The organism is Dryocola sp. LX212 (genome assembly GCA_041504365.1).
Taxonomy (GTDB): domain Bacteria; phylum Pseudomonadota; class Gammaproteobacteria; order Enterobacterales; family Enterobacteriaceae; genus Dryocola.
In genome coordinates this window covers 3,507,491-3,565,161 of sequence record CP167917.1, presented here as the reverse complement: position 1 = coordinate 3,565,161, position 57,671 = coordinate 3,507,491, and the positions used below count along the sequence as shown (strand labels likewise).

General features: G+C 48.8%; 49 protein-coding genes, 1 other RNA gene and 3 pseudogenes (2 of these 53 running past the window's edge). 13 read left to right on the top strand and 40 right to left on the bottom strand.

The features are described from left to right. Positions 1 to 82: the start of a glycine betaine/L-proline ABC transporter ATP-binding protein ProV gene (gene proV / locus ACA108_17135; protein XEX95065.1), read on the bottom strand. 1,121 nt of this gene lie to the left of the window's left edge; the window shows 82 of its 1,203 coding nt (coding positions 1-82); its start codon is at positions 80 to 82; its stop codon lies beyond the left edge, outside the window. A 539-nt stretch (positions 83 to 621) separates the two neighbouring features. On the opposite strand from proV, the gene ACA108_17130 reads away from it, so the two are divergent. Beyond that, positions 622 to 2,616, top strand: a complete 1,995-nt coding sequence (locus tag ACA108_17130; protein ID XEX95064.1) for a BCCT family transporter — start codon at positions 622 to 624, stop codon at positions 2,614 to 2,616. 165 nt (positions 2,617 to 2,781) lie between these two features. Here the strand turns inward: ACA108_17130 and nrdF are convergent, their stop codons facing one another. From nrdF to ACA108_17105, 5 genes are all read right to left on the bottom strand, one after another. Then, positions 2,782 to 3,744: a class 1b ribonucleoside-diphosphate reductase subunit beta gene (gene nrdF / locus ACA108_17125; protein ID XEX95063.1), complete on the bottom strand. Its 963-nt coding sequence runs from the start codon at positions 3,742 to 3,744 to the stop codon at positions 2,782 to 2,784. A gap of 9 nt (positions 3,745 to 3,753) precedes the next feature. After that, positions 3,754 to 5,901: a class 1b ribonucleoside-diphosphate reductase subunit alpha gene (nrdE, locus tag ACA108_17120; GenBank protein ID XEX95062.1), complete on the bottom strand. Its 2,148-nt coding sequence runs from the start codon at positions 5,899 to 5,901 to the stop codon at positions 3,754 to 3,756. After that, positions 5,874 to 6,284, bottom strand: a complete 411-nt coding sequence (gene nrdI / locus ACA108_17115; GenBank protein ID XEX95061.1) for a class Ib ribonucleoside-diphosphate reductase assembly flavoprotein NrdI — start codon at positions 6,282 to 6,284, stop codon at positions 5,874 to 5,876. The genes nrdE and nrdI overlap by 28 nt, the downstream gene beginning before the upstream one ends. Further along, on the bottom strand, positions 6,281 to 6,517 hold the full coding sequence (gene nrdH, locus ACA108_17110; protein ID XEX95060.1) for a glutaredoxin-like protein NrdH: 237 nt from the start codon (positions 6,515 to 6,517) through the stop codon (positions 6,281 to 6,283). Before nrdH ends, nrdI begins: the two co-directional genes overlap by 4 nt. Before the next feature lie 169 nt (positions 6,518 to 6,686). Then, positions 6,687 to 7,118, bottom strand: a complete 432-nt coding sequence (locus ACA108_17105) for a carboxymuconolactone decarboxylase family protein (protein ID XEX95059.1) — start codon at positions 7,116 to 7,118, stop codon at positions 6,687 to 6,689. 132 nt (positions 7,119 to 7,250) lie between these two features. On the opposite strand from ACA108_17105, the gene ACA108_17100 reads away from it, so the two are divergent. Continuing rightward, positions 7,251 to 8,582, top strand: coding sequence for a PLP-dependent aminotransferase family protein (locus ACA108_17100; protein XEX98145.1), 1,332 nt, complete (start codon positions 7,251 to 7,253; stop codon positions 8,580 to 8,582). Between the two features lie 73 nt (positions 8,583 to 8,655). Here the strand turns inward: ACA108_17100 and ACA108_17095 are convergent, their stop codons facing one another. After that, on the bottom strand, positions 8,656 to 8,982 hold the full coding sequence (locus ACA108_17095) for a DUF883 family protein (protein ID XEX95058.1): 327 nt from the start codon (positions 8,980 to 8,982) through the stop codon (positions 8,656 to 8,658). A 159-nt stretch (positions 8,983 to 9,141) separates the two neighbouring features. Between ACA108_17095 and ACA108_17090 the strand changes: the two genes are divergently transcribed. Continuing rightward, positions 9,142 to 9,483 (top strand): DUF2002 family protein, encoded by a 342-nt coding sequence (locus tag ACA108_17090; GenBank protein XEX95057.1) that lies wholly within the window; start codon positions 9,142 to 9,144, stop codon positions 9,481 to 9,483. 40 nt (positions 9,484 to 9,523) lie between these two features. On the opposite strand, the gene alaE is transcribed toward ACA108_17090, so the two are convergent. From alaE to ACA108_17070, 4 genes are all read right to left on the bottom strand, one after another. Further along, complete coding sequence (gene alaE, locus ACA108_17085; GenBank protein XEX95056.1) at positions 9,524 to 9,979, bottom strand: L-alanine exporter AlaE; 456 nt, start codon at positions 9,977 to 9,979, stop codon at positions 9,524 to 9,526. Positions 9,980 to 10,319: 340 nt separating this feature from the next. Then, positions 10,320 to 10,499 carry a hypothetical protein gene (locus ACA108_17080; GenBank protein XEX95055.1) on the bottom strand — a complete coding sequence of 60 codons (180 nt, stop codon included), beginning with the start codon at positions 10,497 to 10,499 and terminating at the stop codon, positions 10,320 to 10,322. A gap of 74 nt (positions 10,500 to 10,573) precedes the next feature. Then, entirely contained in the window at positions 10,574 to 11,101 is a 528-nt protein-coding gene (locus ACA108_17075; GenBank protein ID XEX95054.1) for a rhodanese family protein, read from the bottom strand. 884 nt (positions 11,102 to 11,985) lie between these two features. After that, positions 11,986 to 12,282, bottom strand: coding sequence for a hypothetical protein (locus tag ACA108_17070; GenBank protein ID XEX95053.1), 297 nt, complete (start codon positions 12,280 to 12,282; stop codon positions 11,986 to 11,988). A gap of 584 nt (positions 12,283 to 12,866) precedes the next feature. Here ACA108_17070 and ACA108_17065 point away from each other — a divergent pair. Then, complete coding sequence (locus ACA108_17065; GenBank protein XEX95052.1) at positions 12,867 to 13,361, top strand: hypothetical protein; 495 nt, start codon at positions 12,867 to 12,869, stop codon at positions 13,359 to 13,361. A 541-nt stretch (positions 13,362 to 13,902) separates the two neighbouring features. On the opposite strand, the gene ACA108_17060 is transcribed toward ACA108_17065, so the two are convergent. Both ACA108_17060 and ACA108_17055 read right to left on the bottom strand, forming a co-directional pair. Then, the gene (locus ACA108_17060; protein ID XEX95051.1) at positions 13,903 to 14,541 is read right to left on the bottom strand and encodes a helix-turn-helix domain-containing protein; all 639 of its coding nucleotides are present in this window, start codon (positions 14,539 to 14,541) and stop codon (positions 13,903 to 13,905) included. Positions 14,542 to 14,843: 302 nt separating this feature from the next. Then, positions 14,844 to 15,506, bottom strand: a complete 663-nt coding sequence (locus tag ACA108_17055) for a hypothetical protein (protein XEX95050.1) — start codon at positions 15,504 to 15,506, stop codon at positions 14,844 to 14,846. Positions 15,507 to 16,088: 582 nt separating this feature from the next. Between ACA108_17055 and ACA108_17050 the strand changes: the two are divergent. Then, a pseudogene (locus ACA108_17050) lies at positions 16,089 to 16,564 on the top strand (transposase). A 208-nt stretch (positions 16,565 to 16,772) separates the two neighbouring features. Here ACA108_17050 and ACA108_17045 read toward each other — a convergent pair. Beyond that, entirely contained in the window at positions 16,773 to 17,117 is a 345-nt protein-coding gene (locus ACA108_17045) for a hypothetical protein (GenBank protein ID XEX95049.1), read from the bottom strand. Between the two features lie 352 nt (positions 17,118 to 17,469). On the opposite strand from ACA108_17045, the gene ACA108_17040 reads away from it, so the two are divergent. Together ACA108_17040 and ACA108_17035 are read left to right on the top strand one after the other, a co-directional pair. Continuing rightward, positions 17,470 to 17,892: a Spy/CpxP family protein refolding chaperone gene (locus tag ACA108_17040; protein XEX95048.1), complete on the top strand. Its 423-nt coding sequence runs from the start codon at positions 17,470 to 17,472 to the stop codon at positions 17,890 to 17,892. A gap of 384 nt (positions 17,893 to 18,276) precedes the next feature. Then, positions 18,277 to 19,422, top strand: coding sequence for a low temperature requirement protein A (locus ACA108_17035; protein ID XEX95047.1), 1,146 nt, complete (start codon positions 18,277 to 18,279; stop codon positions 19,420 to 19,422). 263 nt (positions 19,423 to 19,685) lie between these two features. Here the strand turns inward: ACA108_17035 and ACA108_17030 are convergent, their stop codons facing one another. The 15 genes and pseudogenes from ACA108_17030 to ACA108_16960 form a co-directional block, all read right to left on the bottom strand. Then, positions 19,686 to 20,465 carry a hypothetical protein gene (locus tag ACA108_17030; protein ID XEX95046.1) on the bottom strand — a complete coding sequence of 260 codons (780 nt, stop codon included), beginning with the start codon at positions 20,463 to 20,465 and terminating at the stop codon, positions 19,686 to 19,688. A 1-nt stretch (position 20,466) separates the two neighbouring features. After that, positions 20,467 to 20,664 (bottom strand): hypothetical protein, encoded by a 198-nt coding sequence (locus tag ACA108_17025; protein ID XEX95045.1) that lies wholly within the window; start codon positions 20,662 to 20,664, stop codon positions 20,467 to 20,469. Positions 20,665 to 20,837: 173 nt separating this feature from the next. Further along, positions 20,838 to 21,695, bottom strand: a complete 858-nt coding sequence (locus ACA108_17020; GenBank protein ID XEX95044.1) for a PA4780 family RIO1-like protein kinase — start codon at positions 21,693 to 21,695, stop codon at positions 20,838 to 20,840. A gap of 90 nt (positions 21,696 to 21,785) precedes the next feature. Next, positions 21,786 to 22,916: a methyl-accepting chemotaxis protein gene (locus ACA108_17015; GenBank protein ID XEX95043.1), complete on the bottom strand. Its 1,131-nt coding sequence runs from the start codon at positions 22,914 to 22,916 to the stop codon at positions 21,786 to 21,788. 433 nt (positions 22,917 to 23,349) lie between these two features. Continuing rightward, the gene (locus ACA108_17010; GenBank protein ID XEX95042.1) at positions 23,350 to 23,640 is read right to left on the bottom strand and encodes a helix-turn-helix domain-containing protein; all 291 of its coding nucleotides are present in this window, start codon (positions 23,638 to 23,640) and stop codon (positions 23,350 to 23,352) included. An 85-nt stretch (positions 23,641 to 23,725) separates the two neighbouring features. Continuing rightward, positions 23,726 to 23,773, bottom strand: coding sequence for an ash family protein (locus ACA108_17005; protein ID XEX98144.1), 48 nt, complete (start codon positions 23,771 to 23,773; stop codon positions 23,726 to 23,728). A gap of 326 nt (positions 23,774 to 24,099) precedes the next feature. Continuing rightward, positions 24,100 to 24,363 (bottom strand): hypothetical protein, encoded by a 264-nt coding sequence (locus ACA108_17000; GenBank protein ID XEX95041.1) that lies wholly within the window; start codon positions 24,361 to 24,363, stop codon positions 24,100 to 24,102. 31 nt (positions 24,364 to 24,394) lie between these two features. Then, positions 24,395 to 24,535 (bottom strand): annotated as a pseudogene (locus ACA108_16995) (integrase). A gap of 445 nt (positions 24,536 to 24,980) precedes the next feature. Then, a complete protein-coding gene (locus ACA108_16990) occupies positions 24,981 to 25,301 on the bottom strand; it encodes a TA system toxin CbtA family protein (protein XEX95040.1) in 321 nt (106 codons plus the stop codon). A 36-nt stretch (positions 25,302 to 25,337) separates the two neighbouring features. Next, positions 25,338 to 25,661: a type IV toxin-antitoxin system YeeU family antitoxin gene (locus tag ACA108_16985; protein ID XEX95039.1), complete on the bottom strand. Its 324-nt coding sequence runs from the start codon at positions 25,659 to 25,661 to the stop codon at positions 25,338 to 25,340. 12 nt (positions 25,662 to 25,673) lie between these two features. Beyond that, positions 25,674 to 26,144 carry a DNA repair protein RadC gene (gene radC / locus ACA108_16980; GenBank protein ID XEX95038.1) on the bottom strand — a complete coding sequence of 157 codons (471 nt, stop codon included), beginning with the start codon at positions 26,142 to 26,144 and terminating at the stop codon, positions 25,674 to 25,676. Positions 26,145 to 26,210: 66 nt separating this feature from the next. Further along, positions 26,211 to 27,032 carry a DUF932 domain-containing protein gene (locus tag ACA108_16975; protein ID XEX95037.1) on the bottom strand — a complete coding sequence of 274 codons (822 nt, stop codon included), beginning with the start codon at positions 27,030 to 27,032 and terminating at the stop codon, positions 26,211 to 26,213. A gap of 75 nt (positions 27,033 to 27,107) precedes the next feature. After that, a complete protein-coding gene (locus tag ACA108_16970; GenBank protein ID XEX95036.1) occupies positions 27,108 to 27,536 on the bottom strand; it encodes a hypothetical protein in 429 nt (142 codons plus the stop codon). Positions 27,537 to 27,801: 265 nt separating this feature from the next. Further along, the gene (locus tag ACA108_16965; GenBank protein ID XEX95035.1) at positions 27,802 to 28,605 is read right to left on the bottom strand and encodes a hypothetical protein; all 804 of its coding nucleotides are present in this window, start codon (positions 28,603 to 28,605) and stop codon (positions 27,802 to 27,804) included. Between the two features lie 19 nt (positions 28,606 to 28,624). Beyond that, complete coding sequence (locus ACA108_16960) at positions 28,625 to 29,059, bottom strand: hypothetical protein (GenBank protein XEX95034.1); 435 nt, start codon at positions 29,057 to 29,059, stop codon at positions 28,625 to 28,627. A 593-nt stretch (positions 29,060 to 29,652) separates the two neighbouring features. Between ACA108_16960 and ACA108_16955 the strand changes: the two genes are divergently transcribed. Continuing rightward, positions 29,653 to 30,276: an inovirus Gp2 family protein gene (locus ACA108_16955; GenBank protein XEX95033.1), complete on the top strand. Its 624-nt coding sequence runs from the start codon at positions 29,653 to 29,655 to the stop codon at positions 30,274 to 30,276. Positions 30,277 to 30,647: 371 nt separating this feature from the next. Here the strand turns inward: ACA108_16955 and ACA108_16950 are convergent, their stop codons facing one another. Both ACA108_16950 and ACA108_16945 read right to left on the bottom strand, forming a co-directional pair. Further along, a complete protein-coding gene (locus ACA108_16950) occupies positions 30,648 to 32,207 on the bottom strand; it encodes a DUF3987 domain-containing protein (GenBank protein XEX95032.1) in 1,560 nt (519 codons plus the stop codon). A 148-nt stretch (positions 32,208 to 32,355) separates the two neighbouring features. Further along, on the bottom strand, positions 32,356 to 32,574 hold the full coding sequence (locus ACA108_16945; protein ID XEX95031.1) for an AlpA family phage regulatory protein: 219 nt from the start codon (positions 32,572 to 32,574) through the stop codon (positions 32,356 to 32,358). 160 nt (positions 32,575 to 32,734) lie between these two features. Here ACA108_16945 and ACA108_16940 point away from each other — a divergent pair, with 160 nt between their 5' ends. Further along, on the top strand, positions 32,735 to 33,976 hold the full coding sequence (locus ACA108_16940; protein ID XEX95030.1) for a hypothetical protein: 1,242 nt from the start codon (positions 32,735 to 32,737) through the stop codon (positions 33,974 to 33,976). Between the two features lie 41 nt (positions 33,977 to 34,017). On the opposite strand, the pseudogene ACA108_16935 reads toward ACA108_16940, so the two are convergent. After that, positions 34,018 to 34,147: pseudogene (locus ACA108_16935) on the bottom strand (IS5/IS1182 family transposase). Between the two features lie 340 nt (positions 34,148 to 34,487). On the opposite strand from ACA108_16935, the gene ACA108_16930 reads away from it, so the two are divergent. The 4 genes from ACA108_16930 (at position 34,488) to ACA108_16915 (ending at position 47,028) form a co-directional block, all read left to right on the top strand. Next, positions 34,488 to 36,797: an AAA family ATPase gene (locus tag ACA108_16930; protein ID XEX95029.1), complete on the top strand. Its 2,310-nt coding sequence runs from the start codon at positions 34,488 to 34,490 to the stop codon at positions 36,795 to 36,797. Next, positions 36,794 to 38,743, top strand: a complete 1,950-nt coding sequence (locus ACA108_16925) for a UvrD-helicase domain-containing protein (GenBank protein XEX95028.1) — start codon at positions 36,794 to 36,796, stop codon at positions 38,741 to 38,743. Before ACA108_16930 ends, ACA108_16925 begins: the two co-directional genes overlap by 4 nt. 104 nt (positions 38,744 to 38,847) lie before the next feature. Next, entirely contained in the window at positions 38,848 to 42,459 is a 3,612-nt protein-coding gene (locus ACA108_16920; protein XEX95027.1) for a tetratricopeptide repeat protein, read from the top strand. 147 nt (positions 42,460 to 42,606) lie between these two features. After that, positions 42,607 to 47,028, top strand: a complete 4,422-nt coding sequence (locus tag ACA108_16915) for a hypothetical protein (GenBank protein ID XEX95026.1) — start codon at positions 42,607 to 42,609, stop codon at positions 47,026 to 47,028. Between the two features lie 187 nt (positions 47,029 to 47,215). Here the strand turns inward: ACA108_16915 and ACA108_16910 are convergent, their stop codons facing one another. The 8 genes from ACA108_16910 to ACA108_16875 form a co-directional block, all read right to left on the bottom strand. After that, on the bottom strand, positions 47,216 to 47,953 hold the full coding sequence (locus ACA108_16910; GenBank protein ID XEX95025.1) for an HNH endonuclease: 738 nt from the start codon (positions 47,951 to 47,953) through the stop codon (positions 47,216 to 47,218). 3 nt (positions 47,954 to 47,956) lie between these two features. Then, positions 47,957 to 49,249 carry an AAA family ATPase gene (locus ACA108_16905; GenBank protein ID XEX95024.1) on the bottom strand — a complete coding sequence of 431 codons (1,293 nt, stop codon included), beginning with the start codon at positions 49,247 to 49,249 and terminating at the stop codon, positions 47,957 to 47,959. 192 nt (positions 49,250 to 49,441) lie between these two features. After that, entirely contained in the window at positions 49,442 to 50,683 is a 1,242-nt protein-coding gene (locus ACA108_16900) for an integrase (protein XEX95023.1), read from the bottom strand. A gap of 204 nt (positions 50,684 to 50,887) precedes the next feature. Beyond that, positions 50,888 to 51,251, bottom strand: a transfer-messenger RNA (tmRNA) gene (gene ssrA, locus ACA108_16895). A 56-nt stretch (positions 51,252 to 51,307) separates the two neighbouring features. Next, positions 51,308 to 52,471 (bottom strand): HlyD family type I secretion periplasmic adaptor subunit, encoded by a 1,164-nt coding sequence (locus tag ACA108_16890; protein XEX98143.1) that lies wholly within the window; start codon positions 52,469 to 52,471, stop codon positions 51,308 to 51,310. Between the two features lie 7 nt (positions 52,472 to 52,478). Next, positions 52,479 to 54,668: a type I secretion system permease/ATPase gene (locus ACA108_16885; GenBank protein ID XEX95022.1), complete on the bottom strand. Its 2,190-nt coding sequence runs from the start codon at positions 54,666 to 54,668 to the stop codon at positions 52,479 to 52,481. After that, the gene (locus tag ACA108_16880; GenBank protein XEX95021.1) at positions 54,665 to 56,071 is read right to left on the bottom strand and encodes a TolC family outer membrane protein; all 1,407 of its coding nucleotides are present in this window, start codon (positions 56,069 to 56,071) and stop codon (positions 54,665 to 54,667) included. Before ACA108_16880 ends, ACA108_16885 begins: the two co-directional genes overlap by 4 nt. A gap of 77 nt (positions 56,072 to 56,148) precedes the next feature. Next, a protein-coding gene (locus tag ACA108_16875) for a BapA/Bap/LapF family large adhesin (GenBank protein ID XEX95020.1) crosses the window boundary here: on the bottom strand, positions 56,149 to 57,671 show its 3' portion. It continues 10,867 nt past the right edge of the window; 1,523 of the gene's 12,390 nt are visible here — the last part of the coding sequence; its start codon lies off the right edge, out of view; its stop codon occupies positions 56,149 to 56,151.

The following is a 57,671-nucleotide window of genomic DNA, read 5'->3' as shown; positions in this document are numbered from 1 at the left end:
CTTTCTCTATATATTTGAATGCGCGCTGTGGATGCTCGCCAAATACTTTATATAAATTCTTTACTTCTAATTTAATTGCCATGCAATAAAGTTAATCCCATGTTTAATTTAGCGATACACAATATCCTGATGGAAATATTTACCGGGTTATACCCTAACATACTCAGATTCTGAGACAACCCTCAAGCTCCCCTGGAACAATATCCACAAAACAAGCGTGGGCGAAATTTTCAGTAATAGCAGGGGCTAACGGCAAACCCGCAGCAGGCGATGTTTTTTGTCAGCGGTGGATTATTCTGCCGGAATGGATGTCATTCTGTGTAAATTGTGATCTTCATCATGTGCAGCTATTACACAGATGAAAAGTGATTTCTCTTAAATAAATGTGGCTTTGAAAATTGGTCAGCGCACTTCGTTATATTTCGCTCACTACTTAAGGAATGGAGGAGATCGTCCACAGATTACGTGCACGATTTTTCTGTATGACCTTTTTAATAATTTAGGATTTTCTTTATGGTAAACTCTGCGGTTCAGCTTTTTCAGGCGTCAATTTTTTCGTTTGTTAAAAGGTTTTTACCCAATTAAAGAGATATCTTTAACGGACTAACCAAAAGGTATGTTATGAGTCAAAACGATACGGAAAACGTCGTTAGCCGCAGCAAGATAAATCCCCCTGTGTTTTTTATCTCTGCCGCATTAATCATTGTTCTTGTTACTTTTTCTTCCGTTTTTCCCGAGTTAGCGGACCGCAAATTCAAAGCGCTGCAGCAGGGAATTTTCACTAACGCCAGCTGGTTCTATATCCTCGCCGTTGCCCTCATTCTTCTTAGCGTGACCTACCTGGGCCTGTCCCGCTACGGCAACATCAAGCTTGGGCCGGATCACGCTCAGCCAGATTTTAGCTATGTCTCGTGGTTTGCCATGCTGTTCTCTGCGGGCATGGGCATCGGCCTGATGTTCTTTGGCGTTTCCGAACCGGTGATGCACTATCTGAACCCGCCCGTCGGCACACCGGAAACTATAGAGGCCGCCAAGCAGGCCATGCGCCTGACCTTCTTCCACTGGGGTCTTCACGCCTGGGCAATTTATGCCATCGTCGGGCTGATTCTTGCCTTCTTCAGCTATCGCCACGGTTTGCCGCTGACGTTGCGCTCCGCGCTCTATCCTATTATCGGCAACCGAATTTACGGGCCGATTGGCCATGCGGTGGACATCTTTGCTGTTATCGGCACGGTATTTGGCGTCGCTACTTCGCTCGGCTATGGGGTATTGCAGGTCAATGCGGGGCTGAACCACCTGTTCGGCGTGCCAATTAACGAAACCGTGCAGGTGATACTGATAGTGGTCATCACCGGTCTGGCAACGCTTTCCGTAGTCTCTGGGCTGGATAAGGGTATTCGTATCTTATCCGAACTGAACCTCGGTCTTGCCGTGCTGCTGCTGCTGCTGGTCATGATCCTCGGCCCAACCGTCCTGATATTGAAATCCTTTGTGGAGAATACCGGCGGCTATCTTTCGGAGATCGTCAGTAAGACCTTTAACCTCTACGCCTATGAGCCTAAATCCACCAACTGGCTGGGCGGCTGGACGCTGCTCTACTGGGGCTGGTGGCTGTCGTGGTCGCCGTTCGTCGGCATGTTTATCGCCCGCGTTTCCCGTGGCCGTACCATTCGTGAGTTTGTGACGGGCGTGCTGTTCGTTCCGGCAGGCTTTACGCTGCTGTGGATGACGGTATTCGGCAATACGGCTATAAATCTGATTATGAATAAAGGGGCGAAGGATCTGGCTAATACGGTTCAGACCGACGTTTCGCTGGCGTTGTTCAACTTCCTCGAGCACTTCCCGTTCTCTACCGTTCTGTCCCTTATCGCGATGGCAATGGTCGTGGTGTTCTTTGTCACCTCTGCGGATTCCGGCGCAATGGTGGTGGATACCCTGGCCTCCGGTGGCTCCGACCAGACGCCGGTCTGGCAGCGGATCTTCTGGGCAGCCATGATGGGCGCAGTAGCGATTGCTCTGCTGATTGCCGGTGGGCTGGGGGCGCTGCAAACGGTGACAATCGCCAGTGCGCTGCCGTTCTCTGTCATCCTGCTGGTCTCGATTTATGGTTTGCTGAAGGCGCTACGTATTGACGCCTACAAGCAGGACAGCCAGCAGATGACCACCATCGCGCCAACCGCTGCCCGCAATCCGATCTCCTGGCAGCGCCGCCTGCGAAACATCGCCTATTTCCCGAAGCGTTCGCAGGTTAAACGCTTCGTCAGCGAAGTGGTCCACCCGGCGATGCTGCTGGTGGAAGCGGAGCTGGCTAAGCAGAATACCGTCTCCGCCATTGACGATACCGCGGACGATCGCATTCGTTTCGAAGTGGATTTTGGTGACGATCTCAACTTCGTGTATGAAGTTCGACTGCGCGCTTATATTCAACCCGCCTTTGCGCTGGCTGGCCTGAGCGAAGAAGAGCGTGACGACGAACAGAAATATTACCGGGGTGAGGTTCACCTGAGAGAAGGCGGGCAGGATTACGATGTGATGGGCTGGAACCAGGAACAGATCATCCACGATATCCTTGACCAGTACGAGAAGCACCTGCACTTCCTGCATCTGGTTCGTTAACCAGCCGGGTGACGCTGCGCTTATCCACCCATTTTTGTAAATCGGATAAGCGCCAGCGTTGCCCATTAGTTTTTGTAGATCGGATAAACGCCAGCGCCATCCATTAGTTTTTGTAGGTCGGATAAGCGTCAGCGCCATCCGACACTTAAGACACCTCAGGCAATATCAAAAGTTCCAGTCCTCATCCTTAGTCTCAACCGCCTTACCCATCACATATGACGACCCGGACCCTGAGAAAAAGTCATGGTTTTCATCCGCATTGGGTGAAAGCGAGGCCAGAATTGCCGGGTTAACCTCCGCCATTTCCGGCGGGAAAAGGGCGTTATAGCCCAGGTTCATCAGCGCCTTGTTGGCGTTGTAGCACAGAAATGCGCTCACCTCATCGACCCAGCCCACGCCGCCGTACAGCGCTTTGCTGTAGGCGATCTCGTTTTCATACAGATCCATCAGCAGACCAATGGCGAAGTTTTGTAGCTCTTCCTGCCGCTCCGCGCGCTCCTGCGCCAGCGCCTTCTGGTATTTGTAACCGATGTAATAGCCGTGCACGGCCTCATCGCGAATAATCAGACGGATAAGATCGGCAGTGTTGGTCAACTTGCCCCGGCTGGACCAGTACATCGGCAGATAAAAGCCGGAATAGAAGAGGAAAGACTCCAGGAACACGCTGGCAATCTTCTTCTTAAGCGGATCGTCAGCGTGGTAGTGGGCGAGGATAATCTGCGCCTTGCGCTGCAAAGGTTCGTTCTCTTCGCTCCAGGCATAGGCCTCGTCCACGTCTTTGGTCTGGCAGAGCGTCGAGAATATTGAGCTATAGGAGCGGGCGTGAACCGCCTCCATAAAGCTCACGTTCGACAGGACTGCCTCTTCGTGCGGGGTGAGGGAATCCGCCATCAGCGCCGGGGCACCGACGTTATTCTGAATGGTATCCAGCAGCGTCAGCCCGGTGAATACGCGGATAGTAAGCTGCTGCTCGTCGTGGGTCAGCGACAGCCACGCTGGGATGTCGTTAGACAACGGCACCTTTTCCGGCAGCCAGAAGTTGCTGGTCAGCCTGTTCCACACTTCAAGATCTTTCTCGTCCTCGATCTTGTTCCAGTTGATGGCCTGAATTTGCGCAATCGTCGTCATGTTCTCTCCTTATAAGGCGCAGGACACGCAGCCCAGCACCTCCGTTCCTTCCAGCGCCATCTGCCGGAGGCGAATGTAATAGAGCGTTTTAATGCCTTTTTTCCAGGCGTAAATCTGTGCTTTATTGATGTCGCGAGTGGTGGCTGTATCCCGGAAAAACAGCGTCAGCGACAAGCCCTGGTCGACGTGGCGTGTGGCCTCGGCGTAGGTATCAATGATCTTCTCCGGGCCGATGTCGTAGGCGTCCTCATAAAACTCGAGGTTGTCGTTGGTCATAAACGGGGCAGGGTAGTAGACGCGACCGGTTTTGCCCTCTTTGCGAATCTCAATGCGCGAGACAATAGGATGAATGCTCGATGTTGCATGGTTGATATACGAGATGGAGCCGGTCGGCGGAATGGCCTGTAAATTCTGGTTGTACAGGCCGTGCTTCATAACGTCGTCGCGCAGCTGCCGCCACTGTTCCCGCGTCGGGATCTCTATCGCCGCCCCGGCAAACAATTCGCGTACCTTGTGGGTTTTCGGCTGCCAGTCTTCTTCCAGATACTGGTGGAAATAGTCGCCGCTGGCGTAGCGGGAGTTTTCAAAGCCCGCAAAGCGCTGGCTGCGCTCCTGAGCCAGCAGGTTCGAGGCGCGAATGGCGTGCCAGGTGATGGTGTAGAAATAGATATTCGTGAAGTCCAGCCCTTCTGGCGAGCCGTAGGCAATGCCCTCGCGGGCCAGATAGCCGTGCAGGTTCATCTGCCCGAGGCCAATCGCGTGGGATGCCGCGTTCCCGGCATCTATCGAAGGCACCGAGCGGATATGGCTCATGTCCGAGACCGCCGTCAGCCCACGAATTGCCGTCTCCACCGTGCGGCCAAAGTTCGGCGAGTCCATGGTATGGGCGATATTCAGCGAGCCAAGATTGCATGAAATGTCTTTACCGATCTGCGCGTAGTCGAGATTTTCGTCATAGGTGGACGGGCTGTTAACCTGCAAAATCTCTGAGCAGAGGTTGCTCATGTTAATGCGTCCATCAATCGGATTGGCGCGATTAACCGTGTCCTCAAACATAATATACGGATAGCCGGACTCAAACTGGATCTCCGCCAGCCGCTGGAAGAAGTCTCGGGCGTTGATAACCGTTTTGCGGATGCGCTCGTCCGCCAGCATCTCTTCATATCGTTCGCTCACCGCGATATCACCAAACGGCTTGCCGTAGAGGCGTTCAACGTCATACGGCGAGAACAGCGCCATCGGCTGATTGTCCTTCGCTAACTGGAAGGTGATGTCAGGAATGACCACGCCGAGGGAAAGCGTTTTGATACGAATTTTTTCGTCGGCGTTTTCGCGTTTGGTATCCAGAAAACGCAGAATGTCCGGGTGATGGGCGTGCAGATAAACGGCCCCGGCACCCTGGCGTGCGCCGAGTTGGTTGGCGTAGGAAAACGCGTCTTCGAGCATTTTCATTATGGGGATCACGCCGGACGACTGGTTTTCGATGCGCTTAATCGGCGCACCGGCCTCGCGCAGGTTTGAGAGAAGAAATGCCACGCCGCCGCCGCGCTTTGAAAGCTGTAATGCAGAGTTCACCGCCCGGCCAATGGACTCCATATTGTCTTCGATGCGCAGCAGGAAGCAGGAGACCAGCTCGCCGCGCTGCTGCTTGCCGCAGTTCAGGAAGGTGGGTGTGGCGGGCTGAAAGCGGCCGGAGAGCATCTCATCCATCAGTAGCCAGGCTAGCTTCTCGCTGCCCTGCGCCAGCGTCAGCGCTACCATGCAGACGCGATCCTCGAAGTGCTCCAGGTACTCTTTACCGTCGTAGGACTTCAGGGTGTAGCTGGTGTAAAACTTCCAGGCGCCCAGGAACGTTTTGAAGCGGAAGCCGCTGTTGTGCGCCTTCTCAAACAGCGCCACGACAAAGCCATACTCGTAGCGCTTCAGAACTGAGTCGTCGTAGTAGCCTTCTGCAACCAGAGCGCTGAGCCTTGCATGCTGGCTGGGATACTGACGGGTGCGGGGCAGCACGTGCTGCTCATGGAACTTTTCGACCGCCAGCTCGTCTTTGGCAAACTGGATGCGGCCATCGGCATCATAAAGATTCAGCATGGCGTTGAGCGCGTGATAGTCCGCGCTCCCGGTCGCGGTTACGCGGATTGATTCTGTCGTAGCCAAAATTCGCTCACTCCTTTACGCACGTTTTCGATGTCTTGTTCGGTGCCGAGCAGCTCAAAACGATAGAGGTACGGCACCCGGCATTTTTGGGCTATCACGTCGCCCGCCCGACAGAACCCTTCCCCGAAGCTGCGGTTGCCGCTGGCGATCACCCCGCGCAGCAAAGCCCGGTTTTCAGGGTTGTTCAAAAAGCGAATGACCTGAGCCGGCACCGCGCCTGCAATCCCGCCGCCGCCGTAGCTGGGGACGATCAAAATATAGGGTTCGGTCACGACCAGCTTCTGTTTAACCTCAAGCGGAATGCGCAGGGCGGGCAGCCCCAGCCGCCCGACAAAGCGGCGGGTGTTTTCCGAAACGCTGGAGAAATAAACGAGGCTGCTCATGCCTGGGCAGCGAGGCGCAGGCGGTTGATCATGTCCGGGCGGAAGCCGCTCCAGCTCTCCTGGTCGGTGACAACGACCGGCAGCTGGCGAAAACCCATGGCCCGCAGATCGTCCGCCGCTTCGGGCTGCTGGTCGAGATTCACCAGCTCAAAGGCGAAGCCACGGCTTTCGATGGCGCGTTTGGTTGCATGGCACTGAACGCAGTCGTTACGCGTGTAAATGGTAATGCGCATGATTCGTATTCTCTCATTGGTTGATGATTGAATACTAGATGTAGTTGAAAAGATATTCAACCACGCAAGATATAGTATTTTTAGATAAGGGGGGGTAGCGCGGAGGAGGGCGTGGCAAAAAATGTAGGGTGGATAAGCGATAGCGTCATCCACCGGGAGATCACAAAATCTACATCCGCATACTGATTGCCAGACGGTTAAAGGCGTTCATCAGGCTGGCGGTGAAGGTCAGGTCGCTTATCTCCTGCGCGGTGAAAAACTGCAGCAGCGGGTGGTAAACGGCATCGTCCGCGCCGCCTTCGGTAATCTTCGTTACCGCTTCGGCCCAAGCCAGTGCCGCGCGCTCTTTATCACTGAAGTGATTACTTACTTCCCATCCTGCGAGGGCGTCCAGCTTACTCTGCTCTACGCCGCCCTTGCGCAGCGCTTTGGCGTGCATCTCCAGGCAGTAGGCGCAGCCGTTAATCTGCGACACGCGCAGGAAAACCAGTTCTATCAGCGTCGAACCCAGCGAGCTGCCTTCCAGACCGCTCAGCGCCTGAAGCATAGGTTTAAACACGGCCGGGGAGAGGTCGTAGTAAGGCTGGCGTAATTCGATCATGGTGTTGCTCCTCATGTTGGTGTGGGGGCAATTTATCACTATGATGGACTGCATCAGAGAGCCATAAATTAACTAAAAAAGCAGACCATGAAAAATAAGCCTGCCTCAATGATAGTGAACGCTCACCACGCTATCCCCCGCTACCAGCAGATTGCCCGTCAGATCAGACAGGCGATTGGCGACGGTGAGCTTGCGGCGGGCTGCCGCCTGCCGTCCAGCCGGACAATGGCGCTGGAGCTGGGCGTGGCTCGGGCGACGGTGGAAAACGCCTATGGTGAGCTGGTTTCTCAGGGATGGCTGGAGCGGCGTGGCCAGGCGGGGACGTTTGTCAGCCCCTCCGCAAGCCCGACGGCCAGCGGCGCAAACATTGCGTCCAGCCAGCCGCAGGGTGCGCCGATGCCTTTTCAGATGGGCCTGCCCGCGCTGGATGCTTTCCCGAGGGCGCTGTGGGCGAGGTTGACGGGCAGAAGGTTACGGCTGCAGACGCGCTACGATCTGCTGATGCCGGAGGCAAACGGCGAATCGACGCTTCGCCAGGCCATTGCGGACTACCTGCGCTTTTCGCGAAACATCGACTGTCAGCCGGAGCAAATTTTTATTACGGCGGGCTTTCAGGCCTCCATGCGGCTGGTGGTCAGGGCGCTGGCAAAAGCGGGCGATGGCATCTGGCTGGAAGATCCAGGCTATCGCTACGTCCGCCCGGTATTTTCCGACGCGGGAATGGCGTTACATCCGGTACCGGTGGACGGCGAGGGAATGCAGATTGATTATGGCCTGGCGCATTATCCTCAGGCGCGTTTTGCGCTGTTGACGCCTGCCCACCAGAGCCCGCTGGGCGTGGCGCTCTCCGTTGCCCGGAGGCATCAGCTGCTGGAGTGGGCATCCGCGCAGCAGAGCTGGATTATCGAAGATGATTACGACAGCGAATTCCGTTACCAGGGAAAACCTCTGCCGCCGGTTAAAAGTCTGGATGGGCCGGAGCGGGTAATTTATGCCGGGACCTTCAGCAAGTCGATGTTTCCGGCGTTACGCACCGCGTGGCTGGTGGTACCCCAGCAGCAGGTGGCCGCCTTTGTGCGCCAGAGCAGGCATCTTCCCTGCACGGTGCCGATATTAATCCAGCAGACGATTGCCGATTTTCTGCGTGAGGGCCACTTCTGGCGCCATCTGAAGAAAATGCGTCAGTGCTACAGCGAGCGACGAGTCTGGCTGGAGTCCGCGCTGGCGGAGCAGGGGTTTGAAGTGGTGCCGCAGGCGGGGGGAATTCAACTGGTAATGCGCATGCAGGGAGACGATTGCGCGATGGTGGCTAAAGCCAGGGCGGCGGGCCTTGCCGTACAGGCATTAAGCGACTGGCGAATGACGTCTGCGGGCGAGGGGGGAATAGTGATGAGCTTTACGAACATCTCCTCACAGGAGACGGCCAGGCGCTACGCGCTTAAGCTTCGGCAGGTCATAATGTAAAAACCCCGGCAGCCAGGGCTACCGGGGTCAAACGCACATTGAGGATCACTGTTTGTGAGTGCGTAAAGCCAGCTTAGCGGCGTGAGCAAAGCAGCGCGCCGAGCACCAGGCCCACCGCTGCGCTCAGCCCAACGCTTTGCCATGGCTTATCGCGAATGTATTCATCCGCACAGCCCAGCGCGTCACAGGCGGCTTGTTTTACGCGGCCACGGCCCTGCATACGGGCTCGTGTCTCTTTCAGGAGGGATTCAGCCTTTTTACGCGCCGCTTCACCTTCCTCTTTAACATCGCTACCGAAAGACTTGAGAACTTCTTCCAGCGTATCCGCCAGCTGGTTCACGTCGCGGTTAATATCATCAACACCTTCATCAACTTCGTTTCGATTTGGACGGTTAAACATTGTTATCTCCCTTTTTGCGATGTGATTTCTAGTGTAGACCATAATGTTAACTAATGAGTCCGGTTACGGACTTTCACCGTCTTTATGGACTATTCCGAAAGCCGCGCTATTGCTGGTTAATGTATGGTTGCCTGGCTAAGAAGATGACGAGGAAAAAAAATGTATTTACGACCTGATGAGGTGGCCCGCGTACTGGAAAAAGCTGGTTTTACCATGGATGAAGTGACGCCAAAGGCGTACGGCTATCGCCGTGGAGACAACTATGTTTACGTCAATCGCGAAGCCCGGATGGGGCGCACCGCGCTGATTATCCATCCGACGCTGAAAGAGCGTAGCCAGTCACTGGCCGACCCGGCGACGGACATCAAAACCTGCGACCACTATCAGCAGTTCCCGCTGTACCTTGCCGGTGACGTGCATCAGCACTACGGTATTCCGCACGGCTTTAGCTCCCGCATCGCGCTTGAGCGTTATCTTTCAGGGCTGTTTGGCGAGCATTAATCTTCAGGACTGGCAGCGCTGCCAGTCGTGCTCTGGCGAGTCAGACGCCTGCTTTGGCGTTACTGTATTCGCTAAGACGGAACAGCCGACGGCAGTAGTCCAGAAAATAGCCGTAAACCGCCCCCATCAGCATCGAAACCACAATATTTGAACTTACCGCTGCGGCAATCTGGTTCCAGTCTGCACCCACGCTTAACAGAATCAGCGCGTAAACCGGGGACTGGAAGGTGATATAGGCCAGCACGTCCGCCAGGTTTTTCACCCAGCTTGCCCTGCTGTAGCGGCGTGCAAAGCGCATGCAGGCATCGCGATAAACCCCGTATGGCCAGGCGATCAAAATATTGACCGGCACCGCCACCAGGCGTGAAGAGAGGGACTGGTCGAAGCTCATGCCTGAGAGAAAGATTTCAATCATCATGTTCACTACCGAGCAATAGACCACCATAGCAAAAGTATCTGCAGCTACGTGGCGCAGGCGTGACTCAGGAGAAAACATTATTCTGGCTCCGGGATGCAACGAGTAATAAATACCAGTAATTTGGCTGATTACTAGCTTGATGATTTGAGTAATTTACGATGAGTAGATTATATGTCTGCGCAGAAATCATCAATTAGCGTAAAATTTTTATTTATCGCCGTTTCGTCAATAAAATTCGCTGGAAGGGGCGATATGCACGTGCTTTCCTTATTTTCTCGCTCGCAGGAAGGGATTTGTCTTTTAATCAGTTAGTTATAAAAGTAGCCGGAGCCGCGGCATGACAGGACAGCGTGCGAAGATAGGAACAGAAGACTGTATGAGATGAGACGGCGGGGGATGCCCGCCAGCAGGGCCGGGGTCAGCAGACGCCGAAATCTCCTTCTTCCTGATATAACGCCAGCTCCGAGGCTTTAAAAGTGATTTTCTCGCCGCTGAGGATATTCGCTGGCGTACAGGTCACCTCTTCCCCCTGAACGTCAATCACTTCCATTTTTGGTCCGCCTTTTTTCGGCTGAACGAGATCGCCTGCTTTAAACATACGTTGCCTCTTTATCTTGGTGAAGGAACCCTACTTTAACCATAGATCAGTTTGTTAAAGCGAGAAAGCAGCTGCTAACGACGGCGGTTCCACGGCATGACTTCAAGAAGGCGGGCCATGCCGCAAAAACCGCTGATACCGGCAAACAGCAGGCCAGCGCCGATGAAGCCGGACAGCATGAAGAACCCCGGATGAACGGCATAGCCAAGCACGACACCTGCCAGAATGAGCGAACCCGCCACAATCTGCACCTGACGTATCACCGGAAGTGGCTGGGTGCGGTCTGCCAGAGTCTGCTGGCCGTCTTTCTTCCAGGCGTTCAGGCCGCCCTCAATCAGCATCACCTTCGCCGGTTCGAAGGCGGCCTCAAGCTTCTGGGCATTCTGCGAGGTGCGCATCCCGGACTGGCAGTAAAAAATCACCGTATCGAAAGGATCGAAGGGGCCAAGACGATCGCCCTTATCGATGGCGGAAAGCGATAGCAGATGCGCCTCGGGAATATTTTCACGCGCGTACTCGTCCCGCTCGCGAATGTCGATCAGCGCCGCACCTTGTGCAAGCAGGACTTTGGCCTCCGCGGGGGAGATGGTTTGAATAGTCATAGGCTCCGTAACGCTTCCTGGGCAACTTGATTTAACAGGATGCTAAACCAGTGTCGTGGAAAGTGAAAGGCTGGCTAAGGCGATGGCCGGCACCTCAGACCCTCTGGGGACCGGACTATGATGTACAAAACAGAGCAGGGATAAGGAGGACCTGTCAGCAACGCCCTGCTGCTGGAGATTTTCATTTTTAGAAAATTGATCGCTATCAATTTTTGCGCGGTTGACCGTGTTGAGTAAATCGTAACCCTGCCGCTATGCTTCTTTTTTCATAGTCATTCCATTTGACGGTAAATTTTGTCTGGACCAGGTTAATGACAAAATGCGGAAGGTGCAATTTTGATATTAAATATATTTTCAAAAAAGTGGCGAAATGCTCAAAATTGATCTGACGCATAATGCGCGAGTTAGCCTACCGTTTTTTGCATACATGCGGGCCAGGAAAGTTATAGCATTGTCTTTTATTGCACTCCTGAGTGTATAAGAAGATACTTTCGTAATCTAATATGCTTCGGCAAGAGTCGGTTATTAGATTATAGCGAGGGATATTTAGATGAATGCACTTATTCGTGAATTTTAAATGGTCAGGCAAGCGGGTGTGAACAACATGAAAATTGGTTTCGAACGAAACGCAGAGATATGAAATACACGAGTTTATTTATTCATAAATAGTTGAAAGGTCAGATAATCGATACTGTTTACGCGGCAGAACAGAATCAGACACAGCGTTGCTTAACTTAAAATACGACCCGGGTTTCCTATATAAGATGAGCGCCTGGCCAAATGGCGCTCACCGGGTTTTGAATACAAAGAATCCCCACAAATGCGTTATTGCCACAGTAATAGCCCTGATTCGCATGATCAATATCATGAAATTATGTTTTTTATTAGGATTCGGATCTAAGGCATTTTTCCTGAAGGGCATTCGCAACGTTTTGCTCTATGCAGCAGCGGGGCGTACCAAAGCTGGAAGCGGGTTGGGCCTCACTTTCCTTGCTTTCAGTTTCACTGAACAAGGACCACTCGTTCCCCATGATCTCCGAGAACTCTTCCTTGACCAGATTAAGCCTGTGCGTAATGCATTCACGGCAATGAGTATTACCTGCTTTTACTTTCCCAAGGCAATAGCCGCCCAGTAGATTGCAAATATTGACGTAGTCATCATCAAAGTTAAAGTTATTCATTTTGTGCTCCTGTTAGAAGTCAAATGTTGATTTAAAATAATATTTTTGCATTTATAGGGGGTTGTGCTCTTACATGATTACATTTGGCGCTCTTTTAGTGCTGCTAAATATGTATTTTATATTACTATGAGGAGTAATAACATGTGAGTCGATAATTTATTTGAAAACAAGAAAGTCAAATTTTACTCATTTTCCTGCCCGGCAGCTTCACAAACTGCTGAATCAAACTACTCTACTCATTTAAATTAATTCATAGCGAATAGTGACGGCTTATATTTATATTTTAGTGCCTGATTTGGTATTTATGCAGCAGGTCAATCTGTAAGGGCAGCGGTGTAACGTTCTCCCTGACCGATAAAATGGTTTAAGGTTTAGTATATTGCTTTGTGTGTGTAATTAACATTAACGTAATTGAATGATTTTAAAGTATTTCATGGGTAAAATTCAAATTTACACTTTCTTCGCAAAGAGACTTCTGTTTTTGATATTATTAGATTAACTATTACAAGCAATGGTTTGTGATATTAATAAACAATATGCTTTTTTTGGATTCAATCTTACAGGTACCCATTCAAGGGGAAAAAATGCAGTCAGGAGATGATTTTACACGCTTCAGAAACGATGCTGAGGGAAAAAATGGCGACGAGTCAGGTCCGGATGTGTTAGTTCGACGCACATTTATCCTTTCCGAATGTGCTGATAAGGCACTGATCAATATCGTTGCTCAAAATAAAATTCATGATCGCGAGCCCGGTTCGGTGAGTGCGCTTCTCAGGGAAATCATATCGGGACACCTCATGCTGCAAAGCGACCTTCGGGATAAGGCATATGAAAGTTATCAGCCGCTGCGGTTCAATATTACATTAAATGGTACCGTTGAAGAGATCCTTACTCTGGAAGATTATCGTAAGCGCAAGGCAGACAAGACTAGCCGGACGTTTACGATTTTGAAGACGCAGCTGAGTAAAATAGAGAAACTGGCCGCTGAAAATCACATAAAAGGCAGTGGTCCCAGAACAGTCAATGCCTTGTTATTACACATCGTGAATATCTATCTCCTGCAGAATGAAAATATCTGACATTCACATCGCCCAGGTAGTGGGCCAGTTAACTTGCTGCAATGCTGACGCACATTGTTAAAGTCTGAATTGACTTATTTCAAAGATGGGGATAGAACTGAAAAAAGTGATTTTATTGGCGAATTGCTGCGCAGCGAGTGGGTGCAACAGGAACAGATGTCCTGGTGGACCGGGCTGTAGCCGGTGAGATTTGCTGGCATAAAAAGTATAAAAGAGTTAAATAAGGGAAACATACAATTCACGTCAAATACAACGCTGCTACAAAAAATCTTATGAATCACATCTCAGATATCTTCGGCAAAAGGAATTATTAAAATAATAATTTTTTGCATTCAGGCAAGGCCAGTGTGTCAAGAAAAAGGATACACTGGCAACTTTGAATGAAGTCTCAATTTTTTTACTCAATATTGTACGATCTCAACTTTTCCTTTGTCAAATAAAACAAGATTCATTTTTAAATATTCGAGTTAATTTTGCCGCAGGAATCCAATAATTTCGCAATCTGCAAAATGTACTTTAAGTTAATGATAAAGACAATATTTTAAAAACGCTTCGGAATGTCGCGATTGATGGCAACCAGTCGGGCATTTTTGATAGTAATATAGCCACCAGATTTCAGCGCGGACAAAATCTGGAAAACATAGCTTCTTGATAAACGCGTTCTTTTAAGTATAAAACTTGCAATCCCCTCATTAAACTGTGCACTTTCTTCCATTCTGTACATGTAGCGATGAAGCATCTGTCTAACGGTTGCGTAGCCAGAATCGTTGTTTCTCTCATAATAAATGTGGATAAGCATAGAAGACATATAGGTCAGGATTTGGCTCAAAAGCTCTGCATTCTCAGGCACCTCGTAAAATATCTCTTTAAATTCTTTCGTCGTCAACTGGAAAATCGTCACTTCACTTTCAGCCTGATAATATAACGGCAGCTGATAATGTCTCTCGAGTAACCCAATTGGCATAAAAGTGAAGATTTGTCCTATCATCAGTCCTTCGCTTGAACTGTTAGACATTGTCATCTGGCCGGATGTCAAGATCAGGATTTCATCTTCTTTTGGACGAAGGATTGCTCCGGCGGGAAAAGTTATCTCACGCCCTTTTTGCATTATGCTCTCTTTTAAACAACTGAAATCAGTTTGTGCATAGATATGTTCAGTCATGCTAAATAAATCAGGCATTTTTTATTCTCTCAACGTTCATTTTGTACGTGTGTAACTAGCTGCTATAAAATTAATTTTAAATTTTCAGAAAGTGTAATGTAAATTACGGAGTTTGAGGTTAGTAACTAAATTAGTTACAGCTTCTTTTGGTATCATAATTAAGAGGTGTTGATTGTCAATGCATTTTAGTAATAACAGCGGTGATGTGTGTGCTTAATTTTTTTTATTCGTGTTAAGACTTTGATAGACAATTTCCTTCAATGCATAATGCATGAAGTGGCGATTTATTGTTGAGCCCAGCAGTATATCTCAAATCAGCTTCACTGTTTCTTTATCGTTGGTGAATGGTGCCTGCCTAAACGGATCTCTGTGTTTATTGAAATCCCATTTCCCAGGATAGCTTTCGTTAGAGAACTTGCCAGCGACTGGGCAAGAAAACTGTCGGCTACATTAACCTGCGGAGAAACACGCACGCCTCTTTGGCCATATTTGTCGATTATGAGCTGCCAGCTTTCGGGTTGCCATGATGAGAAGCCATGAGGCTCGATCGGCACGACAAGGTTTTCTACGATACAAGCGAGAGCCAGCGCATAAAATAGAAGAAATTTCTGAAAACCTGAAAATTGGCACTGCTTCAGTGTTATCCAGAAAGCAATGATCCCCCACAATCCGGTAATGCGTGGTAGGACATAATACCGGGTTTCACCCGTGGGAGACCAAATTAGCTGTAGCGTCATCAGGGAGGCACCGGCAATCAGCAACATTCCGTATGTACCTGGCGCATTGCCGGGGTGCACAAGCAAAAAAGAGGTACAAATGACTGCAGCAAAAAGCCAGCCCACCATGTTATAAGGCAGGTAGCTTCCCATTCCCCCATTTTTGGGCCAGCATAAATGGAGCAGAAAGCTCAAACATAGGCCAAACAGCATCATTCTATCTGCGATGATTTGTCGCTGCACGTCGCAATGCATTGAGTTAATCATGGTTAATCACCGTACGTTTGTCGAAGCAAAATTAATTGAAAGGGGCGAGCCTGGTGCATCTTTCTCAACAGTTTCATTAGTACAATAATGAATAAATACTCGGATGTCTCTGACTGATAATTGCTGAACTACTCCACTTTTTAACGAGAGATGGTTTTGCCTGTGCCTGAATAATATATGCTTAGCGAAGCATGCTACGGATCATGACCTTTTGATGAAAGGAAAATGTAACATTTCATCAGTAACTTCGAAAATTAGAGTTATTCTTCATTATCATCTAAGAATGAAGAATTTGGTCGGCTGTATCCAGCGCACATTTTCTTTAGATGTTTATAAAATAGGAATGATACTCCTTTGATTGCGCTCCAGGTAGTCCATTGCTGGACTATTTATCGATCTGTACTGGGGTTGTGTTTTGTTAAATACATTTACAAAAAAATAATTTTTCCAATTATCACTATGGAGGTAAAATCCAGGATCGCGTTCCCATTTATTATATTTTATTGTGTATCCCCCCTTAATCTTGCCATTTGCATTTAGAGATGTACCGGCATATTCATACTTCCAACTACAGAGTTCGCTATGTTCAAAGCCCGTTTTGCTGAACATAAGATCATTGTTGTGATTAAGTCGGTTGAAGCCGGACTAAGTGTGAAGAGGTCTGCCCGAGGCCGATATCTCAGAACCTACGTGCTACAACAGGAAGTCTAAATACGGTGGCATGGAGGTGTTTGATATCAAAAGATTTAAGACATGGAGGATGAAAATCGACATCCTAAGCAGATGTTTGCTGACCTGAGCCCGGAGTGTCGTGCACTGAAAGGTATCATACAAACAAGCTTTAAAACCAGCCTTTAGGCGTGAGACGGTGTCGCATCTGATAACGACATTCGGACTCAGTATTCGCCAGGCCTGTCGTAGCCTTAACCATCAGCAGGATGGTTTATCATTACCGTCCGGATAATATGCGTGACGAGCCTGTTATTTTGGCATTACAGGCTGTAGCCGAACGGTATGCACGATACGGTTTTCCAACGCTGTTCCAGGTCTTGCGGCGGTAGGGACATTACTGGAATCACAAACGGAAATATTTGAGTAGTTTCATCGGCCAGCTGAGCCATGCTTAAAGAGCATGAAGGTGTTGAGAAAGCTTAAAATTCAAGATGGTGGTGAACTAAAGAGAGCGTATTGATGGAAGGGGTGAAGCACACGCCCCGGAGGGCGCAAAATACTATTTTCCGGTCACTGCAGTTTTTATTCTGAACCTCATGCAATACCATTTCTGAATTTCCTGCGCCAGCGATATGGCATGGTTAGCATACCCTCTTTAACGAGTTTTCCAGACTTACCAAGCTTATAGCGAAGCAAAGTGTCCAGCACCTTATCACTACGGTGAATCCAGGGCTCGACGTTATCATGCGCTATATGTTTATCGTCAAGTAGCGCCCGAAGCTCCGCAATCTCTTTAAAGCAGGCCAGGCGTTCAACACGAACTTGTTCAAGAATCAAGGCTAGATGGTGATTTAGCTTCAGTTCAGGTGCTGCTTGGGAAGGGTCGTATAATGACTCCCAAAGCTGAACTTTTCTTTCCTTTTTTAAGTAAAGATTCATAATGTCAATTAAGTGATTTTTTAATATAAATCGATTCTATCTGCTTTCTATTTAACCCACCAGTCCATTATCATAGTGTTTTATCTGGCGTTCAGCCAGTTCATTTAGGCGTGGTTCATGTTCTTTTACGTCAATACAGTGTAAATACAATTGAAGTTTTGTCTCATACTGGACTTTGTTGTTGGTCTTTTGAAGGCTATCATTTGTTGAGTTCTATCTGGATTATGTATTTTGCTGCGCTATATTTGTATGATTTGCAGCGAATTTATTCTTCAAGCAAGTTTATATTGTTTGTTGTGAAAGTTAAAGATGGCAAAGCTTTGTGTAGGTAAGTGTTAATTCGGAGCAAGTTGTGTTTGGTTTTTTGAAAGGGCTATCTTTAACTTTGCTGTCAATAATTATTTTTGGTAGCTATCCGCTCTCAGCGCAGGCCTACAGTAAAGCCGAAGCGCCTCCCCCCTCCCAGGACGCCATTATTCAGCGGTTGAAGCTAAGTCCACAGCAGTTGGAAAACGTGAATTTACTGTACCAAAAATTTGATGCGGATATCAGAGATATACAATTAGATAGTTGTCGAATTGGCATTGTAACCGACATGTTTAGCTCTGGGATGTGGAAGGGTAAAGAATTAAAAAAAGAGTTGGCTGCATTTTCTCACCTCGATGAGCAAATGAGCTACCTGCGCATCAAATACTATTTCAACGTAAGTAAAGTGCTAAATAATACTCAGCGCTCAATGTTTCGTGACGATTTCATCGCAGCGATTAAAGGATGATTTAATATAAAAGCAACGACTGTTTTTTTATCGCAAAAACAGAATGATGCAGGCATGTGTATAAGGTGTAGAATGTACGATGTTATTTTCGATTAAATCGCAGCGTCGCTTGAAAAGAAGAAGCTATTGCGCTGAGTCGCCACAAGATGACTTGATGTCCTGTACTCAGGAATACATGAAGTTCAGCGTGAATGGGATAAAAAAGGCGCAACTACTGTTTATCACAGGCAAGGTCGGGAGCGTTCAGAAAACCAAGCTATTCACGTATGATTTACGAAACTCATGGCCATTAAGCATGGCTGAATAACTTTGCTGTCTGTTTTTAATAGGCGGGAAGTTTGTATCTCTCCGCATGCTTGTGGATAAGAAATATGGTTATATGCTATGAAATATGAATTACTTCGTGTCCGCAACGGTAAGGTTGCCAGCGTTTCCTTCGCCGAGCTTCTGTTTGACCTGATCTATGTCTTCGCGGTAACGCAAATATCCCATTATTTGCTTAATCATTTAACCGTTAATGGTTTTGTTGAGTCACTGGTACTCTGGTTTGCAGTGTGGCTTGCCTGGCAATATACCGCATGGATAACAAACTGGTTTGATCCTGAAGCTCGGCCCGTGCGGCTGATGCTGTTTGTTCTTATGCTGCTGGGGCTGTATGTGGCAGCCGCGATACCTTCAGCTTTTGGCGAGCGAGGGCTAATTTTCGCGCTTTTTTTTGTCGCTATTCAGGTGGGCCGAACTTGCGCAACGCTATTTTTTATCGAGTCGTCCAGCCCTCTTCGCATGAATTTCCTGAGGATCCTCGGCTGGCTCTGCATCTCTGCGGCTTTTTGGATCGCCGGCGGATTTAATCAGGGTAACGCGAGGCTGCTGTTTTGGTTTATTGCTGTGCTCTGTGAATATATCTCTCCTATGCTGGGTTATCATTTGCCCTTTTTAGGGCGCTCGAAAAGCGAAACTGACTGGACGATAGAAGGCCATCACCTGGCCGAGCGTTGCCAGCTTTTTGTTATCGTTGCCTTAGGGGAGACGCTATTGATCACCGGATCAAGCCTAAGCCGGTTAGCCGTCTGGCAGCCGCCAACCATCATTGCCTCTATTGTGTCATTTATTGGTTGTCTGGCCATGTGGTGGATCTACTTTGATAAAACCAGCAAAGCGGCGAGCCTGGCTATAAGGCAAAGTTCTAATCCCGGAAAAATGGGAGCGTACTTTCACTATGTGCATGTCGCGTTAGTGGGGTCGATAATCGTTTATGCCGTGGGCAATGAGCTGACTATTGCTCATCCTGATGAGCATATAACGCGAGTGACGAATGCGGTTTTAATTTTCGCGCCAGCTTTATATTTACTGAGCAGCAGCTTTTTCAAAAAGATTGTTTACGGCAGATTTCCAGCATCCCATATCGGCGGTTTGCTTGCGTTATTGGTTCTTGCCGTCATTGCTAATATTACAGATTTGCTGATGGTGAATACCTGCGTGTCTGTGATCCTTATCTACGTTGCTATCTGGGAGGTGATCACCAGCTGACCGTATGCAAAAAATATACGGATAAAACCGTTCTCAATGCGGAATGAATCCCTCTCTGCGTGGGGCGTAAACAGTAAAGTGTTGCTTAAAAGGACGCAAGCCAGGGATACTGTCCTGAGGCTTACCGAGAGGCACCCGGCACCATGTGCTACCTTTACAGTCAGTGCTGTAACTCAGGCGTTAGCCCATGATGCCAGGCTTTTGGTATATAAACTTTATTCCTTCTTAACCTGCGGGCTTCAATGCTGAACGACCATCACCGGTTACGCCACCTTTTCAATTTTCTCCGGCGGCTGCTCCATGGCCAGCGCGCTGGCGCTGGCGGGATCGAAGAGTGAAAGGCTCTCGATCTGATCCAGCATGATCACTTTCCTGAAACCCATCGCGCTTTTAGGCTCTGAATCCAGAGTAATATCGTGAGCGGCATACCATTTGCTGTAGTTGTTCTCGATGCACAAGTTCATCGTTTTGCCGTCGCGATAGCCGCTTAGCATCGGGATGAGGACAACGTTTGCCGTTTTATCGTATTCCAGCGTGGCGGTGTGGATCATCCCGATATAAATTCGCCTCGACTTCAGCGTCAGCAGCGCCAGCTCGCCTTCCTCCATGCATTGATAAAGCAGCTGCTCTATGCCGTTTGAACAGGCGAGCCGTTTATAAAGCTTTTTCCTGCTGTTGCCATCCAGCCGCGCGCTGCCCGCCCAGTTGGATCGATAAAGGCAGAAGAGAATGGAGAAGGCCAGCATAATGACCACCGGCGCCTGGATGCCAAGAAAGCTCCAGTTCATAAAATCAATTTGCCAGTTAGCGTAGTCACCCGGCATCAGATGCAGGGTATTGACGGCGGCGGATACCCCCAGCAGCACCAGCCAGATAAGCCCGGTGGCAATAACGCCCTGCAGGACAAAGATGCAGCCATATAGGGCGACGAGAAAATAGACGTCCCAGCCGAAGGAGCGTTTGATTTTGAAACGCGTCGACAGATCGCGGCTGGTATACCAGTAGCCGCAGACCATCAGCACCATAAAAATAGCTGTTCCCATATCAGGCTCTCTTTAAGGCGTTAACGTGGCGGAGAAAGTCCTCACGAACTTCTCTGCTTTTGAAATTGACGGAAGCGTTACCATCCTGATCGATGATGATACGGTCGCCGTCCTCAACGGCTTCGATAATTTCCTGATGGCTCATGACCTGCAGAAGGGACTCGGGGCTGGAAAATATGGACGTTAAAAAACGGCGCATGCGGCATTATCCTCTTAAACAAACGGATAAGCCTGGTAGAAGAGCGCTGACTCAACCATAAGGTTATGCTGAAAAGTCCGGATTATCTGCGAGAAGATACGTTGAGGGCTGGTGCTTCAGGCAGCCGGAAATTCACGGCGGTACCTGAATAAAGCACCTGAATTACTTATTGATCAATACTCTTGATCGCGATCTTTAGCCGCCCGCTGGCGATCGTAATACTCGTCTTCTGCCGTGATGATCTCATCAATCAGGGAATCCATATCCACGTCATGGATCTCTTCCACGAAAAGGCCTGTGAGGGCGACTTCCGGCGTCAGCTTGCCATCTTCGTAGAGCGCCCAGATTTCTTTCGCATAGTGCGTTAACAGTATTTGCGGAGCGAACTGGCCGTAATAGGCAGTGATGTTATTAACGTCACGTTCGAACATGGCTTCGGCATGGTTGTTCGCGGCGGCGTCGACGGCCTGCGGCAGGTCGATAATCACCGGGCCCTGCCCATCCAGCAACACGTTAAATTCGGATAAGTCGCCGTGTACGATGCCCGCACACAGCATGCGCACGATATTGCGGATCATCGTGTCGAAATCGGCAATGGCTTCTTCTTCTGACAGGGTTACGTCGCTAAGGCGCGGGGCGACCGAGCCTGCAGCATCCGTCACCAGCTCCATCAGCAGCACGCCGTCGATACACAGGTAGGGCTGTGGCACGCGCACACCGGCTTCGGCCAGCCGGAACAGGGCGTCGACTTCTGCCGTTTGCCAGGTCTCTTCCTGCTGCTTGCGGCCGAATTTAGAGCCTTTCTGCATGGCGCGGGCGTTACGGGTGTTGCGGACTTTACGTCCTTCCTGATACTGCACGGCCTGCTTAAAGCTACGCTGCGTTGCTTCTTTGTATACCTTGGCACACTGGATTTTGTCGCCGCATAGCACGGTATACACGTCGGCTTCTTTGCCGCTTTTCAGCCGCTGAAGCACGTCGTCTATCAGGCCATCATCAACCAGCGGCTGGATTCGGTTTGGAATTTTCATGCGGGCTTTATACCTTATTTTTGCCGCATTTCGTACCAATAACGAAGAAGATAATAGGCGCTGGTTCCGGCACCGCTCGTCAAGCCGGCATTAAGCTGTTGCTGTAGCCGGACGCGCTGGCGCCGCCCGGGTAGCTTCTTCTCCTTCCCCCAGTCGCAGGTTGCTGGTTCTTTTTTGCAACTCGAACACCTGTTTATTCAGCACTTCTGAGGAGCCAGCCAGCTCTTCAACGACGGCCACGTTGCTTTGGGTTGCTTTCTCAAGCTCGGAGAGAGCGAGGGTAATCTGCTGAATGCCTTTTTCCTGCTCGTTCGTCGAGATAAAAATATGCCCCATCAGCGCATCGATGGATTCTGAGCCGGAGACGATATCGTGCATATTTTTTTCGGCCTCAGACACCAGGGTTGCTCCCTGCATCACGTTTTGATTAGTTAGATCTATTAGCGACTTAATGTTTTTAGCCGACTCCGAACTTTTATGCGCCAGATTTCTGACCTCACCGGCCACCACGGCAAACCCCTTGCCGTGCTCCCCGGCTCGCGCCGCTTCGACGGCGGCATTAAGCGCAAGGATATTGGTCTGGAAGGCGATGCTGTCAATGATGCTGATGATTTCCGTCATTTTATTGGCGCAGTCGGTGATGGACGTCATATTTGTCGTCAGCTTCTGCATCAGATCGCTGCCGTGGTTGGCCGACCGGTGAGCACCGCTGGTGATATCGCTTAGCTGGCGGGTGCTTTCGGCGTTGTTCCTCGTGCCCGCAGAAATTTGTTCCATGCTGGAAGCCGTCTGCATCAGCATGGCCGACTGCTGCTCCGTTTTGACCGACAGCGTCGCGCTCTGCAACGCCAGCGTTTCGGAGATATTCTTGGCCGACTGGGATGACCTGCGGATATCCATCACTAACGTTGTTATTTCTGCGGACAGTGTATTGATGCCGGGAATTAATCGCCCCGCGCAGTTACCGCCAAATTCAGGAATATACACGGATAAATTACCTGAGTTTATCTCGTCTATATTGCTTTTAACCTGGTTGATGGGCCTGACAAGATATATCGTCATATACGACCACAGCGAACCAAGCACAATAACCCAGACGATATTGAGCATCAGCATGATTTTATAATCGGCTGATAAAACAAAGGCTAACAAGTCAACGACTGCAAAAGACAACAACAGGAATAAAGCGATAACGCTTCTGACGCTGGCATTTTTAAGCATGGGGGAAACCTGTAGCTTCTCAGGGGGGTATACTATTTATTATCTATTTCGTCAGGAAAGCCATACTTTCGCGAAGAACAATTTTAAATGTCGATTTAAGCTAACTAAAAGGTTTTTTACCCGGTAGTGCGTGCGGGTTAATTAACATATATAATATATTGGTTATTTTATTATGTAATTTCATGTGAAGTGAATCATGAATTCATAATAATCTATTAAAGTTTTCGGTTTGCATAAAAAGAAGGGCGGGTTGATTATCCTTACACTCCGGGATAAGGGATGGGGTAGGTTGGATAAGCGAAGCGCCATCCAACATTTTATCGGCGGATGACGCTGCGCTTATCCGCCCTACAACTGCCATATCAAATCTGTAAAAAAGCCCGCAGGCGGGCTTGATACAACCAGGAGCTTTTATTCCAGTGATTCAGCTTAGTTATAGCGAATTTCTGTTACGCATTGGCCGGGCGAGGGGCCGGTGCGTCTGCGCGTCAAAATAGCGGCTCGGCCAGATGGTTTCGGCGGGTACGCCAATCGCTTTACTGATCAGCAGTTCCCCTTTCGCCCATGGGCGCACCAGCGCATTGGCAAGCGTTGCAGAGCTTAACCCTGCGGCGCGGGATTCAGCCGCGAGCGAAGTACCTTTCTTGTGCAGCGCCGCGATGATATCGGCTTTGTGCCAGTCTGGCTGAAAGGGCAGGAAAGTGGGATCGTGAGGCAGTTTCATATATGTCTCCTTGTAGCAGTAATAACTACCACCGGAGCTGCGAAACTCTTTGGGTGGTAGCCCAGACAGGGTTCGCAGTACCGGCCTACAAGGACACCGGCCAGCCCGAAGGCTGCCCTGCCTGAGCCACCATTGATGTTGTTCGTACAGTTTTTGAACTGCGCTAACAACAGGTGTGCAAAGACATTGCCACTCAATGCGTAGCATCAAGTGCATCCCTATAGTTTTTACCAGGCTGCGAAACCCGGCTGCGGATGTTGCCGCAGCGAGGAGACTATATCGTAAAACGAAACCGTTAACCAACCCGGTAACAGAGGGAATGCGAGTTGTTTTCCAAAGATATTTTTTGTGTTGCAGGCGTTGCAGCAGATCGGGGAACTTCCTCGGAATATAGGGTCTGGTAGGTTGGATAAGCGCAGCGCCATCCAACAACTTGAAAGTGGGGCATGGCCCCACTCATTACTTACGTCGGGTTAGTCGGTAGGTGAGGGTGGTCAGAATGATTGACAGTAAAGCTGAGCTGGCGATACAGAGATCAGCCATAAAGTCATAAATCCGCTCATCGCCGAATTCCTGCTCGCCATAAATGTGGATGCCTTGTGATACCAGGTATCCATCGATGGATAGCACCCATTCAAGAGGAAACAGCGTCGTCCAGGCAACTGACGCTACAATAAACCACACAACCAGCAATGCACTCAGAGTGAGAATTTTCGCGATCATCAGGTCACCGTGATTGTACCATAGGCCATAAAACTGCTGCATTAGCCGTCTGGCTGTTCATTGGTTGCTTTGGATCGTTTCTCCTTGGAAAAACATGCTCACGATGAGCACTGATAGTCTTCATGACTTCCAAAATTTCTAACGCTTGAGCAGATAAAGGAACAAAGTGCTCTTCATGAAGCGTCAGCTCTTTATAGCCTGCTTTGGCTCGTATAACTTCGGTGTTAGTGAGGGGGCGGGTTAGCCGCGCCATGGCTGGATTCCTTCCATAATTGGTATACGTTTTTAGACCTACATCTTACCGTATACCTAAACGTGTACCAATTATCACTGGATTCAGGTGAATCTCCTCGGACATCCACGGACAAACAACAGACACAAAAAAGCCCGCGTAGCTTGCGCTAGCGGGCTTTCAGGACTTCGTATCTGGCTCTGGTAACCGTCAACAAAGGATTTTGGTGGGCTGGGGGAGTCTGAATTGGTGATGTAATATATTGAAATGGTTGACCTAAGTTCTAATTCAACTTTTCTTTGGTGCCTATATAGGTGCCTAAAAGTTTTTTCACCTATTTTTGATGAGAAAAGAAAGGCGAGATAGGAAGGAAGACTAACGCTATTTATGTGTGCATTAATCCGGTAGCTTTCCTGGCTGTGAGAATATCGGTAGCGGTAAGAAAAGGTGTTTGTTCATGCCAGGTGAATCCCTTGCGGTCAATACGTACAAGTTCATAGCGCTCCACCAGGAAATTTACCGCATCAGCCAGCGTTATTCCCGCTTCAATATGCTCCAGTATTGCTGCATCGTCATGGAATGGTGTGTCGTTAAGTGTGAGGCCGTAATGGTGCTCTAAAAGATACGTTAACAATTGCTGCCATACCTGAACCGGCGACAGACGTGACGAAACCGGCACCGTGGCCGGTACAGTTGAAATTTGCATGAGTGAAGTCCTGGTAAAAGAAGAAGATAGAAGGTGTTACTGGGCTGGATAAATTGAAATGTAAACGTAGCCGCAACTGGCACGGGTATCAGCTACACAGCTTAATCCGGCAAGGTTAACCTTCACCTGATGTTGCCAACGAGGGTTGAGCTCGCCGGAACGCAGCATATTTTCCAGTTGTGCTATAAACAGAGAGAAAGTTTGTTCCAGTTTCTGTAATTGCTCTGGACTAAAACTCCCCGTCAAACCGGCTCTGTCAGCGAGGTAATGTAGGCGATTGCCTTCTTGAACTAACCTGGCTCCAAATCTTGGGGTGATATCGCTTTGTAACCCCCACTCATGGGATGGTGTAAATGGCATGAATACCTCCGTTCAAAGCAAACCACGCTCGGCAAAAGAAACCACTTCGTTCCCGACTACGAGATGATCCAGCACCCGCACTTCCACCAGTGCCAACGCTTTTACGATCCGCTGAGTGATATGTTTATCCTGCTGGCTGATTTCTGTCGTACCCGATGGATGGTTGTGGGCAAGAATTACCGCAGCTGCATTGCGCTTCAGGGCCGATTTAACCACTTCACGTGGATGCACTTCGGTATGGCTGAGTGTGCCGGTAAACAGTGTTTCTCGTTCCAGCAGACAGTGCTGATTGTCGAGATACAGCACGATAAAGACTTCGCGTTCCTGATGAGCCATCTGGAGCTGAAGCCATGTTTTGGTGAAACTAGTGGAGGTAAATGACTCACTGGGCTGACGCTGATACTTCTCCAGTAGGCGCAATGCACGGCGAATGACTCGCTGCTCATTTGCAGGAAATACAGGAGATAAATTGACTACAGACATAATCGTTCCTTAAAACAAAAAGCCCCACCGTTTTATTGGCAGGGTCTGAATAATGGAAATAAAGACTCATGAAGCGAGCAGCAGCATATTCTCGGCCATCACCCACAGTGCACGATTGAGTTTCACATCACCGTCGATACCTTTAACGGCGCGTGTATGGGCCCGTTTACCTTTGGTAGTTCGCCCAGACAGTCCACCTTTAATCAGGTTTTCCTGAATACGCTGGTAAGTGGTCCACAGGTCGTTACTCTCGTCCTGCCATCTGCGCGGGGAAAGGATTTGCGATTCCGTCACCGGCTGATGTTCTTCACCAAAGCGATAGGTTAATGCTGCTTTCGCCATCGCCTGCTGTGCCGGTGGCGGTAACAAAAGCGACTGCATGGCATCGCGCTTCTCTTCCACCCGGTCAAAAATCCCCAATACTTCGTAAGCCCCTTCAATGACTTTCTCCACCACATTACCTTTATGCGGCACGCGTACTTCCCCAAACGACTCACCACAAATCAAACCATTCTGACAAACTGAACGAAATAATCCCGGTAGCATCTGGTATGAACTGGAGCCGTCGTGGCTATTAAGGAGGATGATTTCTGGCACCTGTTTGCCAGTGATCTGGCCTTCGCGACGCAGGCGCAGCATGTGTTTGGTGTGCTCTCGCTTGCTCTGGTCCCGAACTCGGGTCTGGCAGGCAAAGAATGGCTGGAAGCCTTCGCGTTGTAGGTTATCGAGAAGGGAAATAGTCGGGATATAGGTGTACCTGTCACTGCGGGATTCATGTTTATCTTCGCTGAAGACACTCGGCACATAGTGTGCCAGTTCGTCACGGGTTAACGGGCGGTCGCGGCGAACAAGATTGACTGAGCCGAAGCGGCTGGCTAAACGGGTCATAAAAAACTCCTGTAGAAAATGGGCATAAAAAAGGCCACCCCGAAGGATGGCCCTGTCTGTTATTAATGAGTCTGATTAGGTCGCTGGTGGTAACGTTGGTTGCAGCGCAGGTGACATCAGTACTGCTGAGCCGTGTCTTTCGGCCCGGTAGAGCTGAAGTTGCGCTAGTAACGGGGCTTTCCGTGACTGGAGATAAGCCAGGCACCATTCCCTTCTGACAACCAGTCTGACCGGTACGGGCAGAAGCTCATAAGCCTTACTGAACACCGACTCGATAAACACATCGTCACTGAGTTTATCTTCAGCAATGTTCAACAAGCCGTTGATAACGATAATATCGAGCAATCGCTTATATCGTGTAGTACGGGATTCTGGCCCTTCTGTCGTTTGCTCACTGACATTTTCTTCAACCCGCTCAACCGGATTATCAGTGGAGGAGACATTTCGCCGCATACTGAATTTCTCTTTCAGTCCTTTGAGTTTCCCCTGGGTATTTTCAGACATATTACTTTGATCCTCTGAGCGCTCAGAAAGGGTGATCAGGCGAGTGTGGCAAGTTTTTTTATGATGCGTATCAGACTCAGTGTGGTGAGGCTGGCTCCCAGTGCTTTAATCCCAACAGAATTGCTGCGCATCAATGTCACACCGGCAACACTCAAAACAAGTTGCCAGGTACAGTCCACGGTTGGTGGCGTTTCCTGCTGTAATGTTTTTCCCACGGAACCTCAATTAGCTGAATGCCGAATAAAAAGTTATCTCACTGATAAGGTTATTTATAACCATTGGGAACCCAATGGCCCTGCTTACGGATATCAGTAATGATGTCTCCCTGGTTGATCGAAATCGTGCGCCAGCCCGGCTCGTTGGCGGACGGATTACCGTAGGAATACCCCACTGACATCGTGAATGTTTCACCTGTCGTGGTAGTTACATCAGCTTCATATGCCGCTTCGGTATTTTGTTTGCGGATGAAACGCACGGTATTAATGGCACGACAACGTAGACTACTTTTGGCATGTTCAAAGGAGTTATCCGCCATCTGGCAACCTTCAGATTTAATTTCATCCGTCAGGCTTGTCGAAGCATTAAAGTTTTTAGGGGCAGGAACGAAGTTAGCCATATCACTTCGCATTGTTGGAGGATCTGTTTGAAGCACAAGATAAACAGGACAATCTGATTTTCCGACTTCACAGGCTTTTGCGACGTAATCACGTACCAGCCAACCTTTATTGCCGAAATACTCAGCACCGCTCTCGTCTTTACATTGTGACCACGTGGCTTTTTGTCCCATCATCACGCCGTCTACCAGGATGCAGGTGACGGCTTTTACAGGCTTCCCGTCCCAGCGAACAGCGTCAAAGGGTTGAATGCCGGTATGATTCACATCAAGCGTATAAGCCTGCGGATTTTTCGCTATCCGGTCATTTGCCTGTTTAAGTTGATTACTGCCTTCCTGAGTCAAAAAGAAGGTATAGCGTTCGGGATGTATGTCGCCGTGAATTGTCATTGCAGACGAGACCAATGGAAAAAACAGTGCTGCGGAGCTGAGAGATAAAACAACGAGTTTACGCATAAGGTTTCCTTTCAGTTTATTAATGATTAATGCAGTCCTGCCATGTGGCATCAGCCAGTGCCTCATTCAGCCCTTTGGCGCTGAATTTTCTAGAGATAACGGCATTCATAGAGGTCATTTTTATTACGTCTTTTTCACATGTCGCTTTTAGCGCAGTAAAGGCAGTTTCATCCAGAGGATGGTTCGTACCATTGATACTGACTCCAGGTTCAGAAAGTCCTGTTTGTGACGAGACGCGGTAATCCTCCGCTGGTACGCTGTAAGCAGCAGCCAGCTTTCCGCTTGTACAGGTCAGTGTGAGCACTTCACCTGAAGCATTTTGAGTATTGAGTTCAAACTCCATGGCACTGATGTTCCCGTACCAGTCCCCCCATTGCTGGTCAGCCTGTTCGGCGCTGGCACTGTGGCTAAGCACCAGTAGTCCAGCCAGAGTTGCGTAATGGTTTCTGAGCATTTAGTTTCCTTTCCTGATGATTTACATACAAAAAAGCCTGCTTCCGTTTTAAGGGGAGCAGGCTGATCGTATTGATTAAATGATGCTGCGGATAATCGTTAATACAGATCGGTTAACTGGAATTGATCGTTATTATCTATTATAAAATCGATCAATTGATGATAACCAATAGGTTAAAGCTATCTAATGTTGAGTATCGATCGGTGCGACAGATCAACAAGTTGCAGCAACCGAATGACATTAGTCAGACTGATTCATCAGGGTGATATAGGTTTGAAATGATCTGTAATACAATTTTATCCGTCGGATAAATCACAAATCATCATAATGCTGATTACTCATTTTAAAGTATCTAACTTCAGAGTGATTATTGACTATATTATGTAAGTTAATTGATGTTATTAAGTGTTTCTTTCTTCTATAGCAAAAATGCCTGTCGGTTAATATTAAATGTCTGATTGGTATTATAATAATAAAGATGACTTAATACAGTTAAGTCAATAACATTGACTATTGCCTAGAATGTAAATTTGAATGTATTAATTAACTCTTCCTGCAGATTGTATTGAGATGAATAACACAAGGATTGAAGTATGAGCAACGATATGGGTTACAATCAGCATCACATCAACCGTATTCATGAAACACTGCAGAATTCCTTACGTGAGTACCCAAGGACGTTTATCCTGAATATTATTCTGAGGTTTCCTGATGCTAATTACGAAAGCTATAAGACAGATCATCAATTGATAACCCGCTTTATGGAGTCGTTAAAATCACAGATTAAACAAACGCAGAAGAGAAAGGTAAAACAGGGTAAACGAGTTCATCCCCGTAACGTTCGTTATGTATGGGCGAGAGAGTTCGGTGAAGAAAAAGGAAAGAAGCATTATCATGTAGCATTGATGCTGAATAACGATGCCTATTACAGTGCCGGTACCTATTATCCGATACAGGGACATTACGTTCACTGTCTGGGATTGATGATTATGGAGGCATGGATCAGAACGTTGAACCTTCACGCATATCCGGAGTATCAAAAAAAATATTATCCCCTGATAGAGTTTGTACATGAAGGTGATTTTAATTTGAATGCAAATGGGGAACATTTTGCCTGGCATTACGATACTATCATGAGAAGACTGTCTTATCTGGCTAAGCGATTTAGTAAAGATAATTCTGACAAACACAGGAATTTTGGTTGCAGCCAGTCCTGAATTATTTAGTAGCACCGTTAAACTGTAATTCGATAAGAGCTGTAGCAGAGTTGTAGCGACTGGTGGTGTAACGCAATATTAACATTAGCGGCTTGCAGTCGTTTGGAGCAAGACTACAGGGGGGTGAACCATCAGGAGCAAAACTGAAGGATAACTGCACGATTTGAATGGTTTTTATTGCAGGCATCTTTAAAAGTATCGCTACAGCCCGCTACTGTAGCGTTTGTAGCAGAAGTAAAATACACCTTTGGTAAATACTCAAATGGTAAAGGCTCGCAGATACCTCCCGATTGCAAGCCAGTGAGATGAAGGCGCTGATAACAATTACGCATCATGTGATGTGGGTTTGTTACCAGCCTAAAAATGAAAATCTAATTGAGATGTTTAATATCGTGCTGTGGAGACAACTGCGGTCCCCCTAAATTCTCGATAAGTGGAGCATACCCTCCGTTGTTCATCCGCAATGTAATATGCACAGCAGAGTGGGGGTTTGAGCGACAGTATAAAATACTCCCGGTGTTCAATATGGCATTCAGTAGTGGTTCGAGTTTATCACTACGGCGAAATTTGTTGGGTCCATATTTAATAACATCATTCTTTTTGATTGGCATACAGTTATTGGTAATAAATCGTTGGTAAATCCACATATGGAGTTCGTAAGCGTCTTGCTTAAATTTAGATTCATCAGTGAACTGATAAAACCAGGATGCAGCATGGTTGAGATACCAGACTATTATCGTTGCTGCCTTCGTAAGCGTATCAAGAGAAATAATGTCAGCCTCCTGATCGGAAAAATAACTGAGCATTGCGGCAATACGTAATGTATTTGTGTTGGCCTTCAGCACCATTGGTTTGATGTAGTACCAGATATTACCTTGTAACGTCAGATCCACCCAGTTATCGCGCAGGTGCTCCCAGTAGAGTTCAGCCTCAGATGAAAGTCTAATTACTTTCTTGTCTGTGCTACCTAAGTATATCTGTTTCTTTTGCTGCTCGAGCAATTTATCAATTTGGGCATGAAAGTAGGCTAATGCGGCCTCATCACGATGGGGCACGTTCGAATTATGACGATGGCCCATTATACCTGAACCCGAAGAGTTACCCGGATAGATATTTGTGAACAGGAAGCGGGATAAAAAGCCACTCTCTAACGCTTTATTACCGTCCTTTTTCATGTAATCGAGAAAAAGGGAAGGCTGCAACATCAATGACACTGTCAGAGTGGGTTTAATACTTATCGGTTCACGATTACTACGGTTGTAATCATAAACGTCGCCATCCCAAGCCTTGTTCAGGAATGCCAGTTTGTCTTTGAGTCGGTAGTCAAAAAAGTTGCTGGCTTCATCAGAAATTAAGCCCGCATAAGGATACTTTTCCAGTCCAGCAATAAGCGCAGCATGTGAGGTGTCATTGTAAACGAGCGTGGGCAGTATCGGTTTGCAAGGGCCGATGGATGGATGACATTTCAACGCTGCCCGAGCTTCATCGACACCATGATCTTTTTTGAAAGCATCAAGCAGGCTACTATTCAGAGCCTTATGCTTTGTTTTCCAGATGAGAAAATCTTCCTGCCAGGCAGACAATATATCCGAATACTCAACAGCCAACCGTTCTCTGAATGAAACAAAGGGCTTCATTGTCTGATTGATGATTGTCGATTTCCCTGTGCCTGAGTCAGCAAGTGTTAGAAAGTTAAGTGCGCAATGCCCTTCCATTTGGGTGTAGGGGTTGAATACAGAAATATGATACTGGCAGGCCATCGATACCGCGCCGAGGACTGCGTTAGCGGCTAATTCAGCCGGATTTTTACCCCCATCCTGTAGATAGCGAATGGCATTCTGCAACAGCGGAGGCAATTGTTCCGTTGGGAAGGGGTAAACAGGATTCGACTGGGAAGGCGAATATGGGGAGGTTGGTGGTAAATATGACATTTTAATTTTCCTTGCATTAAACCGAAATAACTTAGAAATGGCACCACCGATGTGACTTACCCTGCCGGGTAAGGGCATCGGTGGCAGCTTCATTTATGCGGTAATTCAGGGTGTTCCTTCGACTGTTATCTGCGAAGGTTGATATGAATCAGGACAGTGCTGGTTTCCGATGAAGAATCCATTCATCCAGTTCGGACTCCAGCCAGCCTACAGACTGCTTACCCAGCGGATAAGGTTTCGGGAATGCCGGGTCATGACGTGGTGACTTTGCATTCAGCCAGTCGTAGATGGTGGAACGAGCGATGCCGAGTTTGGCCGCAACTGCTCGCATGCGCAGGATTTTTACCGTCTGGGTGTAGGTGGTCATCTTTCTACCTCATTGAACTGTAAGGATGTAAGTTATTTGTTTAATAACGGCTCTCCGTTATTCAATACCTGAGCCGACTGGCTGGTATACGATGGATTGTAATGAAGTCGAATGGTGTCTAAAATTGGCAATTATTACTTACTTTTTTTGACACTAACTTATGCCAGCCACAACATCCGTACAGAAAGCAGCGTTTGATGCTATCGACAGTCTTCACTTCAGTCAGGTGGTGATGAGTCTCATATGCGCAGACCCCGTTGCAGAAGAGTGGTATCGCCGTATTTTTGGCAGAATCAACAGCATACTTCAGAGTGAAGGGATAACCGGAAAACAGGCTCAGATAGCTAAGCATTATTTGCTGGGTGCTCTTGAAATCTACTTGTCTATTGATAGCAACTATTTTGCGGATACAGTTGAGCATAATAATAAAGATGTTGATGGTAGAAGACCTTATAACAGAGAGCTTCTCGAGCAATATGTTGAACACAACCGAAATTGTAGTATCGCCATGCTTTGCAATATTGCCGATTATAATGGCGTGGACAGAGAATTCTTTTTTCAGGCAACGGAAGAATTAGTGAATGATAAGGCGTTATCTACAATGCCGGGTTTTATCAGATTCCGTCTTACCGAATGTTGCTATGCACTGGAATATCCTGATGCCCCTCTCTGTTTTTATCGGGAGTTGTTGAATCTTGGTATTGTTTCATGTGGGAAATACTCGCCTCGTAATGACCAATTTGTGAAGGGATTTGATTCTGAATTATCACTGTCGTTCATTCGTGCAGGCTTGCTTTTTGAGTTTAAGATACTGCAAAGAGCATTGTCGGTGATGATATCCCTCAATAAAAATGGTACTTTGATTTTACCCACCACAGATCTCCGAATGTCTCATACCGAGCGAAAGAATATTGCTGATTACTATAAAAGATTTGTTGACATTTGGCTGCTGGAAGATAATCCAGGTTCCTTTGCGGTTTTTCAGTGTAAGGGTGATATTTCGGGTTTAAATGTCGAAATGCTTCTTAAAAACATGAGTAGATTTTATTTTCATAAACGAATGTTTGGTGGCACGCAAGCAAGCTGGCTAGGAACGCTGGGAGCATTTGATATTGAGGTTAGCCGTTGGGTAGAACCAGAGTTGGCGATTTATTACGAGGGTAATAATAGTCTTACAATTTCAGAAAAAATTAGATCTAAGTTTATGGAGTTTGGTTTTAGTGTATCAGCTAGAAATTTGTATTTGCGGCATAAAGCGGTAAGAAAAAATAGTTACTCTAAAATTCGATATTATTATGTCCTTTTATTGAATCAGCCATGCATCTTCCCCTGGTATCTTAATGACAATAGTTGTTACGACATGGCTCTGGGGTTTGATGGTTCTGAAGACTTTGTTGAATAAATAAAATTTAAGGCGAGTTCCCTGTAACAGATCATCGTTCTTGCAATACGCACGCTTTCTGGCATCTCCGCCTTAGTCATTTCGTTCAGCGCACACTCCATACCCAAAAACCTCTGCAACCTGACCGTCGTAGTCACGCAACGTCAGTGTTCCGCCGAACAACTGTTTTATGTGTCTGCTGGTACTTTATCAGCGCCTTCTGGCGCTGGGGTAGGATCACTCTCAGGAAGGATTTATATTTGAACATAGTTCTTGAACAAGTGGGTTTACGTCATTACGCGAATCTACAGGCCATGCCGATTGCTAACCCTATGCCCAAAAACACTGTGACATGAATCAGTTAGAGTATATTTAAGGATTGGCATTTTTTAGCGAAGCGGTAATATGACTTGCCGTGTCAATTCTTTCTAATTGTGCCTCAAGAGCATCAAGGTTGAAGGACTCGGGCTTGCGGCGTGGCGCTAAGCTGCTACAGGTTGGCGCATTCCCACATGGATTGAGAGGAGCCAAAATGTCAGAAGCACCAGCTATCACACCATTATCTGGACAGATATCACTAAGATTTCTTGAGCTTTCCCAATTCCGCCGACTTGGCAAGGTTCAAATGGACGTTGACCCAAAGACTACTATCCTCGTCGGCGCTAACAATAGCGGCAAAACATCAATTCTGGCAGCGCTGCGCCACTTCCTTGCTGATACCTCACCATTTGGTGCTTTCGACATCAGTATTTCTCAATGGCCAAAATTGCGGGCACTTGGAAGAGTTTGGGACGCATTAGAGGAAGATCCATCTACGTCCGGCACATCCGAAGATGAATGGGAAGAGCAACTTGGAATCTTACTTTCAGCGATGCCAACGCTAGACCTATGGTTCGATGCTAAGGCCGGTATGTTCCACTATGTCTCTCCGTTTCTATCAAAATTCAGTTGGAAAGGCGGCGCAGTAGGTGTCCGATTGCGTCTGGAACCCGCAACGAACATTGAGGATTTGAAGCAACTAGCTTGGGAGTATCACCAGGCGAGAATGCCAGTGAAGGATATGGGGAAGGATTCGCTTGCCTGGCCTATTGATCTCCTAGATTTTTGGCTACGCGAAGCTTCCCTGCTGGGCCAAGTTCGAGCTTATAAGTTGGATGCTGATAACAATCCTTTGGACGGAATAAGGACCTATGTTAGCCAGACACTGGATGCTGACTCTAGCCCAATTGATCGAAAAAACCTGCAGAAACTTATACGAGTAGACTTTGTGGCTGCACAGCGTGGCCTTGGTAGTGAGGAAGCCGATTCTCGATCTGCTTCTGGCCCTCATCGCATAGGTTTGTTCTCCAATCAGCTTCTCAAATTTGCTCGACAGCACCTAAATGTGGCTGCAACAGGTCATGGGCACCGAGCTGACCTCATAAAAGCTGTTGCTGATGCGCAGCAGGAACTGGATAAAAAGATCCATGAGGCTATTGGACCATCGGTAGAAGAGGTTAAAGAGCTTGGGTACCCTGGTTTACATGATCCTCAGGAGATTCATTTCCGCACGCGCATACAGACAGCTGATTTACTCGACCATGGAACCGCTGTTCAATACAGCATGCAGAAGGATTCGTTAGAAGAGCTTCTCCCGGAATATTCCATTGGTCTCGGTTATCAGAATTTACAATCGCTTAGCTACCAACTTGTTTCTTTCAAGGCTGCTCGCCTAAATCCTGAGAAGGGCGCTCCAGTACCTGTTCACCTGGTTATGATTGAGGAGCCCGAGGCTCATTTGCACGTCCAGGTACAACGTATATTTCCTGGCAAGGCACATAAGTTAATCAGTCCTAACGGTAGTGATGAGCTAGGACTTAAAAGCCAATTGATTATCAGTACTCATTCTAGTCATCTGGCACATGCTGAGAATTTTGACCGGCTACGATATGTTCGTCGCATTGCTAAGAGTGAAGAAAAACCCATGCCTACCACTGAGGTGGTCAATCTAGGGCAAGTTTTTGGTGATGACAAAACGACCCGTCAATTCGCCGAGCGTTATTTTCGCGTTCAACACACAGATCTTTTATTCGCCAATGCTGCAATCTTTGTCGAGGGGGTTGCTGAGCGTATGCTGTTGCCTCTTTTCATTGAAAGAGATTTTGCAATACTCAACAGCCGCTATCTGTCCTTCCTTGATATTGGTGGTAGCCATGCTCATCGGCTAAGATCTCTCGTTGAAAGACTCCGTATTCCAACTGTAATTATTACTGATATCGATCCAGTTGAAGAAAGACCAGGTAAGCCTAAAAAAAATGGGGAACCGACTACAACCTTGGTTGTTGTGGCTAATACAGGACAGCCTGGGCTGCAATGCGGAAACCCGACTCTTCGTGGATGGCATCCTAAGCTGCAACAGCTTGAAGATTTCAAGAACCCGAAAGATGAGCATCTTGTCTGGAACGAAATTGCCGAATGTTCTGTGCGATTCGCATGGCAATTGCCTGTAGCCGAAGCTGATGGTCAGTGGCCAAGTACTTTTGAAGACTCTCTAATTCTTAGAAATATCCCTTGGTTTAAGCAACTGATTGATGAAAAAGTCGATGGTGATGGAAAGCAAATCAAACCGCCGAAGGGCGCGCTGGGCTCAGTCGCTAGAAAGGTTGCCGATAATGATAATATTCCAGAGCTGCTCTCAGCTTTGCATAATCTAATGCATGGGTCTTTTAATAAAGGAGACTTTGCCGCAAGCATCTTTGAAATGATCGCGGCGGATGAGCCGATCGCTTGTCCCAAATATATTGAGGATGCACTGGAATGGCTCCAGACACAGTTGGAACCAGGCAAGGAGTTGATGTCATGACTAATTCGCCAATCATTAATGGCAATGATCGTGATTCCGGAGTAGTCGAAGAGATTTGCGGCTATCTTACAGAGGTTCCGCCTCGTAACTACTTCCTTTTTGCTGGGGCTGGTTCTGGTAAAACACGAACATTGGTGGAAGTTTTGCGTCGCCTTACTGGTGTGACCGAGCATGAGAAGGGGGGACAATTGGCACAGTCCCTGAAGATGTATGGGCGTTCGATTAGAGTGGTAACGTACACAAAGAACGCTGTCTCTGTAATCAACGGACGTCTTGGGGACAATAGCTTAGTCAGTGTGTCTACCATCCATTCATTTTGTTGGGAGTTAATTAATGGGTTCAACGATGACATTCGTGAGTCCCTTATAGCAGTAAAAGAAGCTCAACTCGCTAAAGAGACTGCAGAGGCACAAGCGAAACCGAAGGGTATTACTGCAGCAAAACAGCGTGACCTTGACGAAATCACGAATGAAATCGAGATTCTTCGGACAACTGAAGTATTCATCTACCATCCCGATCGCAATACGCATGGGCCTGGTGCTCTACCGCACAATTACGTACTCGATGCGACAGCTTGGTTGCTTCGAAACAAGCCAACACTCCAATCCATTCTTAAAGATCGACATCCAATCATACTTATTGATGAGTCGCAGGACACGATGAAAGGTGTACTGGACTCCTTGATGATACTTGCCAAAAAGCGGGAGAGAGATTTGACTCTTGGTCTGCTGGGAGATCATCGACAACGGATTTATATGGATGGTCATGCCGATCTTCCAAGCATAGTTCCGGAAAATTGGGCAACGCCTGAATTACAAATGAATCATCGTAGTCAGAGACGTATTGTCACTCTGATCAATAAAATCTGGGAAACTGAACTGGAAGGTAGGACGCAACCAGCAAAGGGTTCAGCACAACATCCCCGAACAGAAAAGGCTGGTGGAACGGTTCGGCTCTTCTTGGGGGATACATTGCAAAGTCCAGGCGACAAAGTGCTCAGCGAACGCTGGTGTGCTGAACAGATGTTTGAAGTTAGTGGTTCAGTAGCCTGGATTCAAAAAAAATATCAGCTGCTTGCGTTGGAACATAAGCTCGTCGCCACTCGTGGCTCGTTTCTTGATGTGTATGAGGCAATGGTTCTGTTAGATCCCCACGCTGCAGCGCCATCTGGCAGTGGGGATAATAAGGGGCCTTCAACAGTACAAATTTTGCTTAATGAGCTTGCGCATTTAGAAGCCTGCGTGAGTAATGAAGGAATTGTGAATGAGTTCAAGGCAACTGAGGTTTTTCGACGTTATGGCGGTTTAGACAATATGCCAGAGGACTCAGAAGCAAGAGCTGAACGTACTGATGAAATGCTCGAGGCGATAGCGATATTTGCAATGGCTTGCGCCAACCCTGAGTCAACGGTCGCGGAGGTATTAGCACCAGTCTTAAGTGGAAAACTATTTGAAGTAGATCATCGCCTTCATGAGGCTTATGCCGACAAGTCACCTGCCCCGCAAGCTCCTGGACGAGGTGAGGATGAGTCAAAGCAAACAAGAATGCGCCGTGGATGGTGTGCACTGTTTGCTGCTCCATGGAAACAACTTAAGTGCTATCGGAATTACCTTGCTGGAATTTCAGAGCTCGCAACACATCAGGTAGTTAAAGGCTCTGAGTTCAAGCACGTCATGGTTGTAATGGATGATGCTCTTGCTGGTGGGACTCTCATTAAATACGACAAGATTTTTGGTGGTACGGAGTTAAGTCCAAATGATAAAAAGAATGTAGAGGCTGGTAAGGAGACAACCATCGACCGGACTTTACGTTTGCTGTACGTGACTTGTAGCAGGGCGCAAGAATCGCTCGCTTTAGTGCTTTGGTCGTCCGATCCAGTTGCAGCATTGTCTCGAATTAAGGAGAGTCAATGGTTTGCTGAAGACGAAATACAAATAATCACATAATGCTTCAGACATATTTGATATTAGTTGGCAGATATCGCACCTAACGGTTGGTTTCGTTGTGGCTATATCCTGCTATGCGGAATGTGAAGATTAAAGGATTGATAATGGCAGGAATTGAAGATGTGCCTCAGCTCGAAGGAATGTGGGCACCACTCGATGTCCGTTGTGAGCTCAGGCAAATGTTTAGACGTTGGCTTCCGACTACTAGTCATCTGCGCCCAAGTTTCGGGCAAGTGGAAATACTTGATGAAATACAGCTCCTCGATTTTTGCCAGCACTACCGACTAGAGTATTTTGGTGCAGCAAAGGATATTGCCAAAATCTGGGACGAGTCAAAGGAGCGTATTGCCGATGAAGGTCCTACTTTCAGTGATCTAACTCGACTAGGTTGGATAGTTTTCGACGGTGGTCGCTGGATTATGCAGTGCGCACCTCCGGGCACGCTTTCGCACATTACTTACCCAAGTCCAAGCACGAAAAAATTTCTACACGATCTTTCTAAGATCAAACTTGTTGATAAGACCTCTAATTTTACTCAAGGCGCCCAAAAGCTAGCAGCCAAGATATTGGATGAACAGTTACTGGAGCGGTACATCCCGACTAACAGCCCTGACTGGCTTGCAGGTCGGATATGGGAACGTCTATGTGCACAGTTGCAATTTGGTCATAACTGCGACAATTCACTTAAGGCTTCAAATCAAAATGACACCCGCGATTCTTTGGGGCTTTGGGAAGAGGTTGATAGAGCCTTCTTGGAGTGGTCCGCCTGGTGCCAAGTCCTCGGTGTATACGTTCATTGGGACACTAGCTGGAGAGAAAGCGAAGCGCGCTATTGCCGCGAAGCTGCTAATCGGATATTGGAGCGTCAGACTCTTTGGGGTTCTTGGGAAAATGATATCCCAAGTTATATAAAGGTACTTGAAAAAACGTTCGCGATTCCGAAAGACCAGCTACGGTTTGCTAGAGTACCTAGGGTGCTTCCACCAAGTACTTTGGTAGGCAAGGCTGATTGGTTTGCAGGAATTGAAGTTGAACATATCATGATGGAACGACTCTTTAAGGGACAGAATGGTTCTATAGGTGTTGCATTTAGCCTGCTTTGTTCTGAGCTCGAGAAGGTTGATATAGGGCCACATATCTCGTCTTCAGCAACAGCGTTTATGTCGTTTATAGCCGACTATCCAATGGCTTTACAACATTTCCTGCTTCGAACTAGCACGGTACCGGAAGTGTTGATAGATATGCTTATGCATCCTCGTGTTGCATGTTTGGGTACTAAATTAGCAATAGAATGGTGGCCAAAGTCAGGCAGAAATAGCGATCGCAATTTAAATCGTGAAGCGCAGATGAAGGCATTTGCAGTTCAAGACTCGCTATCATTATTGGCTTACCATATTAATGGTAACTCGCTGGATCTTGAGGAGTTTTCCGCATTGATCACGTGGTGCTATTCCAATAACACTGGTCGTGGGCGTGCTTTAGCTGATTCGAGAAGAGTTGTAGGGCGACAACTCCTCGGAATGGCTGCAAAGAAAAGGGAAGGGCTTCAGACTTCGTTGTTGCAATACCTCGTAAGCCAGATTTCCTATAAAAACAACGTACCCAGGGCTCGTTTCGCTGGTGTTCTCGACGGAATTTATTGTCTTTCAAATGCATTGAATGTTGACACACTTCCAGTTGTTGCACTGTATTCAAAATTTGCTCGTGATTTAAACTTGGACTGGACGGACTCCTCTGAATTGTCCTCAGAGTTGGCAGCGCAACTGGTTAAGACCGCATTCTCACAATCGATCGCTGATCGTGATGCCTTTTTGATTCCGTTTGATAGTGCGCAACTAATAAGGGTAGCTACTGACGATGAAAGACCGTCTTTGCATTCTTCAATTGCTAAAACATTAAGAGAACACGTGCGATTGCTCGCTCGTGCCGTGGCCGGTTGGCCAGAAGAGAATATACCGTCGGAATTATTCAATTCGCTGAAATTATTAATCTCTCGAACTGTCATCGAGCATGCTGAAAAAGGACGCGTTGGAGCTTTAACGGATCGTTATAGTCCAAGTAATTTCCTTGCTCGCGAGGATGGGTCTCCAGCAAGAGATCTGGCAGCTGCTTGGCGCAAGTTCGATAGCCATTATCAGGAAGATATGCTGCAAGTATTCACTCAGTCTGACGATCCTGTTTTTCTCTCTGAGCTTTGCCAGCACTTGCCTGCGGTTGGAAAATCAAAAATCCAGAGTAGATTACGGCAACTTGGGCCGGGAGAGGCTTCAACATTTTGGACCTGGACAGAATTGCAACACCGGATTGAATCGTTATTGTTTGCTGGTGAATATGCTCTGGCTCGCGAGCATCTGAACGATGTTGGGCAAGATTTAGATAGAGCGCCATCTCAGTATCGACTTGGGCTTTTTAGCTTAGAACTTCAATTGCTTATGAAGGAAAGAATGTGGGCTGCAATTGATACCACTGCCATTCCCGTAACGCTGGATGAACTCACTACACGCCAGGCGCAAAACCAGCTCGATTTCTATCGAGCAACATCCCAGCTTTTGCGCCCAAACGGAAATCTGACAGGAGCTTTGGCAGTGTTGCGGCGTTTAGCTGCTATTCCCGGATCTGCCTCCGCTTATAAGGAGAACATTTTCGCTGTTGCTATCCAACAACTTCTGGGACCAACCCTGCATCCATTGACTGGTGATAACATATCAACAGGCGAAAGTTTGCTTGCAGAAATCAATGCTGTGGTTAACGTAAATGAGGAGCTTGCCAGCAGTAGCTTACTTGCAAACCGCGCCCTGTTAATGCTTGCCTTACAACGTCCCGAAGAAGCAGTAGAATCAGTAGCTAACCACCGTAGAGAAATGCGCAGTGCGAACATCGAACATATTGTTGTACTGGCAAAATATGAGATGGGACATAGGGACGAAGCGATGGCAATATTGGATGTTGCCATTACAGAGTTTGGTGATGACGACCAACTTGTCGCACTTAGAAATAATCTCCAGTCCGGCCAACCCCCAACCAGTATTGCTTCTGCATCTGTAGATGTCGACTTAATATCATCTATCCGTGCCGCCCTGCAGCAATTAAGTGAGCTCCCGCCTTCATCGGTCGGGAACATACTTGGACCCACTGGTAGAGGTGTTCGAGGTTATCTCATTCGACAAGTCTCGCGTGCTGTTGCCTCACTTCAACATATGGCTGCGATGCTTCGCGACAGGAAAAATACTGAGGATGAGGCAAAATTTGAGGATGATCTTAACAGCGCAGTGAGAGAGGTGTTAGGAGCTTCACTTTCAGTAGCCAAATGGGATGTAGCTGATCAGTCTCTCGGTGGGTCAACGTCTAATGGTAACCCTGGTGAACGAGATGCTGTTATAAGAGTGTCTGGACAAGAAATCGCCATCTATGAAGCACTTGTTTGTAGTGGACTTGAGCGAGTCAACATAAAAAAGCATTTTGACAAATTGTTGTCATATGGAGTTTGTGACATCTATTTTCACGTCATTTATTCCTATGCGAAGGAGATCAAACCCATCTTGGGTTATGTCGAAAATATGCTTAAATATGAGGCACGGTCCGATCTGACATATCTCAGTTGTGAACCTTTAGGGCCTCCTGATTATGGGACTAGCGGATATATGGCAACCTATCGTATCGATCATCGTGAGGTATCGGTGGTTTTTCTCATTGTTGATCTTGTTTTGCGGTTTTAATGAATAAGAACGTCTTCAAGCATCGGCCAAAAAGATTTTTCAAAGGGTTACGTTATTATTTCTTCCGGTTAAATAAAAAACTGAAATATGTGTTTGTTAGACAGATATTGCGCTTAATGGCTTACTAACTAAGGAAACATCTGCAAAATGTCTCTACCAGATATCGATTTATTTGAAATTCGCCAACATCACGGCAGTCAGGCGAATGCTTTCGAAGAGCTATGTTGCCAACTAGCTAACGACGAGTTAATCAAGGATAAAGTTCGATTTGATCGGAAAGGTCGTGGTGGCGATGCCGGTGTTGAGTGCTTTGCAGCTCTAATGGACGGGGCGGAGATCGGTTGGCAGGTAAAATTTTACTCCAATTTCAAAAGCATGATCGGATCACTTGACCAGTCACTTACGACTGCTCTTGCCAAGCATCCGAAAATGAATCGCTTCATAGCCTGTTTTCCCTTCGACCTTTCCGATTCACGTAAGGATGATGTCAAAACCTCGCTTTCGGAATGGGACAAGTGGAAGAATGAACGGATAGCTCGTAGTAAGGCGTTGGGCCGAACGATCACCATCGATAGATGGGATGCGCACGAAATCAAACTCAGACTAACCGAGAGCAACATCCGTTCTGCGGGGCGTGTAGCATTTTGGTTCGACAAGGCAATGTTGACTGCTGAATGGTTGGGAAAAGCCTTTGACCGTGTTGCAGATAGTCTTGGCGATCGATATAGCCCAGAAAGCCACATTGATCTTCCTGTAAGAAAGACAATCCTTGCGACACTACGTGACCCCGCCATATTCGATGAGTTATTGGTCTACGCAGAAAAAATCGAAGACAGGCTCAAAAGCGTGACAGCACAAGATATCGATGGTGCGAGCAGCGTAGCGCTCGCTGCGGTAGCAATGCTGCGGCAGGAGGGGGTATTGCAATCAGAACCATTCCCTCTTGCGGTTCTTATGGACACGGTTGACAAGGCTGCGGAGCTTGCATTTAAGTGGCATAACACGCTTGATCTCAAACGTATCTCAAAGTCAAAACCAGATCCTGAAGTCATCGCAGTGTCTAACCTTGTCAGTGCATTGCGTGTAGCAGCCCGCGCACTTCGCTCTGAACGTTGGCAGCATATCGATACACGGGCATTGCTGATTGTAGGTGAGGCTGGCACAGGCAAGTCCCATCTACTTGCTGATGCCTGCGCCCAACAACTTCAGCTCAACCGACCAGCGTTGATGGTTCTGGGTGGTAAGTTACCAGATGCTGAACCTTGGGGGGAGATATTAAGGGATCTTGATCTACCAAGGCACTTACAAGTGAAGCATTTTCTGGGTGCACTGAATGCAGCTGGAGAATCCGCTGGGGTACGCAGCCTTATTGCAATTGATGCTTTGAACGAAAAGAATGGACAGTCAATTTGGCCGACAAGACTACCAGGATTACTTAAAGACTTGCGTGATTTTCCCTGGATTACGGTAGTTCTATCATGTCGTTCAATCTACGCAAATGTGATAATTCCCTCCTCCATTGATGAGAAGCTACTACCGAGAATCGAGCATGAGGGTTTCAACGATAAGGAAGTAGTTCGTTATCTCTCTAGGCGTGGTATCAGCATTCCTGAGACTCCTCACCAACTCGACGAGCTACGAAATCCACTTTTTCTGCGTCTCGTTTGCGATTTATTCCGTGGTGATGGTGAAGTACTCCTCCCAGAAAGTCTCGTTAGTATATCTGACGTACTAGATCTTTATACTGCTGCGGTATCAAGGCGGGTTGAAACAAACTTGGGGGTGGCACCAACGCGTAAAGTTGTACGAAAAGCGATAACAGCCCTAGTGGAAGAAATGGCTAACACTGGCCGTGGACAGATAGGGTATGAGCGTGCTGACGAGTTGTTGAGGCTGATCCACAATGGGCAGGAAATGGCTCATGATCTTTTATTCCAATTAGCGAATGAAGGATTGTTAGCAATAGAGCCTGATAACTACTCAGTCTCTGGCGGCTCCGAGGTTGTCCGGTTTGAGTTTGAACGTGTGGGCGATCATGCAATCTCAGCGAACTTGTTGGACAGAAGTGCTCAGAATGGGGTTGCAAATATATGTGAAACGGGCTCTCCGCTTAATTCAGCGCTCTCAGACAGAAATTCTTTGATCAGGGCGGGTATTTTGGAAGCAGTTGCGGTGCAACTTCCCGAACGATTCAACATTGAATTACCAGATCTACCTCTGGCTTCCACCTTTGGCTGGAGTTATGACGCGTTCACAAAAAGCCTTCTAACACGAAGGGCATCAGCCTTTACTGAACGGACATGGAATCTCGTAGAGAACACGAAGGATGTATATCTTCGCTATGAGACGCTTATCGCGCTAGCATCCGAGCCGAAGCACCCATTCAATGTGAACTATCTAACTGTACAACTCAGAAACCTTAATCTGCCTAAGCGCGATGCTTCTTGGACGATACATCTCGCACGTTCAGAGCGAGCAGATCACTTGGTTGACTGGGCTTGGAATGCTGAACAATCACAAATTACTGAAGAACGAGCTGAACTTGCTGCCATTCAACTTGCATGGTTTCTAACTGCAACTCGACGGCAGCTCCGTGACAGAGCGACGAAAGCACTGGTCGCGCTTTTGGCAGATCGGCCCGGATTGGCAATTTCGTTATGGGATAATTTTAAAGATATTGATGACGATTATGTAACTGAACGGGTGGTTGCTTCTTTGTATGGAGCAGCAATGCAAGGCCGCTGGGAAGCAAACCAGTTAACTAAAGTTGCAACAAGGCTTTTTTGTGACTTGTTTGCCGAAAATGTCCCTCCTGCGAACGAGCTACTTAGAGATCATGCGCTCGGGTTAATTGGTTATGCTCAATTCCAAGGTGAGCCAAGTGATAGTATTGCTCCAGAAAAACTGAAACATCCTTTCAAGAGCCCTTGGCCAATTGAGTATGTAACTGACGAGACTATTGACTCTTACACGCGAAACTACAATTCAAATTATAGAGGGCGCGATGAAATAGTAAATTCCTGCCTGGACGGTGACTTTGGTCGATATGTACTCGACTATGCTGTGCAAGACTGGAGCCCCGCACCTTTTGGTACTGTCGACTTACCGACAGTAAATGATCTACGCGAAGAATGGTTCGAACAATTCAACGGGGTGGCTACCAAGGAGATGATGGAAGCATATGAAACGCTACTAGCAACCTTAGCACGGGAAAATCCTGACAATAGATCGATTACAGGAGAAAGTCGCGCCAGAATAGATGAAGCCAAGGCTCAATTTCGAACTATTGTGGGGGCGAATGCTTTTGAGGAGTGGCGAGCGAAAGCAGAACATTGGCGTTCTGAGGGAATGTATCAACGCTTAGCAAGGCAAGGAGCTGCTGAATTCAATCTTGCTTGGGCGCGCCGCTGGGTCGTCATGCGTGCGCATGAACTTGGTTGGAGTGAAGAATTGCATGGAGATTTTGACAGGAGCATACGCAGTAATCGTAATGAGCATTCTCTTGAGCGCATAGGTAAGAAATACCAATGGCTTGCACTTTACGAATTGGTTGCGCGGATGAGAGATAACCTAGCGATTTTGCCGAACAAGGAGGATGACTTATACGGGCTACGCAATTTGGATCCGTCGTTGCTTGTAAGCCATACCTCAGACAACGGCTGGAAGGAATTTGCTGGCAGCTCATTCTGGACAGGGGATACGCCGACTCTTCCCGCAAGGAGTCCTGATGCTGCTATCGTTTGGTTGCATTCTGATGAAGATATCCTTGATGGAAAAGACGTAATTGAAGTTGTATCACCTGAAGACAGTCGTGAGTGGTTGGTTCTTACTGGGTTTGAGACATGGAGGGCCTCTGCAGAAGGATTCAGAACAGAAAGTTGGCGTCGAGTAGCTAGCCTTGTCGTGAATGCCTCCGACCTCACAAAAGCGCTCAATATAATGTCAGGAAGTCACCTTACTGCGGATCATGATCTCCCAACTGCGAAAGGGGGAGGTTATCATGTACATCTTGGAGAATTCCCCTGGCGTACCCTTGATCAAAATTATAATGATTGGATTGACCAATGGTACCCTTACGGAGTTTCCAAACAAACTGGAGACAAAATTCCGGTGTTGCCAACCACCGTAGGTTATATCGCAGAATCAGTGGGTTATGATGGATCAGTTAGTGACAACATAAATATGTTTCTTCCTGCCGGTTGGATTATGGAGGGACTGGATCTCAGACTTAAGGATGGAAGGTCGATCTTCTATCAAGATGCCTCTAATGAAGTGATTTTTTGGGATCCATCGGTGAGTAGACAGGGGCGCAGTGCTGCTCTCGTTGACAGGAATGCATTCCTTAACTTTCTAAAAAATAAAGGATTAGTCGCTATTTGGGCTGTCGCAGGTGAGAAGAATGCTTACGGTGAAGAATTTAGAAGTGGTTTCGGTGGAAGGTTTACTTTCACACGGCTTTATTATTCTGACGGAGTACAGATAAGAGAAGCTCCCCGGTTTAACACGTACGACGAACCAGATGAAAAGCAACTAGCTGAGTTTCGGGGATGTCAGACGAAAACACTGTGATTTACACACCTTATGAAAATAGCTACCGTTAACTGTAGTGCCAATTAATAGACATAGCTGGCATCTGGCCAAAGATGCCAGCTATGAACGAAGATAGGGCTTATAAAGTTTAAGTTATTCCAATAAATATTCTAAACCAGTCGCAATACCATAAAAGCTATTACCGTTGAGTCTCTGGGCAATAAACTTAAATTTTTCCACCGTAGTTCAAATTATCTGAGTTTGGTGCTGGTGTAATACTTCCACCGGTAACCATATCAAAACATCCGCTGTTTACTGTACCATTGAAAGCTTGAATAAATTTCAATTTCATCTCAGGATAGCTGTCAAATACCGTCATCCATATACTAAAAAAACCATTTTCAACGGCATTGTTAGTAATGCTTTGCTTTAAAGCATTACTGTTTGGTTCACTCAACATTAGTGACAGAGCAACTTGTGCAACCCCAAAAGCCTCCATTCTTTGAGCTACTCGATCCAGCGCAACTTGCTCATTATTTGAATCGGTAAAAACTTGTATAGGTTTATCTAAGCCAACTAAGCGCAGCGTATTTCTTGCCATTACTTTTTGTCGTTGCGAAAGATGTGGAGCCAAAGCAATACTGCCATCTACATTATATTTATAAGCATGGAATGTATTGTCTCTATCAGGAAAAATAAACCGACGGAAGTTAACCTTTCCACTACCTTTACATGAGTTGCAGTTGGTACAAGCTAACAAAAAGTTAGACCAACGTTTTTCTAGGGCTGGTTTCCCATAGACACCATCTTTGGGTTCAATATGCTCAACTGCTAATAACGTTACAATTTTTCTTTCACAATAACTGCAATAAAGGCCTAAACGACTCACTAACTCTGGTTTAGCATCTTCATACTTACCAAAATCACCAGCAATAGGAGAAATTCCCTTTTGTACCGGTCGCATCTGCTATTCTCCTAACTTCGCCACACGTTGCATCTCCAAAAAAGCTTGAAAAGCAGGGTTGTCTGCATATGGAGCCAACGAATTAGCCAATCTATCTTTATACTGCTGTAACTTGTCTTCAGGTGCGGTTTTTGCTTCATTGAGAGTTTTCAAATATTCTTTTGCAACTCCTTTCATTTCAGTATATCTGTGACTTACCTCAGGTGTATTCACATCCATTATCCCGTCAGCGATATCTTCAAGGGTTTTGTTCGCTAGTTGAGCAGGAACCAAGCCATCAAGCATTATAAGTTCTTCACTTGAACGGAGGGATTGTATTAAGAATGGAGAGTGTGAAGTGAAAATAAATTGGATTTCCGGGAATGTTGTCCGTAAATCTTCTATCACATGCCGCTGCCATTTTGGATGAAGATGTAAATCGAGTTCATCGATTAAAACAACACCTTCAGTTTTTTCTAGCACCTCCTCACCCAAATGGGGATTTAAAAGCGCTGCTTTTTGAGCAATATCAGCAATCAATGCTAAAACACATCGTTGGCCATCACTCAGCATACTAAATGGCTGAGGTTCAGAATCCCGAAATTTTAATATTAATTCTGATCTTTTAGGATCATAATAAAGATGTTCTGCATTTTCGATACAACTTATTACCGCTTTACGAACCACCGTAAGAATGGTTGATTCTTTCCCTAATTGGTAAGCGTGCCATTCTTGGCGAGCAAACCAAGCAATTAGCTCCTTTAAGCCAATTCGAGGATCCACGCAGTATTTGTATCCATCTAACCTAGAGGGTTTGCTATTAGATTTGCTTAGTAATGGAGTGGTCCTGGATACTTTGGGATCTTGCCATAAACGCATCGTACCGTAATAACTGATTAAAGGTAGAGAAACGTCTTTTTCTAAACTAGTATCGCATTCTTTTGCTAAAGCAATCAAATCACTTGCGTCCCCATAGCGAGTGTTGCCACTAGGCGAGGCCTTGGAACGCTCCCAGTCTATTTTTTTCCCTTTTACGATACCTGATGCTGCTACCACTACTGGCCATGCTTCAACAAATTGAGGCTCACCTTCTTTCTCAAAATAAGACAAAGTAGCATCCGTTGGCTCTAAGCTTTTTTTGTCGTTCTTCTTTTTAAATCCCAATATCCAAGATGCAATAGCGATAGAAACAGCATCCAACAAAGCTGTCTTACCTGTCGCATTTTGACCAACGATCAAGTTGATGTTTGGATGGAACTGGAAGGCTCTTTCTTTATAACAACGAAAGTTTTTTACCGACAGAGTATTTAGTTTCAAAGGCTTGTCCTCGACAGTTGGCAGCGAAACTATCATATCGCATTTAAAATTTTATTTCAGTGTGGTGACTCCCAGCCTTTACCGACATGCTAGAGACAGCGTGTTTTGATGCCGCTTCTAGCATATTGAAGACCTAATGCTAGAGCTTCCCCTGTTAGGTTAAAAGTGATAACTAGTCTTTATTCATTCCCGTCATCCAACTAACCGCATTCCTTTCATCCCACCTTCAATCATGCTTCCACGATCCGCAGCCATCACAAAATCAGCCCACCACTGCATCATTGGCCGTCGCTGCTCAAGGTAATCGCTGCGGTTATAAGCGCGGCGAACCTCATTCTTATCCACGTGGGCCAATGCCGCTTCAATAACGTCAGGTGGAAAACCCTGTTCGTTAAGGGCTGTACTGGCGATAGAACGCAAACCGTGTGAAACGAGCACACCTCCAAAACCTGCACGTTTTAGCGACGCGTTAACGGTCTGGCTATTCATTGGCTGGTTGGGTTTGATACGGCTAGGGAATATAAATTCTCGGTTGCCGCTTAACGGCTTCATCATTTCCAGAACAGCCATTGCCTCATCTGATAAAGGAACGGTATGGTCACGGTTCATTTTCATTCGTGATGCGGGAATTTTCCATTCTCGCGCTTCCAGATCAACTTCATCCCAGTAAGCTTCAGCCGCTTCGGCAGGACGGGTGATAGTAAGAAGTTGCCACATGAATAGGCATCGTGTTGGTAGGATAATGTTGGCAGTACGCATGGTTTGCATGAGTTGCGGTAGCTGGTCTGGACGGATACTTGGCATGTTCTTTTTCTGAGGCTTCTCAAAGGCTTTGCCAATATTGACGCTAGGAACCGCATCAATTAGGCCAGTATTTTGAGCATAAACCATGACCTCATTGATTCGTTGGCACAGGCGACGGACGGTTTCCAGTGCTCCTCTGGCCTGAACAGGTTGAACGGCCTGAACCAGAGTATGAGCTTTGATTTCGGTGACATTGATATCACCAATCGCAGGGAAAACATCTCTCTCGAGAGAGCGCCAAATATCTTCGGCGTAGTCTTCTGTCACACTGACTTTCTTTACTTTCCACCAACGCTCAGCCACGTGTTGGAAAGTATTGGTTTTGGCTTCAAGCGAACTGCGTAGTTGTTCTTGTTGATGTTCCTGAGGATCGATTTGTTTTGCCAGGAGAGAGCGAGACTCTGCTCGATAGTTTCTGGCATCGGCAAGGGTAACTGCCGGGTAGGAGCCAATGCTCTTCTTCGCACGCTTTTTGGTAACAGGGCGAATGTAGCGGAACTGCCATATTTTGCTACCGGTTGATTTGATGAGTAGCTCAAGGCCATCGCCATCGTAAAGAACGTAGTCAGCTTCCTTTGGTTTGGCGGATTCGATTTCCTTAACGGATAAAGGTTTGGTTTGTCTTGCCATTGCCGGGTTTCCATAGTTTTAGGCACCTCAAAAACAATAAAGCTTTATGAGGTGCCTAACAAGGTGCCTAAAAGGTTCGGATTTAATTAGTTTGCTTCAGACTCAGCAGGACAAATTGAGGGCACAAAAAAGCCCGCAGGGCTTGCGCCATGCGGGCTCTTTAGACTTTATCGGATGACTCTGGTAATCATCGATTGAAGATTTTGGTGGAGCTGGCGGGAGTTGAACCCGCGTCCGAAATTACTACACCGTCGGTACTACATGCTTAGTCATATCTTTACATTCGCCGGGCAACTGCGGATAGACACGCCATTACCAAACTATCCTGATTAGTTTTAGTGCTTCAGCCCCAGGCAAGACATCCACACGAGCTCTTTTGGGTTTGACTTCTCTTGATCCCCGTCCTAAGAGCGGAGGCTAGGGAGAGAAGGCTCTAAGCAGGTTATTAAGCTGCTAGTGCGTAGTTTTCGTCGTTTGCGACTATTTTTTTGCGGCTTTTTACGAGGCCAACCGCCCCTCGGCATGCACCTTGGGTTTCGCAAATCCCGTCGAATCCAGAATCAGCCCCACAAGTGTTTTGTCAGTATAACAGAGATGTAGCGCTTGTTACCACCCCCAACCCACTTAACGCTCACGCAGCGCTTCTTTGGCGCGGTTGAACGGTTTAATCAGGTAATCGATGACGGTTTTTTGCCCCGTTTTAATGTCCACGGTGGCGACCATCCCCGGCGTGATGGAGAACTTGTGGCCCACTTTGTTGACCAGATAATCCTGATGGGTGCGGATAAACACCCGGTAGTAGACGATTTCCGGCTTAATTTTGTCCTGAATGGTGTCCGGCGAGATGGTTTCAACGATGCCCTCAAGCCCGCCGTAGATGGCGTAATCGTAGGCGGTAACCTTCACCAGCGCCCGCTGGCCCGGGTGAATAAAGGCGATGTCGCGCGGTGAAAGTCGCGCTTCAATCAGCAGATGGTCGTCGACGGGCACGATCTCCATCATTTCGCCGTTAGGCGGGATGACGCCGCCGATGGTGGTCACCTGGATATTCTTCACAATGCCGCGCATCGGCGAGCGGACGGTCATGCGGGATACGGAGTCCTCGCGGCCCTTAATAATGGCCGCAAGCATGTCTACTTCCGCGTTGGCTTTTGACAGCGCTTCGCGAGCCTGCACGTAATACTGCGAGCGCAGGTCGGTGATTTTCAGGCCCAGATCGCTTTTTTGCCGCTGCAGGCGCAGCACTTCCACGTGGCTTGCCGCGCCGCTTTTTACCAGCCGCTGGGTGATCGCCAGCTCTTTGTTCACCGATACCAGCGCATCCTGAAGCTCAGACTCGGAGTCGGTCAGCTGGGCGCGGCGCGTTTTGTAGAGCCGTGTCTCGGAGGAGAGGAGATCCGGCCAGGCCTTCAGCGAGTCCGGGAACTTCAGCGGCAGGTCGTTAACCTCCGCGTAAAGCCTGGCGCTGGAGGCCAGCGACGCGCGGTAGCGGGCTGCGCTTTCGCCGACGTTGGACTCCGAGCGGGTAGGGTCGAGGCGGGCGACGACTTGCCCGGCCTCCACTTTGTCGCCTTCGTGGACCAGCAGCTCGGTCACGATGCCGCCGTCCAGCGACTGGAGCACCTGTTCGCGGGCGCTGGGGACGACTTTCCCTGTGCCGGTAGAGACTTCATCGAGCTTGCCGAACCACGCCCAGACGCCAAAAAGGACAAACAGCAGCGTGCTGAGCAAGATTATGCGGCTTGCGCCGGAGTATTCGCTTTCGCGCTGGATGTCCGGATCGTCCATGGCGGCATCACGCTGACTGGTTTTCATTTTTCCACTCCCGTCCGGTTGCCTGTGCCGCGGCGCGGCTGTTGCTCAACGCCTGTGCTTTCGGTGCGTCCATCACCAGCTGTCCGTCCTTAATCACCAGTACACGTTCCACCAGTTCGAGCATCGGCACGCGGTGGGTGGCGACAATCAGCGTGCGGTTGCCGAGCCACTGCCCGAGCCGCTGGATAAACTCCCGCTCGGTGTGGTCGTCCAGCGATGCGGTCGGCTCGTCCAGCAGTACGATGTTGGGCGAGCGCAGCAGCATGCGGGCCAGCAAAATTGACTGACGCTGCCCGCCGGACAGCCCCGCGCCGCCCTCCATAATCGGATGGTCGAGGCCTTTTGGCAGCTGCTTCACGAAGCCGCCCGCGCCGCTGATGTCCAGCACTTCAAAGATGGATTCGTCGCTGGCGTGGGGCGCGCCAAGCGTCAGGTTTTCGCGCAGCGTGCCGTAAAACAGCCGGGCGTTCTGGCTCAGGAAGCCGATGTTGCGCCGCAAATCCGCCATGTCGATCTGCGTCATGCTCAGGTTGTCGAGGCGCACGTCGCCGCTCACCAGGTCGACGCCGCCCGCCAGCGCCTGCAGCAGGGTAGATTTCCCCGCGCCATTGCGGCCCAGCACCGCTACCCGTTCGCCCTGCTGAATCTCCAGGCGGGTGATGCGCAGCGGAATGCGCTGGTCGTCGCTGTGGTAGCGGAACTGCGCATTCTCAAAGAGATAGTGGCCGTGGAAGATGTCCTGATGCACCAGGCTTTCGTCGCGCTGGGTTTCCACGGGCAGCTGCATGATGCTGTCCAGACCCTGTTTAGCGGCCTTCACCTGCTGCCAGCGGGCCAGCACGCCGCACAGGTTTGCCATCGGGGCAATCATGCGGGAGGCGAGCATGGAGGCGGCGACCATCGCACCCGTCGTCATATCACCTTCAATCACCAGCGGCGCACCGAAGAGGATCACGGCGGCGTAGACCAGGCTCTGGATCGTCATTCCCCAGCTGATCAGCCCCTGGGTCAGCTGCCGGGTGCGCAGACCGGACTCGGCGGTAATGCGGATGTAGCTGTTCCACTGCTGCAGGAAGCGGTTCTCCGCCTGCATTAATTTGATGTCCTCCAGCCCCTGCACGCTCTCCACCAGCACGGCGTTGCGCAGGGTGGCTTCATGGGCGGACTGGTTGGCGAGCATCGCCAGTTTCTTTTGCAGCAGCAGGCCGGGCAGCACCATCAGCACGGCGGCGACCGGGGCGATCCACGCCAGCTGCGGGGCGATCATAGCCAGCACGATGATAAACAGAAAGAAGAAAGGGAGATCGACGATCGTCGAGATCGTCGACGAGGTGATCATCTCGCGGATCTGCTCCAGCTCGCGCAGCTGGGAGATAAAGCTGCCGGTGGAGCGGGGCACGGCGCTGTTGCGCAGCCGCAGGGCGTGGCTGAACACCCGGTCGGAGACGCGCATATCGGCCCGCTTGCCGAGCACGTCCATGATATGGCTGCGGGTCACGCGCAGCAGAAAGCCAAATGCCACGGCCAGCAGCACGCCGGACGCCAGCACGTAGAGCGTCGGGTAGGACTGCGCGGGGATCACCCGGTCATAAACCTGCATTGAAAACAGAATGCCCGCCAGCGACAGCACGTTGACCAGAAATGCGGCGAGCATCACCGGGCCATACGGCCCAAGATCCTGCATTACCAGCTCCTTCAGCCAGTCCGGGCTGAAGCGGGAAATGTAGGCATCCACGCGGCTGTCTTTCAGCGCCGAAAGGGGGCGCAGCGCCGCCACGAAGCCGATCTCGGGCAGGAGCTTACTAAGCGCAACCCGGTTAAGCTGACGTTCGCCGCCGTCGATCAGGCAGATTTCAACGGTGTCATCGCCGTCGAAATGTTCGATAACCACCAGATGCCCGTTGGTTAAATTCGCTACCACGGGCAGCCGCCACTGGGCGATGGCCTGCTGCGGCGTACTGAGCAGATGAAATGAAAGGCCGGCCTGGCGGGAAAGCTGGGTCAGCGCCGAAAGCATGGCTTTATCTTTAAACCAGGGGGCATTGGCCTGAATGGTGCCGGGTGAGCAGACAACGCGGTAGTGGGCGGCAACGTGGCTGATGGCGTGCGCCCAGTTGCCAAGCGCCTGTTCAGACAGATGTTCCTGCGCGGGAGGAGGCATAGGGCTCATGGCTGGATCTCCAGTGACTGGATGTTGCGGTGTTCCAGACCAAATGCGGTGCGCAATTTGCCGGTGTTATACAGGCAGTTGAGCTGCAGCTGATGGAGCTGGCTGAGGGTCTGCTGCTGGGCGAAGCGCGCCTGAAAGACTTCCTGTTCGGCGTTGAGCACGTCGAGAAGTGGACGGGAGCCCAGGTCGAGATACTGCTGCTGATAGAGTTCGCGGGTGCGGGCGCTTAACGCTTCCTGGCGGGCCAATACCTGAATGGCTCCGGCGAGGCTGAGCGCCTGGCTGCGCGATTCCATCAGCTTCTGGCGTACATCAAGACGGGTGCGCTGTACCCCGGACTGCGCGGCTTCGACGGCGTGAGAGGCTGCGTTACGCCGGGCGGTCAGCCCGCCGCCCTGATAAATGGGCATTTCAACTTTCACAAACGCCGAGTACTGGGTGCGGTCCAGCACTTCGTGGCTGGCGTATTTGTCGTTCAGATAGTGCTGAACCTGCGGTTCGAGGGATATCGTCGGCGTCATCTGCGCGTTGGCATAGTCCAGATTGGCCTGCGCCACGTTGGCCTGCGCCCAGGAGGCAAGAACTGCAGGCACCAGGCGATCGTCCGGCTGGGCAACTTCACAGCTGTTACCCAGCTTGCTCGGGAACTCGGTGCTGATGCCGTTGAGGTTGTTCCAGCCCAGCCAGCTCATTAAGGTCGCCTGAGCGCTCTCCAGGCTGGACTGGTACTGGATCAGCTGCGAGCGAGCGGATTCGATGCGGGCGTTGGTCTGCACCACGTCCGACATCGACGTCGCGCCCTCGTCGTTACGCTGCTGGGTCAGGGTGCCGATTTTGCTCAGCGCGTCGAGCTGGTCTTTGGCGATGTCCACCATCTGCTGGTACATCTGCACCTGCACCATGGCGATGGCGGTATCGTGCCCGACGTTATCAATGCTGACCAGCACGTTGGCCTGCTCCTGCGCCACGCCCGCATTTTCAGCGCGCACCTGGCTCGAAACCTTGCCGAAGTCATAGAGCATCTGGGAAAGGGAAAGCACCAGCGACGGGCTGAAGCCGCTGTCCGTGTAGGTGTTGCTGTAGCCGTTGTTCACCCCCGCGCTTATCTGCGGATAGTATTTAGATTTTGCGACGTTGACCTGTTCGGACTGGCCGTACAGTTTGCCGATAGCCTCGCGAATGGCCGGGTGCCAGGTCACCGCCCGGTTTACCGCATCGTTAAGCGTTAGCGTGCCGGGCGCGGGTGCGTCCAGCGGCAGCGTGGTTGAACCGTCCAGCGCCGGGAGTTCCTGCCGTTCGGCAAGGCCCTGGCTGGTAATAAATTGTGGCGTGTCATCGGCATACGCCTGGGTTATACACAGGCCGCACGCCAGCCAGAAAGCAACAGGCTGAAATTTTCCCATAGTTTGTCCCTAATAAATGTCACTACGTTTCTTATTTCCCCGGGCGTCTTTGCACCCGGGGATTTTACTGGCTTAACTCAGGTCACAATGTGGTTCTGCTGCACCAGCTCATCGAGCGTGGTGTGGACGTTCTCCAGGGTTACGAGCGTGGTTAAATTGTGGCTTGTGCCCGTGCCGTCACGGTCGATGGAGATCACCGTGTTATTGCCGCTGGTGGTGACGTTCAGGTAGTTACCGAGCGTGGATTGCTGGCCGTTCCAGCCTTGTAGCAGGTCGTGGATGTCGATCTTATCCCCCTGCGCCAGGCTGAAGTTTTTCCAGCTGTCCGCGCCGTTGCCGCCCGTTGCGCTGGTGTTGCTGAGCAGGTCGTAAACCAGCGTATCGCCATATGCCGAACCGATAATCACGTCGTTCTGATTGGAGCTGACGAACTGCGGGTTCATGTTGATGGTTAGCGTGGCGCTGTCCGAATGGCCGTTCTGGTCGTTCAGGGTGTAGTTGAACGTCTCCTTAGTGGTAATAGCCGCAGGTGACACCCCGCTGTTCAGCGTGTAGGTATAGGTACCGTCAACGCCGATCTGCAGCGTGCCGTAATGTCCCTGAATGGTGGCGCTGGTGTCGGCGCTGTTGACCGGGTTCAGCGTGGCGGTGCTGCCGTTATAGCCGGTGATGGTCAGCAGGGTATGGACGGTGCCAAGCTGGTCTACCGCACCAGCGGTGTCCGTTCCGTCATATAAGTTGCCGTGCACGGTATGGCCCGCGAGGGTTGAGTAGCTATCGAGATCAAGCGTGGTGCCGGTCACCGATGGCGTGACAGTGATCCGCCCAACGCCAAGTGGCCCCATGTTGCCGGTATAGCTCAGGGTGTAGGTGCCAGCCTGGAGATCCGTGTCATTCAGAGCGATATTCAACGAGCCGCCCAATAAAAGGCCGCCGTTAAACGAACCGGTTTGCACGGCGCCCGATGGGCCGGTCAGCGTCCAGTTAACCGTTAACCCTCCCAGAGACAGCAGGGACGCCACGTTGAAATGCAGAACCGGGTTGAGAAGTACAGCGTTGCTGTCGACGACAAATGTGCCGCTACCGCTGCCGGAAGTAGGTGCCAGCAGAGCGGCATTCCATGATGCCGTTCCAACGGTGGTATCAGAGTAGGCCGCCGTGTTCTGCGCGGTGCTAACCGCCATCAGCGCACTGGTGTCATCAATGGCGTCAACGATGCGTGGCGTTGCCGTCACGTTCAGCGAAGCCGTGCCGGTATCGCCGTTCGGCGCGGTGACCGTGTAGACGAAGCTGTCCGGCGTTTTGATGCTGTCTGCCCCTACGTCCGCATTCAGCTTGTAGGTGTAGTTGCCGTTAGCATCAATTGTCAGCGTACCGTACTCCCCGTTGATGGTTGTGGTGCCGCTGCTGGCAACGGAGACGCCATTGACCTGGGTTACATGGCTGTCAGTTGGGGCAATATCGTCGCTGAGCACGTTGCCCGTCGTGGTGGCGCTGACGCTTTCGACGGCGTAGGTGTGATCCTGCAGAATGTTAAGCGTGTAGCCCGTCAGCACGGTGACGCCGCTGGCGTTGTTGAGCAGGAACAGGTACTCCCCGC

Coding starts and splice junctions, on each gene's coding strand:
- ACA108_17090 (XEX95057.1), top strand. CDS start 9,142: ATGTATTTACGACCTGATGAGGTGGCCCGCGTACTGGAAAAAGCTGGT.
- ACA108_17030 (XEX95046.1), bottom strand. CDS start 20,465: ATGGGAACAGCTATTTTTATGGTGCTGATGGTCTGCGGCTACTGGTAT.
- ACA108_16975 (XEX95037.1), bottom strand. CDS start 27,032: ATGACCCGTTTAGCCAGCCGCTTCGGCTCAGTCAATCTTGTTCGCCGC.
- ACA108_16960 (XEX95034.1), bottom strand. CDS start 29,059: ATGCTCAGAAACCATTACGCAACTCTGGCTGGACTACTGGTGCTTAGC.
- nrdH (XEX95060.1), bottom strand. CDS start 6,517: ATGCGCATTACCATTTACACGCGTAACGACTGCGTTCAGTGCCATGCA.
- ACA108_16925 (XEX95028.1), top strand. CDS start 36,794: ATGACTAATTCGCCAATCATTAATGGCAATGATCGTGATTCCGGAGTA.
- ACA108_16940 (XEX95030.1), top strand. CDS start 32,735: ATGCCAGCCACAACATCCGTACAGAAAGCAGCGTTTGATGCTATCGAC.
- ACA108_16915 (XEX95026.1), top strand. CDS start 42,607: ATGTCTCTACCAGATATCGATTTATTTGAAATTCGCCAACATCACGGC.
- ACA108_16955 (XEX95033.1), top strand. CDS start 29,653: ATGAGCAACGATATGGGTTACAATCAGCATCACATCAACCGTATTCAT.
- ACA108_17060 (XEX95051.1), bottom strand. CDS start 14,541: ATGCCTGATTTATTTAGCATGACTGAACATATCTATGCACAAACTGAT.
- ACA108_16885 (XEX95022.1), bottom strand. CDS start 54,668: ATGAGCCCTATGCCTCCTCCCGCGCAGGAACATCTGTCTGAACAGGCG.
- ACA108_16930 (XEX95029.1), top strand. CDS start 34,488: ATGTCAGAAGCACCAGCTATCACACCATTATCTGGACAGATATCACTA.
- ACA108_17105 (XEX95059.1), bottom strand. CDS start 7,118: ATGATCGAATTACGCCAGCCTTACTACGACCTCTCCCCGGCCGTGTTT.
- ACA108_17045 (XEX95049.1), bottom strand. CDS start 17,117: ATGAATCTTTACTTAAAAAAGGAAAGAAAAGTTCAGCTTTGGGAGTCA.
- ACA108_17075 (XEX95054.1), bottom strand. CDS start 11,101: ATGACTATTCAAACCATCTCCCCCGCGGAGGCCAAAGTCCTGCTTGCA.
- radC (XEX95038.1), bottom strand. CDS start 26,144: ATGTCTGTAGTCAATTTATCTCCTGTATTTCCTGCAAATGAGCAGCGA.
- ACA108_16950 (XEX95032.1), bottom strand. CDS start 32,207: ATGTCATATTTACCACCAACCTCCCCATATTCGCCTTCCCAGTCGAAT.
- ACA108_16890 (XEX98143.1), bottom strand. CDS start 52,471: ATGGACGATCCGGACATCCAGCGCGAAAGCGAATACTCCGGCGCAAGC.
- nrdI (XEX95061.1), bottom strand. CDS start 6,284: ATGAGCAGCCTCGTTTATTTCTCCAGCGTTTCGGAAAACACCCGCCGC.
- ACA108_16965 (XEX95035.1), bottom strand. CDS start 28,605: ATGCGTAAACTCGTTGTTTTATCTCTCAGCTCCGCAGCACTGTTTTTT.
- ACA108_17130 (XEX95064.1), top strand. CDS start 622: ATGAGTCAAAACGATACGGAAAACGTCGTTAGCCGCAGCAAGATAAAT.
- ACA108_17080 (XEX95055.1), bottom strand. CDS start 10,499: ATGTTTAAAGCAGGCGATCTCGTTCAGCCGAAAAAAGGCGGACCAAAA.
- ACA108_17020 (XEX95044.1), bottom strand. CDS start 21,695: ATGAAAATTCCAAACCGAATCCAGCCGCTGGTTGATGATGGCCTGATA.
- ACA108_17015 (XEX95043.1), bottom strand. CDS start 22,916: ATGCTTAAAAATGCCAGCGTCAGAAGCGTTATCGCTTTATTCCTGTTG.
- ACA108_16970 (XEX95036.1), bottom strand. CDS start 27,536: ATGTCTGAAAATACCCAGGGGAAACTCAAAGGACTGAAAGAGAAATTC.
- ACA108_17000 (XEX95041.1), bottom strand. CDS start 24,363: ATGATCGCGAAAATTCTCACTCTGAGTGCATTGCTGGTTGTGTGGTTT.
- ACA108_17065 (XEX95052.1), top strand. CDS start 12,867: ATGCAGTCAGGAGATGATTTTACACGCTTCAGAAACGATGCTGAGGGA.
- ACA108_17010 (XEX95042.1), bottom strand. CDS start 23,640: ATGAAACTGCCTCACGATCCCACTTTCCTGCCCTTTCAGCCAGACTGG.
- ACA108_17025 (XEX95045.1), bottom strand. CDS start 20,664: ATGCGCCGTTTTTTAACGTCCATATTTTCCAGCCCCGAGTCCCTTCTG.
- ACA108_16900 (XEX95023.1), bottom strand. CDS start 50,683: ATGGCAAGACAAACCAAACCTTTATCCGTTAAGGAAATCGAATCCGCC.
- alaE (XEX95056.1), bottom strand. CDS start 9,979: ATGTTTTCTCCTGAGTCACGCCTGCGCCACGTAGCTGCAGATACTTTT.
- ACA108_16990 (XEX95040.1), bottom strand. CDS start 25,301: ATGCAAATTTCAACTGTACCGGCCACGGTGCCGGTTTCGTCACGTCTG.
- ACA108_16910 (XEX95025.1), bottom strand. CDS start 47,953: ATGCGACCGGTACAAAAGGGAATTTCTCCTATTGCTGGTGATTTTGGT.
- ACA108_16880 (XEX95021.1), bottom strand. CDS start 56,071: ATGGGAAAATTTCAGCCTGTTGCTTTCTGGCTGGCGTGCGGCCTGTGT.
- nrdF (XEX95063.1), bottom strand. CDS start 3,744: ATGACGACGATTGCGCAAATTCAGGCCATCAACTGGAACAAGATCGAG.
- ACA108_17070 (XEX95053.1), bottom strand. CDS start 12,282: ATGAATAACTTTAACTTTGATGATGACTACGTCAATATTTGCAATCTA.
- ACA108_17095 (XEX95058.1), bottom strand. CDS start 8,982: ATGTTTAACCGTCCAAATCGAAACGAAGTTGATGAAGGTGTTGATGAT.
- ACA108_17035 (XEX95047.1), top strand. CDS start 18,277: ATGAAATATGAATTACTTCGTGTCCGCAACGGTAAGGTTGCCAGCGTT.
- ACA108_17055 (XEX95050.1), bottom strand. CDS start 15,506: ATGATTAACTCAATGCATTGCGACGTGCAGCGACAAATCATCGCAGAT.
- ACA108_16945 (XEX95031.1), bottom strand. CDS start 32,574: ATGACCACCTACACCCAGACGGTAAAAATCCTGCGCATGCGAGCAGTT.
- ACA108_16985 (XEX95039.1), bottom strand. CDS start 25,661: ATGCCATTTACACCATCCCATGAGTGGGGGTTACAAAGCGATATCACC.
- ACA108_16920 (XEX95027.1), top strand. CDS start 38,848: ATGGCAGGAATTGAAGATGTGCCTCAGCTCGAAGGAATGTGGGCACCA.